Genomic DNA, 54,417 nt, shown 5'->3' with positions numbered 1-54,417 from the left:
AGGCATCCGGCCGGGGGGCCTCAGGACTGGTGCTTGAGGATGTACTCGGTCGCGTCGCCCACGGTCTTGAGGTTCTTGACGTCGTCGTCCGGGATCTTCACGTCGAAGCGCTCTTCGGCGGCGACGACGACCTCGACCATGGACAGCGAGTCGACGTCCAGGTCGTCGGTGAAGGACTTGTCCAGCTGGACGTCCTCGGTGGGGATCCCGGCGATCTCGTTCACGATCTCCGCGAGACCGGCGACGATCTCTTCCTGAGTGGCGGCCATGTCAGGCGCTCCTTCGTAGTGTTCCAGAGGGTGTGGCGGTGCTGCTTCCGTGCCGGACCGGCATGGTCCGGCACGGAGTGCCTAGGGGAGAGTAACGACCGTCGCTGCGTAGGCGAGACCCGCCCCGAATCCGATGACGAGCGCGGTGTCGCCGCTCTTCGCCTCGCCGGTCGCCAGGAGCCGCTCCATCGCGAGCGGGATCGAGGCGGCCGAGGTGTTGCCGGTGGTGCGGACGTCACGGGCGACCGTGACGGACTCCGGCAGCTTGAGTGTCTTCACCATCGAGTCGATGATCCGCTCGTTGGCCTGGTGCGGGATGAAGACGTCCAGGTCGGCCGGGTCGACCCCGGCCACGTCCAGCGCCCGCTGCGCGACCTTCGCCATCTCGAAGACGGCCCAGCGGAACACCGCCTGGCCCTCCTGCGTGATCGCGGGGAACCGCTCGACCTCGCCGGCCCGGTAGTCCGTCCACGCCACGGTCTGCTTGATGGTCTCGGACTTGTCGCCCTCGGAACCCCACACCGTGGGGCCGATCGCGGGCTCCGTCGACGGGCCGACGACGACCGCGCCGGCGCCGTCACCGAACAGGAAGGCCGTCGCGCGGTCCTCCAGGTCGGTCAGGTCGCTCAGCCGCTCGACGCCGATGACCAGCACGTACTCAGCGCTGCCCTCGACGACCATGCCCTTGGCGAGCGTCAGGCCGTAGCCGAAGCCCGCGCAGCCGGCCGAGATGTCGAAGGCCGCGGCCTTGGCCGTGCCCAGCTTGTCGGCGATCTCGGTGGCGACGGCCGGGGTCTGCTTGAAGTGCGTGACGGTCGAGACGACCACCGCGCCGACCTGCTCGGCGGAGATCCCGGCGTCCGCGATCGCCTTGCCGGACGCCTCGATCGACATCGCGGCGACCGTCTCCTCGTCGTTCGCCCAGTGCCGGGTCTCGATGCCGGAGCGCGAACGGATCCACTCGTCGGACGAGTCGATCGTCTCGAGGATCACCTCGTTCGGCACGACCCGGATGGGCCGGTAGCCGCCCACGCCGAGGATCCGCGCGTACGGGGCACCCTTGCTGGGCTTGATCTTCGCCATGTTGCAGTCGGCTCCTTAAGGCGTCAGCAGGGCGTCAGACGTGCTCGGCGATGAGCTCGCGGGCCGCGTCGATGTCGTCGGGGGTCTTCAGGGCCAGCGTCTTCACGCCGGGCAGGGCACGCTTGGCGAGGCCGGTCAGGGTGCCGCCGGGGCACACCTCCAGCAGCGCGGTGACGCCCAGCTCCTGGAAGGTCTGCATGCACAGGTCCCAGCGCACCGGGTTGGCGACCTGGCCGACCAGGCGCTCCAGGATCCCGGCGCCGGTCGACACCGTGCGGCCGTCGCTGTTCGACACGTAGGTGAGCTTCGGGTCCGAGGGCGTCAGCTCCCGGGCGGCGGCGGCCAGCTTGTCGACGGCCGGTGCCATGTGCTGCGTGTGGAACGCGCCGGCCACCTTCAACGGGACGACCTTGCGCACGCCCTCGGGCTTGTCCTCGTTCAGCGCGGCGAGCTGCTCCAGCGTGCCCGCGGCCACGATCTGCCCGGCGCCGTTGACGTTCGCCGGGGTCAGGCCCAGCTTCTCCAGGTGCGGCACGGTGATCTCGGGGTCGCCGCCGAGCAGCGCCGACATCCCGGTCTTGGTGACCGCGGCGGCCTCGGCCATGGCCAGGCCGCGCTTGCGCACCAGGGTCAGCGCGGCGGTGTCGTCGAGGACGCCGGCGAAGGCGGCGGCGGTGAACTCACCGACGCTGTGGCCCGCGACCGCGCCCGGCGAGATGTCACCGAGTGCCGCGGCCGACAGGATCCCCGCGGCGACCAGCAGCGGCTGCGCCACGGCCGTGTCGCGGATCTCGTCCGCGTCGGCCTGCGTGCCGAAGTGGGCGAGGTCCAGTCCGATGACGTCCGACCAGGAGGCGACCAGGTCGGCGGCACCGGGCAGTTCGAGCCAGGGGGTCAGGAAGCCGGGCGTCTGAGCGCCCTGGCCGGGAGCGACGAGTACGAGCACTCTCACACTCTCTCTTGGTTACGGGCACGGCCGCCCGTGGGGACAAGGACGAAGAACGGCAGGGGGTTTTGTGGGCCCCCGACAAAAGACTATGGCTGGAGATCCCCATCGGCCAGACGCCCCAGGATCAGCGCGATGCGCAACGTGAACGCGGAACGTACATCGGATGGCGACCAACCGGTGACGTCAGTCACACGTCGAAGCCGGTAGCGCACGGTGTTGGGATGGACGAAGAGCATCCGGGCGGCGCCTTCGAGGCTGCTCGCCTGTTCGAGATAGACGCTGAGCGTCTCCAGGAGCGCGGAGCCGGCCTCCTCCAGCGGTCTGTAGATCTCCTCCACCAACTGCTCGCGCGCGCTCGGGTCCGAGGCGATCGCGCGCTCCGGCAGCAGATCGTCCGCCAGCACCGGCCGGGGCGCGTCCTGCCAGGCAGAACACGCCTTCAGGCCCGCCGCGGCGGCCTGCGCGGACCGGGTCGCGGCCAGCAGGTCGGGCACGATCGGCCCGGCGACCACCGGACCGGCGGCGAAGGGCCCGATCAGCGACCTGGCGACGGCGAGGGGGTTGTCGCTGCCGCCCGCGATGACCACGAGCCGGTCGCCGAGCACCCCGGTCAGCACCTGGAGCTTGGCATGCCGTGCCGCGCGCCGGATCGCCTCGACGGTCAGCTCGGAGTCACCGTCGGGTGCCGTGCCCAGCACCACGCACACATGCTCGGGCGCGTTCCAGCCCAGTGCCGCGGCCCGGGACACCGCGCCCTCGTCCGCCTCGCCGCTCAGCACGGCGTTCACGACCAGTGACTCGAGGCGCGCGTCCCAGGCGCCGCGTGCCTCGGCGGCCTGCGCGTAGACCTGGGCGGTGGCGAAGGCGATCTCCCGGGCGTAGACCAGCAGCGCCTCCCGCAGGATCCGCTCGTCGCCGGGAGCGGCGACCTCGTCGATCGCGCTCTCCATGACCTCGATCGTGGTGCGCACCATCTCCACGGTCTGCCGCAGCGTGATCGCCCGGGTCAGCTCGCGCGGAGCGGTGCCGAAGACATCGGTGGAGATCGCCTGCGGGGCGTCCGGGTGCCGGAACCACTCGGTGAACGCGGCGATACCGGCCTGCGCGACCAGCCCGATCCAGGAACGGTTCTCCGGGGGCATGGCCCGGTACCAGGACAGCGTCTCGTCCATCCGCGCGATGGCCTGGGCGGCGAGACTGCCGGAGGACTTCTCCAGCCGCTTCAGGGTCGCGGAGTGCGGATGCACGCCGTGGGAGGCGGTCCGGGCGTTGCTGGTTTCGGGTTCGGGCACGGGACAAGACTGCCTTATCCGGGCGCGGACACGTGTCGCCGGGTGGGGACCGGGCGCACGACCCCGCGGCCTCGGGGTCCGGGGCCGCCTTTCCGCAGCGGGCGCCCACCGTGTTCGCAGGGGGTGTCCGGCGTGCCCGGGGGCGGACGGGCCGGCTCGGCGGTGGCGGCTCCGGTGGCCCGGCGGACCGCCGCGCGGTGCGGTCCGCGACCGGTCCGCGCGGGGCTACGGTGGGTGCCGTGATGGACGTACGGCGCTCTGGTGAGCGCTACCCCGGGGGCGACACCGAGGCCGGGATCGAGTCCCGGCACGCCTTCTCCTTCGGCCCCCACTACGACCCCGGCAACCTGCGCTTCGGCGCGCTGATCGCCTGCAACGAGGAGCGCCTGGCCGCGGGCGCCGGGTTCGCCGAGCATCCGCACAGTCACACCGAGATCGTCACGTGGGTCGCCGAGGGCGAGCTGACGCACCGCGACTCGACGGGGCACGAGACGGTCGTGCGCGCCGGTGACGTACAGCGGCTGAGCGCGGCGTCCGGCGTACGGCACGTCGAACGCAACGACGGCGAGGGCCCGTTGACCTTCGTGCAGATGTGGCTGGCCCCGCTCGTACCGGGCGGCGAGCCGGCCTACGAGATCGTCCACGGCATCGCGGACGCCACGCCGTACGCGGTCCCGGAGGCCGGCGCGATGCTGCATGTGCGCCGGCTGGCGCCCGGCGAGCGCACGGCGGTCCCGGACGCCCCGCACGTCTACGTCCACGTCGTCCACGGCGAGATCGCGCTGGACGGCGAACGCCTCGGCCCCGGCGACGCGGCCCGCATCACGGACGCCAAGGACGGCGAGGCGGTGGGGGTGACGCGGGCGGAGCTGCTGATGTGGGAGATGACCTGACGGCCGTCAGGCCGCCCGGGTCTCCGCCAGCACCGCGTCCGTGAACGGCGGCCACGCCTCGACCGCCCAGGGTCCGAAGGCCCGGTCCGACAGGGCGACGCAGGCGAGCCCCGCCTCCGGGTCGATCCACAGGAACGTACCGGACTGACCGAAATGCCCGAACGTCCGGGGTGACGAGTGCGCCCCCGTCCAGTGCGGCGACTTGGAGCCGCGGATCTCGAAGCCGAGCCCCCAGTCGTTGGGGTTCTGCAGGCCGTATCCGGGAAGCACGCCCTTCGTCCCGGCGTACTGCACGCTCGTCGCCTCGGCCACCGTGCGCGGGTCGAGCAGGCGCGGCGCCTGGATCTCGGCGGCGAACCGCAGCAGGTCCTCGACGGTGGAGACGCCGTCCTTCGCCGGGGAGCCCTCCAGGGACGTCGACGCCATGCCCAGCGGCTCCAGCACCGCCTGGCGCAGATACTCCGCGAACGGGATGTCGGTCGCCTTGGCCACGTGGTCGCCGAGCTGCTCGAACCCGGCGTTGGAGTACAGCCGCCGCTGCCCGGGAGGCGCGGTCACCCGGTGCTCGTCGAAGGCCAGTCCCGAGGTGTGCGCCAGCAGGTGACGGACCGTCGACCCGGGCGGCCCGGCCGGCTCGTCGAACTCGACCGCGCCCTCCTCGTAGGCCACCAGCACGGCGTACGCGGCCAGCGGCTTGGTCACCGAGGCCAGCGGGAACCGCCGGTCGGCCGGCCCCCGCACCCCCAGCACCGCACCGTCGGCCCGTGCGACCCCCGCCGCCGCGGTGGGCACCGGCCAGCCGTCGATCAACCCCAAGCTCTCCAAGGACATGCCCCGACCTTAGTCCCGCTCAGAGCACCAGCCGCAGGAAGGGGTCCCCGGTCCGCGCGAAGCCGAGCGACGCGTAGAGCGGCTCCGCGTCCGCGGACGCGGTCAGGTCGACCTGACCGGCCCCCCGCTCACGGAACCACTCCAGCAGCTCGACCATGCACGCGCGCGCGTACCCGCGCCTGCGGGCGTCCGGGTCCGTGGCCACGCTGAAGACGTACCCGACCCGGCCGCCCGGGTTGCCCGCCTTGCCGATCCGGTACTCCAGCGTCCCGGCGACCAGCGCCGCCAGCGTTCCCGGCCGCTCGGGACGGTCCACGACGAAGGCCGCGAAGTCCCCGTCCGGCTCGGCCAGCCGCGCGCGCAGCCCGGGCAGGGACTCGGCGTGCCACCCGGTGGCGTGCGGGCTCCCCGGGTGCACCGAGTCGATCATCACCTGGCGCAGGCGCAGCACTTCACCGGCGTCGTCGGGCAGGGCACGGCGTACGAGACTCATGGTCCGCACGGTAACGACAGCGTCTCCCGTGGGTCCTGCGGTTTTCTTACGGCCTCTTTCCGCCCACGCTTGCCTGGAGTGCACTCCAAGGTCATAGCGTGGGATTCATGACGGTGATGCAGACCACGGCAGCAGCCACCGAGCGGGCCCGGCAGCGGGCTCCGGAAGCGCCCCCGGAGGAGGGCGCCACCCGCACCGACATCTGCTCCGCCCCGCCCCGCCGGCACCCGCGCCCCGACGGCCAGGACCGCTACACGATCAGCGAGGTCGTCGCCTTCACGGGCCTGTCCGCGCACACCCTGCGCTGGTACGAGCGGATCGGCCTGATGTCCCACATCGACCGCTCGCACACCGGCCAGCGCCGCTACAGCAACCGCGACCTCGACTGGCTGGACCTCGTCGGCAAGCTGCGCCTGACCGGCATGCCGGTGGCCGCCATGGTGCGGTACGCGGAGCTGGTGCGCGAGGGCGACGCCACCTACGAGGAGCGCCGCGAACTGCTGGAGACGACGCGACGGGACGTCCTGGAGCGGATCGCCGAACTCCGGGACACGCTCGCCGTGCTGGACCGCAAGATCAGCTTCTACGGCGACGCGGGCCGCACCCCCGTGCCGCGCGCGCCGCACGAAGGGGAGAGCACCCGATGACCGAGATCACGATCCGCACCGCACGACTCGGCGAGGACGGACCCGAGGTCGGCGTGCAGGGCCTCGGCTGCATGGGCATGAGCTTCGCCTACGGCCCCAGCGACGCGGACGAGTCCCGGGCCACCCTGGAGCGGGCACTGGAGCTCGGGGTCACGCTCTACGACACGGCGGACGCCTACGGCACCGGGGAGAACGAGCGGTTCCTGGCGCCTTTCTTCCGGGCGCACCGGGACGAGGTCGTGATCGCGACCAAGTTCGGCCTCGCGATCCCGCCGGAGGACCCCACCCGGCGGGTCGTGCGCAACGATCCCCCGTACATACGCCAGGCCGTCGAGGCGAGCCTGCGGCGCCTCGACGTCGAGGCGATCGACCTCTACTACATGCACCGCCGGGACGTGAAGGTGCCGATCGAGGAGACCGTCGGCGTGATGTCCGACCTGGTCCGGGAGGGCAAGGTCAAGCATCTGGGACTCAGCGAGGTGACCGCGGACGAACTGCGCGCCGCGCACGCGGTGCACCCGGTCGCCGCCGTGCAGTCGGAATGGTCGCTGTTCAGCCGGGACATCGAGGCGAAGGTCGTGCCGGCCGCCCGGGAGCTGGGCGTCACCCTCGTCCCCTACTCCCCGCTCGGACGCGGCTTCCTCACCGGCTCGTTCGTGAACGCCGACCAGGACCTCACCGCCGACGACTTCCGCCGCCAGCAGCCCCGCTACACCGGGGACAACGCGACGGCGAACGCGGCGCTCCTGGAGCCGATCCGCGAGGTCGCCGCCGCCCACGGGGCGACGCCCGGCCAGATCGCCCTGGCCTGGGTCCAGCAGCAGACGTCCGTGCACGGCCTTCCGGTCGTCCCGATCCCGGGGACGCGACGGCCGGCGCGCGTCGAGGAGAACACGGCCGCGACCCGGATCAGGCTCTCCGACGGGGAACTCGCCGTCCTGGACGCCGTGGCCGACAAGGTGGCGGGCAGCCGCTACGCGGACATGACGTTCACGTCGGCGGGCCGGGAGTAGATCCCGCGGCCCGCGCTCACAGCTCGGCCAGCAACTCGGCCTTCTTGGAGGAGAACTCCTCGTCCGTCACCAGCCCGGCCCGGTGCAACTCCCCGAGATGCCGGATCCGCTCGGCGATGTCCGCGGGATCCCGGCGTGCGGCGGCGGCCACGGCGACCGCCGCCGTGGCGGTGCGCGAGCGGACCGCGTGCAGCACGGCCGCCGCGAACGGCAACGACTCGTGCACGGGTCCGTACCCCAGCCCGAACACCACCGCCGCCGGATCCTGGTCGGCCTGCGCCGGCTGTTCCCCGGCGTCCCGCGGCAGCAGCCGCAGATAGCCCTCGAAGGCCTCCGGCGAGCGCCACTCCACGCCGCTCAGGTCCTCGACGGCGAACTTCTGGTCGCCGGCCTTCCACTTCGCCGACGACGCCCCCGTCCAGAACCACCGGAACGCCACCGACGTCCCGTCGAAGGAGGCCTTGCCGTCGTACGCCTTGAACTGCAACGGCACCTCGGGCGCGGCCACGAGGTGCCGGTCCGCCGGCCCCGCCTCGGTCAGCAGCGTCCGCAGCTCGTCCGCGTAGTACTCGGCCAGCGTCTCGCGTTCGGCGGGCAGCACCAGCCGGTAGGGATCGCTGCCCTCCTTCAACTGCCCCGCCGCCGCCTCGATCAGCGGATCGGCACCCGGCCGGGGCTCCGCGCGCAGCACGACGGTGCCGCGCCGCCCGGGGGAGAGCGTCACCCCTTGCAGCGCCGACAGCGGCACCCGCCGCTCGCCCAGCGCCTGGAAGAGCTTGGGTGTGCGAATCCCCCGTTCGTAGCGGATGAGCACGGAGTCGGACTCGAACTCCCAGGCGGCATGAAATCCGGCCAGTACGTCACCCATGCGGCTCATCGTATGCGGCACGAGCTCTTTCGTCCCCTCCCTGCGCAGACCGCAGTTTCTGCGCTTCTACGCGCGTCCGGCCGTCGACGCGGCGGACAAACCCGCCCGGCATGTGCCTCGGTCGTCGGCGCAGTCCACCGAGCGGTACGCGCCAACCCCGATCTCGGCGAAGTTGGCGAGGCTGCCGGTGCCCGGTTCGAAATACCCGGCGTGCCCCTGGGCGCCGCGTGCCGACAGCAGGCGCGCCCCGAACGCGGCGGACATCGGATCGGCCCCGTGCCCGAACCCGCCGAACTCCATGTACGGCACGTCCTGGATCCAGTCGTCGGCGTCCCGCATCGCCCACACCCGCGCGGAGGTGCGCAGTTGGGCGGCGTTGGTGACCCGCATCCCGGGACTTCCGGCCACCGCTATGTCGGACACCCGGGCGGGCAGGCGGTGCGCGGCGACTCCGCAGACCACGGAGCCGTAGCTGTGGCAGAACAGCGAGACCGGCGCCTTCCCGGGCAGCGCGCGCACCAGCGCGTTCAGCCGGATCGCCCCAGCCTCGGCGCGCATCGCGGTGGCCGACTCCATGCCGAGCCCGCCGGGGGCGGTGTAGTCGGCCCAGGCGATCACGGCCGTACGCGTGCCGGCGCCGGCGGCGCGTTCGGCGACGTAGAGGGACTTCGCCATGCCGACCGGGGCGGTGTAGCGGCGCTGGGTGCGCTGGAAGGTGAGCAGGTCGGTGTCGACGCCGGGGACGACGACGGAGACCCGCTCGGCGCGGTCGAGGTCGCCGAAGACCTCGGCGACCCGGCCCGAGCCGTCGGGGTCGAAGGCGAGGATGTGCCGGTCCGCGTCCATCAGGGACTCGAAGCGGTGCATCCGGCGGCCCGCCTCGTGCTGCCCGGTGGGACTGAGCCGGCTGTCCCGCATGCGCGCCAGCTCGGTCGTGCGGGCCTGGTCGAGCGCGATGCGGTTGGCCCGGTAGCGCAGTTCGACGGGGGCGCCGTTCATGTTGCCGACCGCGAGCGGATAGCGGCGGGCCAGGTGGGCCCGTTGCCCGTCGGTGAGCGTGGCGAAGAAGGCGGCGAGCCGGCCGGGCGCGCTGTCCGGGTCCGGCAGCCGGTGTCCGTCGATCCGGCCGCGGTCCCAGGCGGAGAGGGAGCGCTGGAGCGGGGCGTCCGACCGCTGGTTGCGCAGGGCGGTCCAGCCGGTGGTCGCCAGCATCACGAACACCACGGCGAGCGCGAGCAGGGCGCGCCAGACGCTGAGCGAGGGAGAGGTGTCGAAGGAAGTCACTGGGAGGACACACTAGGAGAACGGGAGGGTCTCGCGTGGACCGTGTGTCGCGGATCACGTTTGACGAAAGTCACCTGATCGCACGGCGTGATGACCCCGCCGCTCCGCCGTGTGCGGGCCCCTGCCGCCGCTCCGCACGGGTCGCTGCCGCCCGCGGCCGGGACGGCCGTTCAGCGCTTGCGCCAGTCACCCGCCAGTACCGGTCCCACCTGATCGAGGTACTGGGCCGCCAGCGCCCGCATGGCCTCCAGACTGACGTCCGGGCCCGTGCTCCAGAGCCGTTCGGTCACCCGGATGACCCCGCCGAAGACGGCCACCGCCACCCGGGGCCGCGGATCGGCGTCCACGTCCAGGCCCTCCCGCTCGGCGATCAGCCGCGCCATCTGCTCCTCCGTCTCCGCCGACCGGCGCAGATGCGCGGCGAGCAGGACGGGCGTCGACTCGATCACCCGGTACATCCGCAGGTACTGCTCGACCGGGACGACCGCCTCGATGACCTCGCTGATCCGGTCCCAGCCGTCCAGCACCGCGCGGCGCAGCGCCTCCATCGGCGGCTCCTGCGGCGGGCGGGCGCGCACCGCCTCCACGAAGTGCGCCACCGTCATCGTCTCCAGGGCGAGCGCGGCCTCCTCCTTGCCGGAGAAGTAGCGGAAGAAGGTGCGCTGGGAGACGTCCACGGCCGCGGCGATCTCGTCGACGGTGGTGTGGTCGTAGCCGCGGGTGGTGAACAGCTCCACCGCGGCGCGCAGCAGCGCGTCCCGGGTGCGCTGCTTCTTGCGTTCGCGCAGGCCCGGCCGCGGCCCTGACCGAGTGTTGCCGACCGTGTCCATGACGCCTCTCCCGCGAACTGTTCTACCTGATCAGGCTATATGTCAGTGTCGTGACAGTTACCGACTTGTGAACTGGTTTGTCAACTGTCAGTGACTGTCATTAGTCTCGAAGGTATGACTAGTCAGACCACCATCGACAAGACGGGGCCGGGGGACGGGGCACCGGCCGGCCCGTCGGATCCGGCGCCGGTCAAGGGCCTGCGCGGCCATCCGTGGCTCACCCTCATCACCGTCGCCGTCGGCGTCATGATGGTGGCCCTCGACGGCACCATCGTGGCCATCGCCAACCCGGCCATCGCCACCGACCTCAAGGCCAGCTGGGCCGAGGTCCAGTGGATCACCAACGCCTACTTCCTCGCCCTCGCGGTCTCCCTGATCACCGCGGGCAAGCTCGGTGACCGCTTCGGGCACCGGCAGACCTTCCTCATCGGCGTGGTCGGCTTCGCCGCGGCCTCGGGAGCCATCGGCCTGTCCGACAGCATCGCCGCGGTCATCGTCTTCCGTGTCTTCCAGGGCCTGTTCGGCGCCCTGCTGATGCCGGCGGCGCTCGGTCTGCTGCGGGCGACCTTCCCGGCCGAGAAGCTCAACATGGCGATCGGCATCTGGGGCATGGTCATCGGCGCCTCCACCGCCGGCGGCCCGATCCTCGGCGGCGTACTGGTCGAGCACGTCAACTGGCAGTCCGTGTTCTTCATCAACGTGCCGGTCGGCATCCTCGCCCTCGTCCTCGGCACGGTGATCCTCACCGACCACCGCGCGAAGAACGCCCCGCGCTCCTTCGACCTGCTGGGCATCGTCCTGCTGTCGGGTGCGATGTTCTGCCTGGTCTGGGCGCTGATCAAGGCGCCCGAGTGGGGCTGGGGCGCGGGCCGGACGTGGACCTTCATCGCGGTCTCGCTGGTGGGCTTCGTGCTCTTCGCCCTCTGGGAGCAGCGGGTCCGCGAGCCGCTCATCCCGCTGGGCCTGTTCCGCTCGATCCCGCTGTCCGCGGGTGTCGTCCTCATGGTCCTCATGGCGATCGCGTTCATGGGCGGCCTGTTCTTCGTGACGTTCTACCTCCAGAACGTGCACGGCCTCAGCCCCGTGGACGCCGGCCTGCACCTGCTGCCGCTCACCGGCATGATGATCGTCGGCTCGCCGCTCGCCGGCGCGATGATCACCAAGACGGGCCCGCGGCTGCCACTGGCCCTCGGCATGGCCTGCACCGCGCTCGCCATGTACGGCATGTCGACCCTGGACAAGGGCACCGGCAGCGCCGTCATGTCGCTCTGGTTCGCGCTGCTCGGTCTCGGCCTCGCTCCGGTCATGGTCGGCGCCACCGAGGTCATCGTCGGCAACGCCCCGATGGAGCTCTCCGGTGTGGCCGGCGGACTCCAGCAGGCGGCCATGCAGATCGGCGGCAGCCTCGGCACGGCGGTGCTGGGCGCCGTGATGGCCTCCAAGGTCGACAGCGACCTCGCGGGCAACTGGACGGACGCGGGACTTCCGCCGCTCACCCCGGCGCAGGAGGGGCAGGCCGCGGAGGCGGTCCAGCAGGGTGTCGCCCCGGTGCCGCCGGGTACGCCGGACGCCATCGCCGCGAAGATCACCGACGTCGCCCACGAGACCTTCATCTCCGGCATGAGCCTGGCCTCGCTGGTCGCGGCCGGCGTCGCGGCGGTGGCGGTGGCGGTCGCGTTCCTGACCAAGCGCGGCGAGAACGCGGAAGCGGGCGCGGGAGCGGCCCACATCTGACGGGACGCGCCTGTCGGCGGGACTCACCTATCAGGGTGACAGTCCCGAAGATCCCTCCCGCCGGGCACGCGCCGCAGGTCACATTGGGTCAAGCCCTCCGTACGACATGCTCCCGTGGCACGTGCGTACGAGGACGAGGGCGACCCGGGCTGCGGCGCGCTGCCGGAGCGGGGCGGCGCGCCGGCAGACCGTCAGGCATGGATCGCGCAGCGGGGGTACTCGCCTCATCGACCCGAAAGAACCGCGAGGTTCAGGGAGTTGATGCATTGATGATGGCGAGCTTTGGGCAAGGAACGCGCAAGTACCCCCGCTCACGTGGCCGGACGTGGTCACGGACCGGGCCGGATCGCGCGCAACTCGGGATCATCGGCACCATCTGCGCGGTGGCCGGCTTCTTCGTACTGGGCATCGTCCTGGGCCCGGTGGCCATCGCATGCGGCTGGCTGGCCATGGGCCGCAGCTGGGCGGGCACCCGCTCGGTGCCGGCCCTCATCGCCCTTGTCCTTGGTGCGATAGACACCCTCCTGGCCCTCATCTGGCTGACGGGGGCCATGTCCCCGGGCTACGGAATGTTCTGAGCCGGGGGGAGTGAGTGTGGGCCTCCGGCGTCCCGCCGGAGGCCCACACTCAGGTGACGGTGCTCTCGGCACCCAGGTGCGGGGGCTCGCGACGGCGTTCCTCCGACAGCGCGGCGACCTGCACCCGTAGCGCGCGCACCTCCTCGGTCAGCGCGGTGATGGCCTCCGTCTGCCGCCGCTCCTCCACGTCGTCCCTCTCGAACCGCGCGATGAACCAGGCGGCGATGTTCGCGGTCACCACACCGAGCAGCGCGATCCCCGACAGCATCAGCCCCACCGCCAGCAACCGGCCCACCCCGGTCGTCGGGGCGTGGTCCCCGTACCCCACGGTCGTCATCGTCGTGAACGACCACCACACCGCGTCACCCAGCGTCCGGATGTTCCCGCCCGGCGCGTCACGCTCCACGGACAGCACGGCCAGCGATCCGAACATCAGCAGGCCCACCACCGCCCCGGCCACGTACGTCGTCAGCCGGATCTGCGAGGCCATCCGGGCCCGCCGCCCCACCAGCAGCAGGGTCGACACCAGCCGCAGCAGGCGCAGCGGTTGCAGCAGCGGCAGCACCACGGCGCACAGATCCATCCAGTTCCGCCGTACGAAGTCCCGCCGGTCGGACGTCAGCCACAGCCGCACGACGTAGTCGGCGGCGAACGCCGCCCACACCACCCACTCCACGACCAGGCAGGCCGTCGTCAGCGTCCGCCCCGCCGAACCGTCCACGATCGGCACCGCGTAGGCGGTGGCGAACAGGACGGCCAGCGCCAGCAGCGGCCGTTGTGTACGCCGCTCCCACCGCGTCTGTGCCGATTGCTCCTTCATGCCCCGCATCGTAAGGAACGCGAAAGGGCGGTGAGACGTGAGCCTCACCGCCCTCGCTGCGGACTACGCGTCGCCGCCCGCGGCGCCCGGGTCGGCCGCCGCGACGTCGAGGAGCTGGTACCGGTCGATCGCCTGCTTCAGCACGGACCGGTCCACCTTCCCCTCCCGCGCCAGCTCGGCCAGCACCGCCACCACGATCGACTGCGCGTCGATGTGGAAGAAGCGGCGGGCCGCGCCCCGGGTGTCCGCGAAGCCGAACCCGTCCGCGCCCAGCGACTGGTACGTCCCCGGCACCCACCGGGCGATCTGGTCCGGAACCGAGCGCATCCAGTCGGAGACGGCCACGAACGGACCCTCCGCGCCGCTCAGCTTCCGCGTCACGTACGGGACCCGCTGCTCCTCCTCGGGGTGCAGCAGGTTGTGCTCCTCGCAGGCCACGGCCTCCCGCCGCAGCTCGTTCCACGAGGTCGCCGACCAGACGTCGGCGCGCACGTCCCACTCCTCGGCGAGCAGCCGCTGCGCCTCCACGGCCCACGGCACCGCCACACCCGAGGCCATGATCTGCGCCGGGATCGACCCCGAGGTGCCCGCGCCGAAGCGGTGGACGCCCTTGAGGATGCCCTCCACGTCCACGTCCGTCGGCTCGGCCGGGTGCTGGATCGGCTCGTTGTAGACGGTGAGGTAGTAGAAGACGTCCTCGCCGTGCGGGTGCTCCGGCGAGGTGCCGTACATCCGGCGCAGCCCGTCCTGCACGATGTGCGCGATCTCGAAACCGAACGCCGGGTCGTACGCGACGCAGCCCGGGTTCGTCGAGGCGAGCAGCTGCGAGTGTCCGTCCGCGTGCTGCAGTCCCTCGCCGGTCAGCGTCGTACGCCCCGCGGTCGCGCCGAGGACGAATCCACGCGCCAGCTGGTCGGCCATCTGCCAGAACTGGTCGCCGGTGCGCTGGAAACCGAACATCGAGTAGAAGACGTACACCGGGATCAGCGGCTCGCCGTGCGTGGCGTACGCCGAGCCGGCCGCGATCAGCGACGCGGTGCAGCCCGCCTCGGAGATGCCGTCGTGCAGCATCTGCCCGGTCGGCGACTCCTTGTAGGCGAGCAGCAGCTCCCGGTCCACCGACTCGTACTGCTGGCCGAGCGGGTTGTAGATCTTCGCACTCGGGAAGAACGAGTCCATGCCGAACGTGCGGTACTCGTCCGGCGCGATCAGCACGAACCGCTTGCCGATCTCCTTGTCCCGCATGAGGTCCTTGAGCAGCCTGACAAAGGCCATGGTCGTCGCGATGGACTGGTGGCCCGAGCCCTTCTTCACGGTCGCGTACGTCGAGTCCCCGGGCAGCGCGAGCGGCTCGGAGCGGACGACGCGGGTGGGGACGTATCCGCCGAGCGACTTGCGGCGGTCGTGCATGTACTGGAGCTCCTCCGAGTCCCGGCCCGGGTGGTAGTACGGCGGCGCGCCGGACTCCAGGTCCCGGTCGGAGATCGGCAGGTGCAGGCGGTCCCGGAAGCCCTTGAGGTCGTCGACCGTCAGCTTCTTCATCTGGTGCGTGGCGTTGCGGCCCTCGAAGTTCGGCCCGAGCGTCCAGCCCTTGATCGTCTTGGCCAGGATGACCGTCGGCTGGCCCTTGTGCTCCACGGCCGCCTTGTACGCCGCGAAGATCTTCCGGTGGTCGTGACCGCCGCGGCCCAGCATCAGGATCTGGTGGTCGGTCATGCCCTCGACCATCGCGCGCAGCCGGTGGTCGTCGCCGAAGAAGTGGTCGCGGATGTAGGAGCCGGTCTCGGTCGCGTAGGTCTGGAACTGGCCGTCCGGCGTGGTGTTCATCCGGTTGACCAGCACGCCGTCGCGGTCCTGAGCGAGCAGCGGGTCCCAGGTGCGGTCCCAGATCAGCTTGATCACGTTCCAGCCGGCGCCCCGGAACACCGACTCCAGCTCCTGGATCACCTTGCCGTTGCCGCGCACCGGGCCGTCGAGCCGCTGGAGGTTGCAGTTGACGACGAAGGTCAGGTTGTCCAGGCCCTCGCGCGCGGCGATGGTCAGCTGGCCGAGCGACTCCGGCTCGTCCATCTCGCCGTCGCCGAGGAACGCCCACACGTGCGACTTCGAGGTGTCCGCGATCCCGCGCGCGTGCATGTAGCGGTTCATCCGCGCCTGGTAGATCGCCCCGATCGGGCCGAGGCCCATCGACACGGTCGGGAACTCCCAGAAGCCCGGCATCAGCCGGGGGTGCGGGTAGCTGGACAGGCCGTACGGCGCCTTGGACTTCTCCTGCCGGAAGCCGTCGAGGTGCTGCTCGGAGAGCCGGTCGAGCAGGAACGCGCGCGCGTAGATGCCCGGCGAGGCGTGCCCCTGGAAGAAGACCTGGTCGCCGCCGTCGCCCTCGTCCTTGCCGCGGAAGAAGTGGTTGAAGCCGACGTCGTAGAGGGAGGCCGAGGAGGCGAACGTGGCGATGTGGCCGCCGACGCCGATGCCGGGGCGCTGGGCCCGGGAGACCATCACGGCCGCGTTCCAGCGGGTGGCGTTGAGGATCTTGCGCTCGATCTCCTCGTTGCCCGGGAAGAACGGCTCGCTCTTGGTGGGGATGGTGTTGACGTAGTCCGTGCTGCGCATCTCCGGCACGGCCACGCGCTTCTCGCGGGCCCGCTCGATCAGGCGCAGCATCAGGTAGCGGGCCCGCTCACGGCCGCGCTCGTCGATGGCGGCGTCGAGCGAGTCGAGCCACTCCTGGGTCTCTTCGGGATCGAAGTCAGGAACCTGACTCGGAAGGCCGCCAATGATGATCGGATTGCGATCGGATCCGGAAGCCACGCTGTTCCTTACCTGTCGGAGGGCCGATTATCGAGGTTTCTCGGTATGCCTGCACCGTTCACCATCGTGTACCTCGGGACCGCAATCGTCACCTCTACCGTGAGGTAACGAATACTCCTTGGTCAGCCGATGGCGCGGACCCGTGCGAATCTCGTACTCATGGATGATTCCCAAACGTACATACGGGGCAGATAGGTGTGGTGTAGGTCACCATCGCCCTCGGGCGGCATGCCTGGAGTTGCGGCGACACGGCCGGGATCGTCACCGTTTCGGCGGTCCGAACCGCCGGGTACTTGCGCGATCCGCCCCGCCCGTGTGGACTACGGCCAATGCTTCGCGCACGCGCGTGGCTGAGACTCCCCCCAGCTCCCCACGAGCAGGGGGTCCCCCCATCCGAAACATGATCAGGAGGCAACCCGTGAGCGCGACCGCGGACCACGCGGAGGAGCGGACGAACCCTGCCGCCAGGCTGGGGTTCCAGCCCGGGCAGGTGGTCCAGGAGATCGGCTACGACGACGACGTCGCCCAGGACCTCCGCGAGGCCATCGAGGAAGCCATCGAAGGCGACCTCATGGACGAGGACTTTGACGACGTGGCCGACGCCGTTGTGCTGTGGTTCCGTGACGACGACGGCGACCTTACGGATGCGCTGGTGGATGCCACCACGTACATCGAGGAAGGCGGCGCGATCCTGCTCCTCACGCCGAAGACCGGCCGGTCCGGTTACGTGGAGCCGAGCGACATCTCGGAGGCCGCGACCACGGCCGGGCTGACCGCGTCGAAGAGCGTCAGCGTCGGCAAGGACTGGAGCGGCAGCCGGCTGGCGACGCCGAAGGCCGCCAAGTCCAAGCGGTGACCGTTCGTTGAACGTGGGACGGGCCGGCCGAGGTCGGCCCGTCCGTCGGCCGCCGGTGATCGCTGCGTAGGGTGGAAGCCACCCGAACAGCCCCACCGAAGGGACGACGATGGCCATCCAGGTCGGCGACAAGGCCCCCGACTTCGAGCTGAAGGACAACCACGGCCGGACCGTGCGCCTTTCGGACTTCCGCGGTGAGCGCAACGTCGTGCTGATCTTCTACCCCTTCGCCTTCACCGGTGTGTGCACCGGCGAGCTGTCCGAGGTCCGGGACAACCTGCCGAGGTTCTCCGACCGCGACACCGAGGTGCTCGCCGTCTCCAACGACTCCATCCACACCCTGCGCGTCTTCGCCGAGCAGGAGGGCCTGGAGTACCCGCTGCTGAGCGACTTCTGGCCGCACGGCGAGGTCTCCCGCGCGTACGGAGTCCTCGACGAGGCCAAGGGCTGCGCGGTGCGCGGCACCTTCGTCATCGACAAGGAGGGCGTGGTCCGCTGGACCGTCCTCAACGGCCTTCCCGACGCCCGCGACCCGAACGAGTACGTCACGGCGCTCGACGCCCTGTGATTGTTAGGTCCCAGGGCCTGCGGCGGCCGGGAACCCGTCACTAGGATCGACTCGTTTGATCCGATACCAACGCACGACGGGGCACCCGCCCCTGGACACCAATGGAGGACTCGTGGGAGTCAGCCTCAGCAAGGGCGGCAACGTTTCGCTGACCAAGGAGGCCCCGGGCCTGGCCGCGGTCATCGTCGGTCTGGGGTGGGACGTGCGCACCACTACCGGCACGGACTTCGACCTCGACGCGAGCGCGCTGCTGCTGAACAACTCGGGCAAGGTCGGCAGCGACCAGCACTTCATCTTCTTCAACAACCTCAAGAGCCCGGACGGCTCGGTGGAGCACACCGGCGACAACCTCACCGGTGAGGGCGAGGGCGACGACGAGCAGATCAAGGTCAACCTGGCCGGCGTCCCGGCCGAGATCGAGAAGATCGTCTTCCCGGTGTCCATCTACGACGCCGAGAACCGCCAGCAGTCCTTCGGCCAGGTCCGCAACGCGTTCATCCGCGTCGTCAACCAGGCCGGCGGCGCCGAGATCGCCCGGTACGACCTCTCGGAGGACGCCTCGACCGAGACCGCGATGGTCTTCGGCGAGCTGTACCGGCACGGTGCGGAGTGGAAGTTCCGCGCCATCGGCCAGGGCTACGCCTCGGGGCTGCGCGGCATCGCGCAGGACTTCGGCGTCAACGTCTGAGTCAGGTCCCTTTCGTCCCGCCCGTCCGGCGCCGCACGTTTGCGTGCGGCGCCGGACGCGCAGGACAACCACATCAGGCAGCACCCAGGGGAGGACAAGCATCATGGGCGTCACGCTCGCCAAGGGGGGCAACGTCTCCCTGTCCAAGGCCGCTCCGAACCTCACTCAGGTGATGGTCGGGCTCGGCTGGGACGCACGTTCCACCACCGGAGCCCCGTTCGACCTCGACGCCAGCGCCCTGGTGTGTAGCAGCGGACGGGTGATGGGCGACGAGTGGTTCATCTTCTACAACCAGCTCAAGAGCCCGGACGGCTCGGTGGAGCACACCGGTGACAACCTCACCGGCGAGGGCGACGGCGACGACGAGTCGATCCTGATCGACCTCTCCAAGGTGCCCGCCCACTGCGACAAGATCGTCTTCCCGGTCTCGATCCACATGGCCGACGAGCGCGGCCAGACCTTCGGCCAGGTCAGCAACGCCTTCATCCGCGTGGTCAACCAGGCCGACGGCCAGGAGCTCGCCCGGTACGACCTCAGCGAGGACGCCTCCACGGAGACCGCCATGATCTTTGGCGAGGTCTACCGCTACCAGCAAGAATGGAAGTTCCGGGCCGTAGGACAGGGGTACGCGTCGGGGCTGCGCGGCATCGCTCTAGACTTTGGGGTCAACGTTTCGTAAAGCCGGGTACGGCGCGGGGGAGACCCGTACACCCCGTACACAAGGGATTGGGTAGCCAGTGGTTCTGAAAACCTTCGGCTGGTCGTTCGCGGTCACCGCGCTCGGCCTGGTCGCGGCGGTCTTCTACGGGGGGTGGACCGCCTTCGGCATCGTGGCGATCCTCTGTGTCCTCGAGATCTCGCTGTCCTTCGACAATGCAGTGGTCAACGCCGGAATCCTCAAGAAGATGAATGCCTTCTGGCAGCGCATCTTCCTCACCATCGGCATCCTCATCGCCGTCTTCGGCATGCGGCTCGTCTTTCCCGTCGTCATCGTCGCCATCAGCGCACAGCTCGGACCCATCGAGGCCGTCGACCTCGCGCTGACCGACAAGGAGCGCTACCAGGAACTCGTCACCGACGCCCACCCGGCGATCGCGGCGTTCGGTGGCATGTTCCTGCTGATGATCTTCCTGGACTTCATCTTCGAGGACCGGGAGATCAAGTGGCTGGGCTGGCTGGAGCGCCCGCTGGCCAAGCTGGGCAAGGTCGACATGCTGTCGGTCTGCATCGCCCTGATCGTTCTGCTCGTCACCTCGATGACCTTCGCCACCCACGCCCACCTGCACGCCGGACCCGCGAACAAGGCGGAGACGGTGCTGCTCTCCGGAGTGGCGGGCCTCATCACGTACATGATCGTCGGTGGTCTCTCCGGCTACTTCGAGGACAAGCTGGAGGAAGAGGAGGAGCGCGAGCACGAGCAGGAGGAGGCGGCGAAGCGCTCCGGCAAGCCCGTCATGCTCCTGGCAGGCAAGGCCGCGTTCTTCATGTTCCTCTACCTGGAGGTCCTGGACGCCTCGTTCTCCTTCGACGGCGTCATCGGCGCCTTCGCCATCACCAACGACATCGTGCTGATGGCCCTCGGCCTCGGTGTCGGCGCGATGTACGTCCGGTCCCTGACCGTGTACCTGGTCCGTCAGGGCACCCTGGACGACTACGTCTACCTGGAGCACGGCGCGCACTACGCCATCGGCGCGCTCGCCGTGATCCTGCTGGTCACCATCCAATACGAGATCTCCGAGATCATCACCGGCCTGATCGGCGTCGTCCTGATCGCCGCCTCCTTCTGGTCCTCCGTGCGCCGCAATCGCGCACTGGCGGCCGCTGAAGGCAACGCGGGCTCGGACAAGACCGAGGTCTCGTCCGGGGTGTGACGCCCGTCCGGGCGAGGAACGCTCTGAGCGGGGCGGCCGTCGAGGGACGACTCCATGTCCTCGACGGCCGCCCCGTCGGTCTGTCCGGCACGGCAGGGCACGGTGAGTGGGGAGTCTGGGGGCGGGAATGGGCTTGTTTGACGGGCTCTGGCGTGGGCGTACGGCCGAGTTCGACTCGGGCAGCGCGGCCAGCAACGCGATCGAGCTGACCAAGCGGCACAGCCAGGTGTCGCTGAGCAAACAGGGGGCGGAGACCGGGCATCTGCGCATCAACCTGACATGGCGGATGCGCAGCTCCGACATCGGCGGACCGCAGCGGGAGAGCCTGCTGCGGCACCCCTTCAAGGCACTGAAGCCGCCGGAGGTCATGGGGCACAGCCAGAGCATGGTCAACGTCGACCTCGACCTGGGGTGCCTGTACGAACTCCAGGACGGCACCAAGGGCGTCGTCCAGCCCCTCGGCGGCTACCTCGGCGACGTCAACGCACCGCCGTACGTCAAGCTCAGCGGCGACGACCGGTTCGGCTCGGCGTCCGGCGAGACGATCTACGTCAACCTCGACCACCGCGAGGCCATCAAGCGGCTGCTGGTCTTCGTCTACATCTACGACCAGACGCCGGCGTTCGACCGCACCCACGCGATCGTCACGCTCTACCCCAGCAACGGCCCCCGCATCGAGATCGGCCTGGACGAACGCCACCCCCAGGCCCGCTCCTGCGCGGTCGTGATGATCGAGAACGTGAAGGACGAGATCTGGGTGCGACGCGAGGTCAAGTTCGTCTACGGCTTCCAGGCGGAGCTGGACCGGTTGTACGGATGGGGGCTGCAGTGGGGGAGGGGCCACAAGGCCAAGTCCGAGCGGTGAGCCGCCGGGGCCGGGCCGGACGCCCGGCCCCGGGGTTCAACGGCCGATGAACTGGGGTCCCTGCGGGGGGAGACGGAAGTCGGGGTCCGGGGCCGCCGGGACCGGGATCGGCGGCGGGTAGCCGTAGCCGGAATGGGCGGTCGGCGGTGCCGCCTGCGGATAGCCGTAGCCGGTCTGGGCGGCGGCCGGGTGCGGGTAGCCGTAGGCGGGCTGCGTCGCGGCCGGCTGGGGCTGCTGCTGCGGGTAGCCGTACGCCGGCTGCGTGGCCGGCTGGGGCACCACGGCCGTCGGCTGCTCCGGCGGCAGCGGCCGCGACATCTCGGGCCCGGCCTGGGCCGCGGCGGCCGCCGTCCCCTCCGCCGCCGCCTCGGACTCGTCGACCGAGATCCCGAAGTCCGTCGCGAGCCCCTTGAGCCCGTTCGAATACCCCTCGCCGAGCGCCCGGAACTTCCACCCGTCCCCGCGCCGGTACAGCTCGCCGCAGATCAGCGCGGTCTCCTCGCCGGTCTCCGGCTTGACGTCGAAGTAGGCCAGCGCCTCACCCTCGGGCGCCGAGCCGTCGTACAGCAGAATGCGCAGTGACCGTACGTGATCGAATGTCATGCCATCCGCCGATGCGACCAGGAGAATCTGGCTGACGTCGGACTCGACACCGGTCAGATCTGTCTGGATCGTGTCGGTCAGGCCCTCGGCGACGCGCTTCTTGCCGAGTCGCCACACCTTTCCGGCAGGGTGCCGGGGCTGGTTGTAGAACACGAAGTCCTCGTCGGAGCGCACACGACCGTCGGGGCCGAGGAGCAGCGCCGAGGCATCGACGTCAGGGACCCCCTGCCCGGGCGTCCAGCGCAGCACGGCGCGCACCGTCGTGACTTCGAGCGGGACGTTCGACCCCTTCAACATCGCGTGCGTCATGCGGTCATCCTGCCCTCTCGGTCCTGCTCACGACAATGCGGGGTCGAGCGGTCCCCGGAGTGCCCCGTGGCGCCGCCGAGTGAGCGTTGCCCGCCCCTGCGTTACGTGAAATTCATGCCCGGCGGGAACCCATGACATGGACTCCTACGTACTATTACCGGCCACCTTCAGCCGGACCTCAGGCCGATCGAGCACCACGGGGAAGCTATATGCGTCATTTCGGGCACGTTGCACCTGAGGTGCGGCAGCGCCTCTTCCACCGCGAGCCGTGCGACTTCACCGCCGACTCCCCGGCCCGGCTGCTGGCCGCGGCCCTGGGCGCCACGCTCTACAGTCCTGCCACCCGGCCCCGGCTCGCCGAGGACATCGTCAAGCAGACCGGCCGCGGCGTGGTCTCGATGGTGCTCTGCCTGGAGGACTCGATCGGCGACGCCGACGTCCTGGCCGGCGAGGAGAACCTCGTACGCCAGTTCGCCGAACTCGCCGAGCGCATCTCCGGTGCCGACCTCCCCCTGCTGTTCATCCGCGTCCGCACGCCGGAACAGATCCCCGACCTGGTACGCCGGATCGGCCCCGCCGTCCGGCTGCTGTCCGGATTCGTGCTGCCGAAGTTCACCCAGGAACGCGGCATGCCCTTCCTGGAGGCCCTCGCGGTCGCCGAGGCGGCCGCCGGACGACGGCTCTTCGCCATGCCGGTCCTGGAATCCCCCGAGCTGCTCTACCGGGAGTCCCGGGTGGAGACCCTGGAGGGCATCTTCCGGGCCGTCGACAAGTACCGCGGGCGTGTCCTCGCCCTGCGCCTCGGCGTGACCGACTTCTGCTCCTCCTACGGCCTGCGCAGGGCCCCCGACATGACGGCCTACGACGTCCAGGTCGTCGCCTCCGTCATCGCCGACGTGGTGAACATGCTGGGGCGGGCCGACGGCACCGGCTTCACCGTGACCGGGCCGGTGTGGGAGTACTTTCGGGTGCAGGAACGTATGTTCAAGCCTCAGCTGCGGCGCAGCCCCTTCCTGGAGGGCCAGGCCGAGGAACTGCGCGAGGCCCTGATCGAGCACTCCATGGACGGGCTGCTCCGGGAGATCACCCTGGACCAGGCCAACGGACTGCTCGGCAAGACCTGCATCCACCCCTCGCACGTCCTGCCCGTGCACGCGCTGTCCGTGGTCAGTCACGAGGAGTTCAGCGACGCCCAGGACATCCTGCGGCCGGAACTGCTGGGCGGCGGGGTGCTGCGGTCGGCGTACACGAACAAGATGAACGAGGTGAAGCCGCACCGCGCCTGGGCCGAGCGGACCCTCCTGCGCGCCGAGGCCTTCGGCGTGGCCAACGAGGACATCGGCTTCGTGGAGCTCCTGGCCGCGGGGAACGCCGGGTGAGGGCCGCTCCGGGGCGACGGAGGTCTCCCCGGGCCGCTGAGGACACCGAGAACCGCCGCAAACCCTGAGCACTCCGAGAACCTCCGAGAACCGCTGACCCCCCTGAGCACTCCGACAACCTCTGTAAACCTCGAAACCCGCTGAGCAACGGCCGAACGCAAGGAACGCATGGACAAGGCAGTGAACGACGGGACCGTGAACCGCGCCGACCACGGCGACGGCATCTGGTCCGGGAGCTGGGTCGCCGAGCGGCTCGGGGTCGAGCTCGTGGGCGACGACACCCTCATCGGCATGCTCGGACTCGCCCTGCGGCGCAACCCCAAGCGGGCCCACCTCCTCGTGTCGAACGTGCTCGGCAAACACGTCCCGCAGTCCCCGTCCGTCGTGTACGGCTCCGGGCACGCCCTCGGACGCAGGGTGCGTGAGCTGCTGGGCTCCGCCGGGGCACGCTCCGCGGTCGTCGTCGGATACGCCGAGACGGCCACCGGCCTCGGTCACGCCGTCGCCGACGGCCTCGGCGACGCCCCGTACCTCCACTCCACCCGTCGCCCCGTGGCCGGCGTCGCGCGGGCCGGGGGCTTCGAGGAGTCCCACTCCCACGCCACGTCCCACCTGCTGCTCCCCGAGGACCCGCGTCTCCTGGCCGGCGACGGTCCGCTGGTCCTCGTCGACGACGAGTTCTCCACCGGCAACACCGTCCTCAACACCGTTCGCGCCCTGCACGAGCGCTACCCCCGCGACCACTACGTCGTGGTCGCCCTGGTCGACATGCGCTCCACCGCCGACCAGGACCGTCTGACGGCCTTCGCCACCGAGATCGGCGCCCGCGTGGACCTGGTGACGGCGGCCCGCGGGACGGTGCGGCTGCCGGACGGCGTGCTGGAGAAGGGGCAGGCCCTGGTCGCGGAGCACGAGCGGACCGCGGCGGCGGCGACGGACGCGGCCGGAGCCGGACCGGACGAGCGGGATGCGCGGGACGCGCGGGTCGGCCGTGTCGATCTGCGCTGGCCCTCCGGGGTGCCCGACGGCGGCCGGCACGGCTTCACCGCCGCCCACCGCACCCGGCTGGAGAACGCCCTGCCCGCCATGGGCGCGCGCCTCGCCGAGGCACTCCCGCCCGGCGCCCGCCGAGTCCTGGTCCTCGGCTGCGAGGAACTCATGTACGCGCCGCTGCGCCTCGCCCGCGAACTGGAGCACCTCGTCGCCCCCGCGGCCGTCCGCTTCTCCACGACCACCCGTTCTCCCGTCCTCGCGGTCGACGACCCGGGCTACGCCATCCGCACCCGCCTCGTCTTCCCCGCCCACGACGACCCCGCCGACGGCCCCGGCGAGCGCTACGCCTACAACGTGGCCGGCGCCGCCTTCGACGCCGTCATCGCCGTCGTCGACTCGGCCGGCGACACCCCCGCCCTGCACGCCCCCGACGGCCTCCTCGCCCAGCTCGCGCGGCACACCCCGCACGTCCTGCTCGCGGTCGTCCCGTCGTACGTCCCCGGGATCCCGCCCGCCCCCGAAAGGCCCGCCATGCTGCCCGAGCCCCTTCGCGGCCCCGCCTTCTCCAGCTACGCGCCCGAGGACGTGGGCTGGCTGCTCCAGGACCTGTCGGACGTCACCCTGGAGGCGCCGACCGAGGAGCGCGAGGAGGCCATCCAGAGCGGCGGCGCGCACTACGCCGAGTCACTGCCGGTCGAGTACCAGCCAAGCGAGCAGTACCAGGCCCTCTTCCACGCGGCCCTGGAGACCTCCGCCGCCCGCATCGCCCACGCCGCGGGCGTCGTGACCGAGACCGTCCTCGCGGAACGCTCCCCGCGCCCCGTCCTCGTCTCCCTCGCCCGTGCCGGCACCCCCGTCGGTGTCCTGATGCGCCGCTGGGCCCAGCACCGGCACGGTCTCGACCTGGCCCACTACGCCGTCTCGATCGTCCGCGGCCGGGGCATCGACGCCAACGCCCTGCGCTTTCTGGCCGACCGGCACGACCCGCGCGACGTCGTCTTCGTCGACGGCTGGACCGGCAAGGGCGCCATCACCCGCGAACTCGCCGCCGCACTGCGGGAGTTCGAGGAGGCGGAGGGCGTCACCGGCTTCGACCCCGAGATCGCCGTGCTCGCCGACCCCGGATCGTGCGTGCGCACCTACGGCACCCGCGAGGACTTCCTCATCCCGTCCGCTTGCCTCAACTCCACGGTGTCCGGGCTGATATCCCGCACGGTCCTGCGCGCCGACCTGGTCGGTCCGCACGACTACCACGGCGCGAAGTTCTACCGCGAACTCGCGGGCGCCGACGTCTCCCACGTCTTCCTCGACGCCGTCCGGGACCGCTTCGACGAGGTCGTGGAGTCGGTGGACGCCACCACCAAGGAGCTGCTGTCCACCGACCGCACCCCGACCTGGGAGGGCTGGGCAGCCGTCGAGCGCATCAGCGAGGAGTACGGCATCCACGACGTGAACCTCGTCAAGCCCGGAGTCGGAGAGACGACGCGCGTCCTGCTGCGCCGGGTGCCGTGGAAGATCCTCGCCCGGGCCGGGGCCGGTCCCGACCTCGACCACGTCCGGCTGCTGGCCGAGCAGCGCGGCGTTCCGGTCGAGGAGGTCGCCGAACTCCCCTACACCTGCGTGGGTCTGATCCATCCCAAGTACACACGGGGCGCCACGGGCGCCGACGGAAAGGCGGTGGCTCTGTGATGCCGGTGCTGGTGGCGAGTGACCTGGACCGTACGCTCATCTACTCCTCGGCCGCACTGGCGCTGACCATGCCGGACGCGCGAGCGCCCCGGCTGCTGTGCGTCGAGGTGCACGAGAGCAAGCCGCTGTCCTACATGACGGAGACGGCGGCGGGGCTGCTCACCGAGCTCGCCGACGCCGCGGTCTTCGTACCGACCACGACCCGGACCCGCAAGCAGTACCTGCGCATCAACCTCCCCGGCCCCACACCGAAGTACGCGATCTGCGCCAACGGCGGGCACCTGCTGGTCGACGGTGTCTCCGACCCGGTCTGGCACGCGAGCGTCCAGTCACGGCTGGCCGACGAGTGCGCCTCGCTGGCCGAGGTCCAGGAACATCTGCTGACCACCGCCGACCCCGTCTGGGTGCGCAAGCACCGCGTCGCCGACGACCTGTTCGCCTACCTCGTCGTCGAGCGGGAGCTGCTGCCCGAGGACTGGGTGAAGGAGCTGGCGGTGTGGGCGGAGAACCGCGGCTGGACGGTCTCCCTCCAGGGCCGCAAGATCTACGCCGTGCCGAAGCCGCTGACCAAGAGCGCGGCCGTACGCGAGGTGGCCCGGCGCACCGGCGCCGACCTCACCCTCGCCGCCGGCGACTCCCTCCTCGACGCCGACCTCCTGCTCGCCGCGGACAAGGGCTGGCGCCCGAACCACGGCGAACTGGCAGACAGCGGCTGGACGGCCCCGGACATCACGTCCCTCCCCGAGCGCGGGGTGCTGGCCGGGGAACGCATCCTGCGCGAATTCCTGCGCGCGGCGGGGGAGCGGGGGTAGCGGGGGGCGGCGACCTGCGCGGTCGCGGGGTCGGGTCGCTACGCCTGGCGGCCCGAACGCACCCGCGTCGGCTCCTCGTCCGACGCCGCCCGCGGCGTACCGGCACGCCGTCCCCGCCTTCGCGCGCCGCCGCCCGGGCGCAGCAGCCGTAGGGCGACGAAGGCCGCCACGGCCACGGCGGCCGCGACGAGGACGACCTTGGAGTAGGTGGACACCACGCCCGTCACCTCGGTCCACCTCTCGCCCAGCAGGTAGCCGGCGAGGACGAACACGGTGTTCCAGATCGCGCTGCCCAGTGTCGTGAGGCCGAGGAACACCGGCAGGCGCATGCGCTCCACGCCCGCGGGCACGGAGATCAGGCTGCGGAAGACGGGGATCATCCGTCCGAAGAACACGGCCTTCGTGCCGTGCCGCTCGAACCAGGCCTCGGTCCGCTCGATGTCCGCGACCTTCACCAGCGGCAGCCGCGCCGCGATCGCCAGCGTGCGGTCCCGGCCGAGCAGCGCCCCCACGCCGTACAGCGCGAGGGCGCCCACCACCGAGCCGGCCGTCGTCCAGACCAGCGCGGCGTACAGGTTCATCTGCCCGGTGCTCGCGGCGAACCCGGCCAGCGGCAGGATGACCTCGCTGGGCAGCGGCGGGAACAGGTTCTCCAGTGCGACCGCGAGCCCGGCGCCCGGGGCGCCCAGGGTCGCCATGAGGTCGTTGATCCACTGTGGTGCCGGCTGCGCTGCGATGGCTGTCATGCGGGCCACGCTAGGAAACCGAAGCTGAAGAGAGCCTGAGGAAGCCCCGGCGGAGCCTCAGGAAGACCCCGCGCCCGGCGCCGGTCGCCTGCCGCGTCAGCCGCAGCAGCCCCCGCCGCAGCAGCCGCCCCCGCCACCGCCGCCGGTCTGCGGTGCCGGGGCCGAGGCCGACGCCGTACCGCCCACCGCCACGGTCGACAGCAGCTTCACCGTGTCGTCGTGGCCCGTCGGGCAGGTGGCGGGGGCGGAGGACTCGGCCATGGGGCGGCTGAGCTCGAAGGTGTCGCCGCAGGTCCGGCAGCGGTATTCGTAGCGAGGCATGCCCTCAGGTTAACGGGCGTCTCCCGGTGGAGGCAGGGAACGGTCGCGCGCGGCGGCGGCGTCATGCCCCTGCTCCGGGGACTGCCGCTCGACCAGGTCGGGGTGACGGGCCCGCCAGTACGGGTTGTCGTGGGGCAGGGCGGAGCCGACCCTCCCGTACATCCCGAAGAACATCAGGACCACTCCGAAGACGAAGCTGAACAGCACGTTCTGGATGCGGAACGCCAGGAAGTTGTAGTCCGTGTCCAGGAGCCCCAGATTCAGGAAGCCACTGAGGATGAACGCGATGCCCACCACCATGTTGAGCGTGGAGGCGAAGTTTCCGCCGATGACCATGCCCACGAAGAGCAGCAGCCCCACGCAGATCGACAGGATGCTCAGTGTGCCGTTCGTGTTGAGGCCCACGACCTGGTCACCGCGGGTGTCGAAGAAGCCGATCTTGTCGATCAGGCCGAGGATGCCGAACGCGATCAGGACCAGACCCATGAGCCCGGCGCCGAAGCGGTAGACCTGGTTCAGGCGGTGGTCGACGGGGAGATGCTTGTCGAACTGGATCCGCTGCCTGGCTTCTCCGTGCGTTGCGTGTGTGGCCATGTCGCCTCCCTCGGGGCGATAGCGGAGGCCGTGCGTCCGTTTCCCAATATCTGCCCGCTCCGCCCCGGGGGGCAACACGGAAGGCCGACATCCGTGCTCACACAGGGCTCGGGACCGGCTCGGCCACGGGTCGGCGGATCGGCGGGCGGGTCAGTGGACCGTGCCGCCCCCGCGTTCGTCCCGGATCTGCGAGACGACGCCGGCCACGGCCTGGCGGACCGCCTCCGTCTCGGTCAGGAAGTGCCACCAGTCGGGGTGGCGGCCCTCCAGGGTGCCGACAGCGCGCTCCAGCCGCCCGACCGCGTCGTCCAGAGGCCGGGCGTGGCGGGGATCGGGGGTGTTGCGCCCGGCCATGGCGAGCCGCTGGGCGTCCCGGATGGCGAAGCGGGTCCGCTCGATCTCCTGCTGGGGGTCCTTCTGCACGGCGTTCAGCCGCCGGAGGCGGTCACCGGCCGCCGAGACGGCCTCGTCCGTGGTGTTCAGCAGGGCGCGGGCCGTGGACAGCAGGGCCGTGGCGTCGGGCCACCGCTGGGCCTGGCGTGCCTGCTGGGCCTCGGTGAGCTTCTGCTCGGCCTGGCGGACGTTCTCCGCGGCCTGCGCCGGGACCGGCTGCAGATCCTGCCAGCACGCGACGGTGAACCGTCGCCGCAGCTCGCTGAGCACGGGTTCGACCTGGCCGGCGCGCGTGGTCAGGGCCTCGGCGCGGGTGCGCAGGGAGACCAGCCGGCGGTCGATCTCGGCGGCGCGCTCGGGCAGCCGCTCGGCCTCCGCGCGGATGGCCTCGGCCTCCCGGGCCGCCCGCTCGGCACGCTCCAGGGTCTGGGGGACGCCGTGCTGGCCGGCGCCCTGGTTCAACTTGGTCAGCTCGGGGGCGAGGGCGGCCAGCCGCGCGGCGAGGTCGTCCGCCTTCAGCCCTGATCCTCGTACGGTGTCGAGGGCGTTCGAGGCGGCGAGCAGGGACTGGCGGGCGCGTTCGACGGCGGGCGCCAGGCGGGCTAGCTGGGTCTCGGCCTTGCCGAGCAGCGGGCCGAGCCCCTCGGCGAACCGGTCCAGGTCCTGCTTGACCCGGCCGAGTTCCTCCTTGGCCTCGGTGAGCTGGGCGCGGGCGCGGGCGGCGGCCGAGGCCTCCAGGTCGTCGCGGTCCAGGTCGTGGGCGTCGACGGCCTCGATGTAGTGGTGGCTGGCCTCGTCGATGCGGCGGCCGAGCGCCTCGAAGTCGGCGGCGGCGCGGCGGGCGGCGGGGGAGTCGTCGACGGCCGCGATCGTCTCGATGGAGATGCGCAGATCGCGCTGGGCGGTGTCGAGCTCGTAGAACGCGGCCGCGGCGGCGTCCTTGGCGGCCTGCGCCTCGGCGCGCTGGCTCTCGGCCCGTCCGCCGAACCAGCGCCGGGTGCCGCCGCCGGCGAACGCGGCGGGCAGCACCAGCGCGGCGACCAGCGGCAGGCTCATCAAGGTGAGGGCATCGCGGAGACCCGCTGTGGCGCGGTGGCGCACAGGCGCTCTCGACGGCGAGTCCGGCTGAGGTGGTGTCGCCGTCACATCCCTCTCCCGTGCTGTCATCCGCCCTGCCCGGTGGTGTCATTCTCCCACCCGTGAAGGACGAACACACGGGTCGGTCAGTTCGCTGTCCGGACTGTGACTTTGCCGTCGCCGGTGCGGGCCGAGACGACGTGGCGGCTGGAGTCGTCACGGGGCACGGAGACCTCGACCCCGCCGTCACCGGTCTCGGTGGTGACGCGGTACGTGGCACGGGGCACCGAGACGGTCACGGATCCGTCGCCGCTGCTGGAGTCCACCAGGTCGGGTACGGCACCCAGTTCGAGGTGGGTGGAGCCGTCGGAGGTGTGGGTGCGGACCTGGCGGGAGGTGACGTCGGCGCGGATGGCGCCGTCCTGGGTGCGCAGGTCCAGCGGCCCGCTCGCGGCGCCCACGCGCACCGACCCGTCGTCGGTGGAGACCTGTACGGCGCCGGTGGCGTCGTCGACGCGGACGGAACCGTCACCGCTGTGCACCCGCACGGCCCCGGTGACGTCCTGGACGCGCACGGAGCCGTCGCCGGTACGGATGTCCAGCGCCTCCTGGAAGCCACTGGCGCGCACGCTGCCGTCCCCGTCCCTGACCTCGACGGCGACGCCGCGCGGCACCTCTATACGGTGCTTGGCCGAGCAGTCGGCGACGAAGCCGGAGCACCTCATCCGCAGGACCAGCCGGTCGCCGTCCATGTCCCACGTCACCCGCGGGTCCTCGCCCATGACGACCGACCCCTCGAACCAGCGGGTGACCTGGACACGGCCCTTCGGGGCCGCGTCGGTGGTGACGAGTTCCAGGGCGGAGTCGTCGGAGTCGACGGTCAGGGTCGAGCCCCGCAGCGGGAAGGACCGCCGCTCGGGCTCCTGGTCGTCGCCGGCGGCCGCGCCGCAGCCGGCGAGACCCGCGACGACGACCACGACGGCGCCGGCGAGGGCGGCGGTGCGGGCGGACACGGAAGCGGAAACGGTACGGGCCATGACGGATCTCCCCCTGGGGCGGTCTGCGGAACGCCTCCCGCGGGTCCGTAGCGGCGGGGAAGGCGACCACTCGACCGTACGGACCCGCCTCTCACCAGGGGATCCGGCCCTCTCCCGAATCCGGGGTGGGGTTATCCCCCGCCCGCGCACGAACGGTGATACGGGTTTGCGGGGCACGGCCCCCGGCAATGTAGGCTGTCGACTCGTCCTGGGCGCGTAGCTCAGCGGTAGAGCGCCGCCCTTACAAGGCGGATGTCGGCGGTTCGAAACCGTCCGCGCCCACCAGGAAAAAGGCCCCCAGCCGATCATGGCTGGGGGCCTTTGACATCAGATCTCCATCACGACGCGGGGAGCCACACCGGCCGCGGTGAGCAGCGTCGCGCAGCCGTGCCGGCGTCGTGGAGCCGGGTGACCCGAAGGCCCGCGTCCTTGGCGACCCGGACATGTGGCCGCCCTCCTCCCAGCGACCCCCCGCACGTTCACGCATGGCTGTCTGCCGCATGCGCTGGTACCTCAGGGGTGCCACACAGATGGCCGGCAGCGGCAGCACCTGCTGACGACGTCGCCCCTTGGGGTCGTCCTCGTACGCCTCCCTCCGATACGGCGGGCGCCGTCAGGTCGACAGACTGCCCGACGCGCCGGAAGCTTCCGGGGCCATGATCACTCGCGTAGCCACATGACCAGGAGGAAGAGTGGCCAGCCGCCGAGTTGGCCGGCCGCGGACAGCCGATTTCGTAGGCAAACCGTTGTCGGCACGTCGTTGCCCGGCGGGATCACCACTCGCATCCTGGCGGTTCAGCATGATCACGATGAAAAGAACGAAGGTTTCCCGCACATGCAGCAGATCCCCGACCTCGGAAAGAACTCGCTCGGCAAGCCGGATCCGTGGGCCAAGTTCCGGGGGCTCGCCTGGTGGCAGTTGGTCCTCTCGATCGTGCCGATTCTCTTGCTGCCGGTCGGCGGGGCGATAGGCGGACTCATCGGGGCGGCGGGCCTCTTCGCGAACCTCTCTCTCGCCCGCAAGCCGTTCGGGACGCCGGTCAAGCTCCTGGCGATGCTGGGCGTGGTACTCGCCTCTTATCTGGCTTACTTCCTCGTCGTGGGTCTCGCCCACAACCTGTTCAAGGGCTGACTCTCCGGCCGGAAACCCTGATCTCGGCGGGCGGGGCGACGGCCCCGGGGTTATCCCTGGGGCCGTCTGTGGGCCGTTTGTGCGTGGCCGACGTCGACAGATGACGACAGTCGACAACAGCGCTGTCCCTGCTCAGAGGCGGCGCAGAGAGCACTTGCCCAGGTGCGTCCAGCGAAGGTGAGTTGAGGAACTGCAGACTTCTAAGCGGGCCGACAGGGCTGGGGCTCGGAGGGGGAATTGTGTCAGTGTCATTCGGGATCATGATGCTGCTTCTGGCGGTGATGGCCGGTGGGCTTTGCCTCACGGGCATTGTTCTTGGCATCCATGGTCTGCTTCTTGGCCGCCTGCCGGGCCGACGCCTGGAGAAGTGGGTCCGACAACCCAGGCTGTGGGGTGCCGGCATGGTGCTCGTGGCCGGTCTCGGGTTCGGCAACGCGACGGTGTTCGTGATCGGGCTCGGATTGGTCGCCTTGGGGTTCACCGTTAGACCCGCACCCTGAGCGTCATTACAACCGTGCCACTTGCGGGCCAAGTTGAGCGGGGAAGAACGGGGAACGGCAGACACCGACAGGGCGCGAACCCGACGTCCGCCGACGTGCTCATTCCTTAGGTCAGCCGTCGAATAGCCCAACCTCGCTCCCGATGCGGGTGTCGCTCCCCCACCCGGCCCGGCTCGAACGGGCTGGTCCCCTCCACAACGGGCCGGTGCTGGGGGAAGCAGCGTCCGGCCGACGCGAGCCACCCGAATCGTATGGCGGATGCCGTCTTATTTGCGGAGTATCCGCCAGGCTTGCGGCCAGCCAGCGGCAAGCAGTGTCGGATCCCAGTTGATGCCTGACGTTCTGGTCCCGGGTGATGGTCGACGGTGGGCCCAAATGATCTCTTGCTTCGGGGTTGCTTCGTTTTCACTGTTCGCAGGACCCGGCCCAGTCGGTGGCCCTCGAAGTGTCAGTAGTGTTCCCGCATGACAGAGGCGGAGATGGCCCGGCGCGCGCCCAGACAGCTCACCGAGATGCGCGATGTGTACGACCTCCTGGAGGAGGTGCGACTGCGCCCCGGCATGTGGGTGCGAGACAGGTCTCTGCAGCATCTGCACTCCATGCTGTTCGGATACCGGGTGGCCTTGGCGGTGCATGGCGCCGAGGAGTCGTTCGACTTCTGGAGCCCGGGGACTCAGAGTCCGTTCGACGCGTGGTTGACCAAGCGGATGGACGAATACACCTCGCTGGGCTGGTCGACCGTAATCGAGCGCGAGGCGGAAGCCGCTGGCAGGCCTGCAATGGAGTTGTTCTTCGAACTGCTCGATGAGTTCTGTAGCGGACGGGACGAGCCGAGGTAGGCGGTGTCCTACGTGGTTGTCCAGCGTGATCACCGCATCCACACCTGCTGGAACTCCTCGGCCGAGATGGCCTCCAGTGGATCCTCTTCAGGGTCGATCGCTTGATCTGTCAGGCCACCGTGCTCGTCCTCCAGGCGCTCCCAGCTGTACCGGTGGAGTCGGCCGGCCGAAGTCAGCTCGGCCTGCTTGATGACGACCAACTTGCCGCGGTCGGGTACGGCTTCGATGTACCACAGGCCGCCCTCCTCGTCGGCGTGGCGGAAGTGGTGCCGCAGGATGGCGTTCTCATCGAGTGCTTGGAAGTACACCACGGTCTCTGCTCTGATGCGCTCCAGGTCAACCACGCGACCATCGTGCCAGCGAGCGAGCGCAGGTCGCTCCGTTCTGACACCCACGAGTGACATCAAGGGCGCCCGACGCCAGCACTCCTCGGTGGCCCAGCAAAGCTGGCGTGGCCGGGCAGTACCCCAGCGGAACCAGGGAGCGATCGACTCCTAAAGCGGTGCTCACTCTCTGCACTCCTCAGTACGAGGACGTGAAGCCGGCGGACTGGTCGAGGTGGAACGCGGAGCCCGGAACCGTCGGGGACCAACCCTTACGCAGGGCAAGCCGAACGACTGCAGCGACACCGGAGGGCAGTACAGGTTCGGCCTCGCGACCGATCCAGTTGCTCGGATGTGGCTGGTCGGTGGTGACCACGAGTGCTGCCCCTGGAGTATTCGCACGCTCGACCGCGTACGTGCACGGCGACGAGGCCAAGCCCTGGCTGTATGTCGGTCTGCCTCGCAGCCGCCAGCGGTAGGCCGTGCCGTCGACAACAATCCGTCGTGATCCCTTGCGAACCAGTGCCATGACACCTCCTGGACGCCGAGGATGCTAGCGCGCCCTGGCCCCCGACTGCGTCTCAGTTTCCTTCTCATTCGACCCCCTTCACGGCTGTTCAAAGGAGACCAGGAGTCGGGTGCGGCCCACGAGCGGCCCGCCCATGAACCCAGGTGAACGCCTCCGCACAAGCGAGTTGGTCGTCACGGCAATGCCGGCCCACGACACCGGCAGCGACCTGGGCGTACTCCCACCGACCACGTCCGCCCTTACAAGGCGGATGTCGCACGTTCGAAACCGTCCGCGCCCACCAGGAAGAAAGACCCCCAGTCGATCATGGCTGGGGGTCTTTGCATTCGGCTCTGACGGCGTTCCCGCACCACGTGAGCATTGACGTTCAGAGTGAGGGGATCTGGCTGTGCCCAAGGACTCTCATCACGACGCGGGGCGTCACGCCGGTCGCGGCGTGCCTGGTGAACGAGCGGTACACGTTACGCACTCCACCTGAACGCCATGAACTAGTTTTTGGCATGCAGGTGGGATGCCGAGTGCAGGCGAGTACATGAGCAGCCCCACGGCTGGCAGAAGGGCGGGACCTGTGCAGATAGCCGGAGTCGACTTGTACGTCAATCACCCGATCATGGCCTTGGGGTCCCCTGACTGGATTCGTGATGACCTGGAGCTGGCAGGTGCCCCCGCCGCGTCCTCCGACACTCACGTCATTGTCCGTGTGCAAGCACAGAAAGTTCTGATCAAGGTGCGGCTGTTCCTGGACCACGGCGAGGACATTGCCTCCGATCCCTCGTTCACCACGGTTTTTGACGGCTCGCTCTACTTGGCAGACCGGCGTTTTGCGATCGGTGATGTACTGGGAGAGAGCCGATTCGTCAAGTACATCGGGGGACCGCAACGATGGCGAGTGCGGGTGGCAGTGGACGATCCGAAGGGCTATGCACGTGCCGCTGACGTGGTCCTTCGCGCCGACGAGTAGTACCGCTCCTGTAAGGCTTCCGTGCGGCTGCTGACATCCCAAGCGCGAACAGGCTGATCGACCGAGGCGTAGGCCAGGTTGACCGACGCCGAGCGCCCTTTCGATCGAGCTGACAAGGATGAGGCTCGGGCCTGTCCCCGGCGGGGCGCCGACTCAACCGCTCGGCGGTACGAAGTCCCAGTGCAGTCTCTGTTCCTCGTCCACCACCGGTGTGTAGCCGTTGAGGGGCTCAGAGGTCTCAAGAGACGTGGCGATCGCCTCCATGAGCCTTGGCAGGGACGTCCACATCTCGTGCGATACGCGCATGACGCCTTCCACTGCCTCGACTTCATGGACGCGTCCCCGGTCGATTTCGGGGCGGTGGTCCAGCACGAGGTGACCTCCGCCGAGGTCCCGCGCGATGGGGATCAACTGCGGGTGTCCGTACAGGACGCTGCTGGACCCGGTCTTCATGAAGTCGTAGTCGGCCTTCTCTCCTTTCTCATCGGCCGTGCGCTTGTCGTAGTAGCCGGTGAGCAGTTGCCACGCAGCTGCTGTCTCGCGTGCACTCATCGGCCTGTAGAACCCTGGCAGGAGCGAGCCGCGCTGGTCGAGGAGGCCGTCGTGCCGCGAAAGCGACATCAGCAAGGGCTTCAGCAGTGGCCGGCCGATGACGCGTTCGAGCGCGGCGATGTCCGCCGGGTCCGCGGGCGGCGCCAGCGCGCTGTGAGTCGTCGGCGCGTGCTCGGCCAGCCAGTTCTCGATGCGCGTCCACGACTCGCTGATCGGTGCGGTCATGGCACGGCATCCTGCCACCCGGTGCGGACACCCCCAGGAAGGGTGCCGTGTTCCTGCTTCGTCTGGAGACGACTCAGGACCAGGTCGGCCCAACATGCGCGCGGTTCTCGTGGCTTCTACCGTGGGTGAGTAGACGGCCGGCGCCGGATGGCATGGGCCGGCTTCGTACGGTTTCGGAAGGCGGTCCGGAGATGGCCATACGGTCGGACACCCCCGTTCTCGACACGCTCGCCGCCATGACTGTCGACTCGATCGAGCACTGCGGACTGGACGAGAGGACGCTCATCCTCACCCGCCTTGCCGCGCTCGCGGCCATGGACGCGCCGGCGATCTCATACCTCGCGCATGTCGACCCGGCTGTCAAGGCCGACCTGGGTGCCGAGGAACTGCAGGACGTTCTCGTCGCCATCGCGCCGGTTGTCGGGACGGCACGTGTCATGTCGGCCGCGACGCACATCACCGAGGCGCTCGGCATCACCATCGCGTTGGCCGAGGCCGAGGCGGAGGCGATGGCCGAGGCGGATGCCCGGAGCCGGAAGCAGACCTGAGCGAGCTGTATCGGCGCAAGAAACGGGGGACCGACGTTGTGCCGCTGGATCGCCTACTCGGGTACGCCCATCCTTCTCAGCCAGGTCCTGTTCAAGCCGCAACACTCCTTGATCGACCAGAGCCTGCACTCCCGCATGGGGGTGGAGACGACCAACGGCGATGGTTTCGGTGTCGGCTGGTACACGCGGGAAACGGATACTCCGGCGGTGCTGCGGGATGTCGGGCCTGCCTGGAGCGACCGCAATCTGTCGGAGGTCGCTCACCACGTCCGCTCGGGCCTGTTCTTCGCACACATCAGGGCCTCGACCGGGACCGCCGTGCAGCAGACCAACTGCCACCCCTTCCGGAGCGGTCGCTGGATGTGGATGCACAACGGTGTCATCAGCGGGTTCCACCGGCTTCGTCGGGACCTCGCCCTGGCCGTCGATCCGGCCCTGTATCCCGACATCGAGGGTTCCACCGACTCCGAGCTCATGTTCTTCCTGGCCCTCACCTTCGGGCTGACGGACGACCCTCCTGGTGCCGTGGCGCGCATGGCCGGCCTGGTGGAGGAAGCGGGGCACGCGCACGACATCCACGACCCGTTGCAGATGACCCTCGCGGTGGCCGACGGGGAACGGGTCTGGGCCTTCCGCTACTCCAGCGAGGGCCACTCACGGTCGCTGTACTTCAGTACCAGGTTGGACACCCTGCGCGCGCTGCACCCGGACGCCGAGTTCCTGCGGGACATCTCCGACGAGACCCGCCTCGTCGTGTCCGAACCGCTGGGTGCCCTCCCGGGCGCGTGGAACGAGGTGCCGGAGAGCAGTTACGGTCTCGTCCACCCGGGCCATGACTCGTTCCACGCCTTCCGGCCCGACCTTCGAGCAGCGGGGTAGTTCATCCCTGACGCGCACCTGCACGCCCTGGGCGATGTCACCGGCAAGCGGGTTCTCGAACTCGGCTGCGGCGCCGGCCAGTGGTCCGGGGCGCTCGCCGCCGAGGGCGCCACCGTGGTCGGGCTCGACGTGTCCGAAGCCCAACTCGCCGCAGCTGCACGCGCGACGGGAGACGCGCGCTATCCGCTGGTGCAGGGCGCGGCGCGGGTCTCGTCATCGACGACCTCATCGACGACCTCATCGAGCCGCGCCCGCACCCGGGACACCCGACGGCTACAACGAGACCGGCCCGCCCGACCGGGCGCACCGCCGGCCGGCGGAACTGCTGTGGGTGACCCGCAAGCCGTGACGGGCCGGCCCTAGCGCAGTTGTTCGGCGAGGCCGATGATGATGCCCTCCGGGCCGCGGATGTAGCAGAGCAGGTAGATGTCCTCGAAGCGGGCGATCTCGCCGAGGAGTTCGGCGCCGTGCGGGCGCAGCCGGGCCAGGGTGTCCTCGAGGTCGTCGACGGCGAACATGACGCGGTGCGTGCCCAGGATGTTGTGGGGCTGGTTGCGTGGTGCGGGGCTCGTCGCCGCGGGGGTGCGGTACTTCGCCAGTTCGAGCCGGCTGTGACCGTCGGGGGTCCGGACCATCGCGATGTCGCAGTGGACCCCTTCGAGGCCGGTGCACTGGTCGGCCACGGGGCCCTTGACCTCCGCCCTGCCCTCCAGCTCCATACCTAGTTCCACGAAGAACGCGATGGCGGCGTCCATGTCCTCGACGACGACGCCCACGTTGTCCATCCGCTGAATCGCCATGCCGACTTCTCCTTCTTCCCGGTGCGGCCGGTGGTGGCCGCCGACGTCCCTGGGACGGAGCCGGTGGCCCGTTCTCGACATCATCGCGCCCGCGTCGTTCCTCGGGGCGTCGCCCGTCGGCGGGAATCCTGCCGGGGGCGGGCGTAGCGTGAAGACGGTGGACCGGCACCTGGGTGCCGAGGGTGTCGGCACCGGCACCGCGGGAGGTCTCTGATGCCTCGATCCATGCGCGCTCTCGTGGCCGGGAGGATCGGCGAGCCCGTCGATGTCCTGCGACTGGAATCCCTGCCCGTACCGACGCCGGAGGCCGGTCAGGCCCTGGTCCGGGTGCGGGCCACCCCGGTCCACGCCAGTGATCTGCACGTGCTGCGCGGCCGCTACGGATTCTCCCCCGAGTTCCCCGCCGTGGGGGGCTACATGGAGTGCGTGGGCCGGGTCGAGGCGCTGGGTCCCGGCACCGAGGGACCCGAGGCCGGCGAGCGGGTGCTGGTCGCCGCCGTGCCGGCGGTTCCCGGCCCCCGGGTGTCCGGAACCTGGCAGGAGTACCTGGTCGCCGACACCCGAAGACTCCTGCCCGTGCCCGACGGTCTGAGCGACTCCAGCGCCTGTCAGCTCGCCGTCAACCCGTTGACCGCGCTGCTCCTCGTGACGCGCGAACTCGACGTGCGGCCGGGCGAATGGCTGTTGCAGACCGCCGCGGGCTCCACCGTCGGGCGGCTGGTCATCCAGCTGTCCCGGCATCTGGGTGTGCGTACCCTCAACGTCGTGCGGCGACGGGCCGCCGTCGACGAGATCAAGGCCTTCGGTGGTGACGAGGTCATCTGTACCGAGGACGAGGACCTGGTGCGGCGGGTGGCGGAGACGGTGGGACCGGCCGGCGTGCGCAAGGCCGTGGACTGCGTCGCGGGACCCGTGGGTGCCCAGGTGTCCCAGGCCCTGGCTCCGGGAGGAGAACTCGTGGTCTACGGCGCCCTCTCCACCCACCGGCAGACGGATCCCGCCGCGCTGACGATCCCGCTGGCGGCACGCTCGGTGATCTACGAGACCAAGGTGGTCCGCGGCTTCTGGCTGAACCGCTGGTTCGGCGCCGCCGAGCCCCAGGACGCACTGGAAGCGCTGGCCCAGGTCCGCGGTCTCGTCGCCGACGACGTGCTGAGCATCCCCCAGGGCCGGGCGTTCCCGCTCGAAGACTTCACCGAGGCCCTCGCGCTCGCCGAAGCACCCGCCCGCGACGCCAAGCCCCTCTTCGTCCTCGATGACGACGACGACGGCGGCCGCGCCGGGGGCGAGGGGTAGGGGGCGACGCCGCCGGGCATCCGTGCGGTCAGTTCGGGGGCGGCTGCGGATGCTTGAGGCCGGCCCGGGCGTCCACGCGGTCCGGGCCTGTCACTTCCGACCAGTAGCGGTGGGTGGTGACGAAGATCGCGAGTTCGCGTTCGCGGCGGCGGAGCTTCTCGACCTCGGCCTGCTCGTCGTCCGACCAGCCGGGGGAGGCCGGGCGTTCGATCTTGCGCCAGCCGCCGGCGTCGCTGAAGCCGTCCAGGGGCACGACCGACCAGGGGAGCCGCTTCAGCAGGGCCGACAGCTCGGCCCGGACCTGATGCAGCTCCTCCTGACCGGCGCGGAGGTCGCTGGGGAAGTCGTAGGTCGTCGCCACGGCCGCAATGGTACGCCTGTTCGATTTCGAGTGGCGAGCGCATCAGGGTGGTTCATGCGAACGGGTGTACGCGTGGGCTGTGCTGGGGCTCTGACCTGCCGGTTCGTGGTCAACGCGGGGGCAGGGGCGTCGGGGCTGCTTCGCCCAGGTCGGCTGCCCTACGAGTTCGCCGCCCCGCCCGCCGGGACGGACCGCACCACCGACACCGTCCTGCGGCTCACCGGCCGACCGCCGCGTGGCTTGCTCGCCCATGGGGAGGGCCTGGGCCGCCGGTAGGCTCGGGGCCATGGTGCAGAGCAACGCCGCCGACGTCGACACGTATCTCGCCGAGTTCCCGCAGGAGCGCCGGGAGGCGCTGAGCCGGCTGCGGGAGCTGTGCCGGGCGGAGTTGACCGGGTTCCGTGAGGTGATGGCGTACGGGATGCCCGCCTACGAGCGGGACGGCACGGCCGAGATCGCCTTCGCCGGTCAGAAGCAGTACATCTCCTTCTATCTGATGCGCGGCGACGTCCGTGAGGCCTTCGAGGAGCGACTGGCCGGGCACGACATGGGCAAGGGGTGCCTGCGCTTCCGCAAGCCCGAGCTGATCGACTTCGACCTGGTGCGTGACCTGCTGAAGGCGACGGCCGCCGGGCCCGGGCAGGTCTGCTGAGCACAGCCGTGCGCGGGGCCCGGCGCGGGGAACGGCGTCAGCGGCCGGCGTTCCGCAGGTCCGCCACCAGCTTCGCCGCCACGGGAGTCGCTACGTCGTGGCGCTCGGCCGCGCGCAGGAGCGCGGTGCCGATGGCGTCCAGTTCCAGGGGGCGGCCCGCCTCGGCGTCGCGTTGCATGGAGGACTTGGCGCCCGGCGGGAAGGCGTCGAAGCGGGCGAGCGCCTCGGCCGGGTCGGCGGGGCCGCCGCAGGCGCCACTGACGGCGGCCGTCTCGGCGACCAGGGCGGCGAGTTCGTCACGGTGGTGGGTGCGGATGTCACCGAGAGGAACGGCGTAACGGGTGGTGAGCAGGGCGAAGGGGGCGAGGAAGGCCATCTTCGCCCAGAGCGCGGCCGCCTCGTCGTCCAGGACGCGGGTGGTGAGACCGGCGTCGTCGAAGGCGGCGGCCAGTGTGTCGAGGCGGTGCCGCGGGACGGGGTCGCCGGTGAGGTCGACCTCGGCGAAGGGACTGGTGTGTTCGATCTCGCCGGGCGCTACGCGGGTGGACTCGACGCGGATGACGGCCGGGGCGACCTGCTCGGGCCGGTAGCGGGAGCGGAGGCGGGCCGGGTGTTCGACGCCGTTGAGGAACGGCACGAGCAGCGCGTCGCCGAGCGCGGCGACGGGGACGCGCGGGAGTGCGGCGTCGAGCGCGGTCGCCTTGACGGTGATCAGGCAGGCGTCGACGGGTTCGCGCAGTTCCGTGTCGGCTTCCACGGGTGTGGTGAACTCGCCGTGGCGGGAGCTGCGGACGTGGAGGCCGGTGGTGCGCAGGGTGTCGGCCGTGGTCTCGCCGGCGAGGCAGATCACGCGGTGCCCGGCGCGGGCGAGCAGCGCGGCGAGCAGGCCGCCGACGCCGCCGGGGCCCAGTACCGCGACGGTGAGCTTGTCGTGCGCCATGGAGCGGCTCCTCTCATGGGTCGGCCCCGGGACCGGTGGCCGCCTCAGGGGCGATCATGACAGGGCGAGCGGTACGCCGGTAGCGGCGTCCGGGTGCCGGGCTCGGGGTGGGCGGACCGCGAGACATACGGGTGCGGGCGGGGCGAGACTGGGTCCATGTGCCGCAGCATCAAAACGCTCCGTCCGCCCGTGCTGCCCGAGGAGGCGACGGAGGAGGACATCCGGGCCGCCGCGTTGCAGTACGTGCGCAAGGTGTCCGGCTTCCGGGCGCCCGCCGCCCACAATCGCGAGGTCTTCGACCGGGCCGTCGACGCGATCGCCGAGGCCACGGCCGAACTCCTCGCCGACCTGGAGGTCCGAGGCCGCCCGACCCGCCAGGCGGGCTAGCACTCCGCCGGGCCGTGCGCCGGGCGCGCCATGCGTCCGGGCCTCCGTTGCCGGAGGCACCCCGTCGCCGTCGTCGCCATCGTGCCGTCGCCGGGCGGCTGGTGGCCCGGGCCGAGGGCACGCGGGCGGGGTGGCGGCCGGGCCGCGCTCGCCCAAGACTCTTGCGCCGCGCGGGGTGTGGGGCCGCCGACGGCGGCACGTGGGCGGTTCGTGCGTGGTGCGGGTGCGTGCCGGAGTGAGGGCGGAACGTGTGCGGTGCGCCCCCCGGGGCGTAGGTCAGTAGCGTTGGGCCTTGGTGATTTCGGCTGTGAGCTGTTGGCCCGACGGGGTGCGGCTGATGGCGACGGTCTGCTGTCTGGCGCCGGGAGCGAGGTCCTCCGCGCCGACGTGGCGGGTCTCGACGACCTTGCCGTCGGAGTCACGGAACTCGACCTGGACCGCGTACGACGCGGCCGCGTCCGTCCTGTTGGTGATGTTCACGGTGACCGCGACGAGGTCTCCCGTGTCGGCCCGCGGCTTTCCGGTGAGGGACACGTCCGCCATGGCGTTGCCCTGGCCCTTGACGCCCTTGAGCTCCCGCTGGGCCGCCGCGTTGGCGCGCTCGATCTCCGCCGACACCGACGCCTCGAACTCGGAGGCCCGCGCGGAGGCGGAGGAGGCGGCGGCCGAGGCCCGTGCCTGGGCGGAGCCCTTCAGCGAGGCCAGCGCGGACGCCGGGGTGCCGGAGAAGGAGGCGACATACGGACCCGTGGGCGTCGGCCGGAGCGAGGCGGTGCCGTCCCCGGCGTCGCCCCCGCCTCCGCAGGAGACCAGGGTCACCGCGCCGCCGGCCGCGAGCAGCAGACAGGCCAGCGCGTTCCGCGCGTGGGCCCGCTGCCGTGATGTGGTCGCCATGTGGTCCCTTCCTGCACGCCGTGCACGACTGTACGTGTCCCATCGTGCACGCCGCGTAGCGCCTCGGCATGCCGGGGCCCGGCAGGCGTGGGCCGACCGGGGACCGCCGTGCCGTGAACTCTCAGGCGCGCCGCACGAGATACGTCGCCGCCGCCCCCGCCCCGAACAGCGCGAGCAGGGACACCCCCGTGGCCAGCCAGGTCGCCCCCAGCCAGTGGCCGCCCAGGTAGCCCAGGGCGACGCTGTACATGGCCCAGGACAGGCCCGCGAGGGCCGACCAGGGGACGAAGTCCCGGGGGCGGCGGCGCGCGGCGCCCGCACCGAGGGAGACCACCGAACGGCCGGCGGGCGCGAAGCGGGCCAGCACGACCAGGGCCCCACCGCCTCGGGCCAGTGCCGTGCCGAGACGTTCCTGCGCGGTACTGAGGCGAGGGGAGCGGGCCAGCGCACGGTCCAGGCGGGCGCCGCCGCGCCAGGCGAGGCGGTACGCGACCAGGTCACCCAGCACGGACGCGGTGGTGGCGCAAAGGGTGAGGAGCAGGATGTCGGGGACGTCGGCCGGGACATGGCCGGTCGCCGCACCGGAGCCCGCGGCCGCGGCCGTCGCCGCCATGATGACCAGGACCCCGCTCGGCAGCACGGGGACGAACACGTCGAGCAGGACCGACGCCGCCACCATGGCGTAGATCCATGGACTGCCCGTCAGTGACCCCACACTCTCCAGCACCGCGACTCCCCGTCATCCCCCGTGAGCATCACAGAGTACGCCCGGGGTGTGACAAGAGGTTCACGGGGGGCTCGTGTGTTCGGTACCGGATGTTCACGTACAAACCGAAGAACGGAGCCCCGCCGGATCGGCCGCGCTCACCCCGCTGCCCGGTTCCGCGCCCGCCGCCGCCCCCGGCTCCGCCGCCACCCGCAGCACCGCCCGCGCCACCGCGTCCGTGTCCGACAGGGTCACCGAGTCCACGCCGGGCCGCGCGCCCGCCGCCGTCACCCAGTGCACGCCCTCCGTGGGCACTCCGATCGCGAACCGCCGCTCGTGCGGGGCTCCTTGACGGTCCATCAGGCGATATGGCCGCCGGGTCACGTCCAGCCCGCCCGTCTCGTACCCGTCGACCGTGTGCGGCCTGCACTGCCCGCTCGTCAGCAGCCGGGTCAGCAACTCGTCGGCGGTGCGGCGCAGGTCGGGTTCCGGGAGCCGCGCCTCCACGAGACCCGTCACACGCACCGCCGACCCCGGCACCTCGGGGGAGTGCGCCACCCACGCCCCGTCCGCGCACCGCACCTCCAGCCGCGGCCCGAGCACCTCCACCACCCCGGCGGCCGTCAGCGCGGCCAGTTCCTCGATGCGGCGCCGGGGCGGGCCGATGGAGAGGAAGGCGTTGAGCGGGGTGTACCAGCGGTCCAGGTGGTCCCGGCGGGACGCGCCGCTCAGACCGCCGTGGTCGACGATCAGTCGTATCTCGTTGCGCAGGTCGCGCAGCACGTCGAGGGCGGCCTTGAGCGGACCGCGCACATTGCCCAGGGCCGCCTGCGCGGCGTCCTCGCGCAGATGGGTCAGGAGCCAGTCCCGCCAGGCGCCCGGCCCCGCGAACGTCCGGTCCGCGTACGGCCGGGAGATCCGTTCCCACGACCAGCGTTCTTTGGCCGGGACCCCGAACTCGTCCAGCAGCAGCGCCTCCTGGGGATCGCCGTGCGGGACGGCGAGATAGCGCTCGGTGAAGGCGCGCGAGCCGCCCAGCAGGGTGGCGTAGTGGACGGTCTCGACCTCCTTCGCCACCAGCGGCCAGACCTCCGTCAGGAAGTCCGGCGCGTCCCCCGAGTCGGCGCGCTTGCGGAAGCCCGCGATCACCTCGGGCGTGAGCACGAGGGGCTCGTGACGCCCGTAGGGGCCCTTGGCGTTGTCGCCGCGCGCCTGGTACGGGACGCCGCGCCGGGAACCGGCGTACAGGCGGGGTTCGCGGCCGGAGGGCTGGTAGCGCAGCCCCTCCCCGGTGCGCACGAAGCGGCCGCCGCGGCCGGTGGTCAGCAGGGCCATGTGGTCGAAGAAGTTCAGACCCAGGCCGCGCAGCAGTACCGGCTCGCCGGGGGAGAGCGGGGTCAGGTCGACGTCCGCCGGGTTGGCGGGCGGGACGTAGCGCAGACCGTTGCGGGCGGCGTACGACGTCTGCTTCCGCTGTTCCGCGTCCGGCGCCGTCGGCAGATGGCCCTGCGCGAGGACGACGGCCGCGAGCCCGTCCAGCAGTCCGCCGTCGTCCAGGGCGAGGACCTGGCTGCCGTCGGGACCGTCGTCGAGCCGGACCGCGCGGGCCGCGTGGATCCGGACACGCACCCCGGGCGGCGCCTGACGCACCGTCCGGGCGAACACCCACTCCAGGTACCCGCCGTACTGGGACCGGGTCGGGTAGTCGTCGGGGCCGAGGGCGCCGCCGGCCCACTCGTACAGGCTCGGGCCCGGACGGATCGGACCCGAGCAGTCGACGCTCTCGTCGGTGAACAGCGTCACCTGCGAGGCGACCGTGTTCATCAGCAGCTCGGCGGACTGGGCGGTGCGCCAGACGCGGCCGGGGCCCGGCGGCGCCGGGTCGACCACGTGCACCGTCAGCGGTGTGCCGGGCGGGAGGAGTTCGGCGGCCGAGGCGCACAGGCGCTCCAGCACGCTGGTGCCGCGGGGTCCGGCACCGACGAGGGCCACGGAGACCGGGGCGGGGGCCGGCCCGGTCGGGTACGGCGGCTCTCCCGCCAGGCGGGCGCGGGGTGAGGCCTGCGCGGAGGCCGTGCGGGGTGACCCCTGGGGAGAAGTCCCGCGTGCAGCCCCCGATATGGAGGACTCCGACATGGTGTGCTCGGTCGGTGCAGACAAAGCGGTGACTCCCGGCGTGTGGGGCGCGGTGGGGCGGACCGTCCGGGGAAAGCGGACGGCCCGCCTCATCATGCCGTCGGGAACACCAGAAGCCAACGCGGGTCCCACAGGTCCCGGATGTACCTCATGAGGTGGTCAGAACCGACTCCTCCACGGTCGCGAGCCGCGCTCCGCCCTGTCCGTCCTGCTCGGTGTGCTCCAGCAGCAGCCGTGCCGAACGCCCGTTCATCGTCAGCGTCATGAGCTGGTTGCCGAACCAGGGTCCGCCCGTGCAACGCCAGTCGATCGGCGGCTGAGGCACCTTGCCGTGGCCCGCGATCCGGCGGCCCAGGAAGCGCGCGACGCCGCTCCAGCCGAAGCGGAATCCCATCCGTATCGGCAGCGGGATGGAGTTGTGCACGGGCGAGCAGGTGAGTTGGAGCACGCGCGCGTCCGGCCCGCCGGAGGGCCAGGTCGGCTCGGCGACATAGGCGTGATGCACATCTCCCGACAGCACGCACACGCTCGCCGGTGCCGTGTCCCCCGAGCCCACCTCGGCGATCAGCGCGGCCAGCGCGTCGAAGGACTCCGGGAAGGCCGACCAGTGCTCCAGGTCCGCCGCGCGCCGCATCTTCTCGCCCCAGCGCGCCCAGCGCTCGCCCTTCTCGCCCCGGCACAGCGCCGCGTTCCAGCCCTCGGCGTCGTGCACCAGGTGCGGCAGCAGCCACGGCAAGGAGGTGCCGATCAGGAGGTGGTCGTACGATTCCCGGTCCGCCAGCGCCTCGGTGCGCAGCCACTCCTGCTCGCCGGCGTCGAGCATCGAGCGCTTGCCCTCGTCCAGGACGCGGGCCGCGCGGCTGTCCACCATCAGCAGCCGCACGCGCCCGAAGTCCCGCCGGTAGCTCCACCGCGCGGTCGTCGGGTCGGCGTCGGCCTCGGCGGCGAAGGTGCGCAGCAGGTCGGTGGCGTCCGGGGTGTCGCGTACGGCGGCGTACAGGGGGTCGGCGGCCAGCTCGGCCGGTGCGAGGTTGCCGAGGTGCTGGTGGACCCAGTACGACATCAGTCCGCTGACCACCCGCTCCTGCCACCAGTGGGTGGCGCGCATGTCGGCGAGCCAGGCGGCGGAGGTGTTCCAGTCGTCTATGACGTCGTGGTCGTCGAAGATCATGCAGCTGGGCACGGTGGACAGCAGCCAGCGCACCTCGGAGTCGAGCCAGGACTCGTAGTACAGCTGGGTGTACTCCTCGTAGTCCGCCACTCCGGTGCCCGGCGGCTCCGCCAGATCGCGGCGCGTGGCCAGCCGCTGCTGGGTGGCCCGCGAGGTCTCGTCGGCGTAGACCTGGTCGCCGAGCAGGAGCAGGACGTCCGGGCGTACCTCCTCGGGGGCGCCCGCGATGCGGGCGGCCAGGGTGTCCAGGGCGTCGGGGCCGACCGGGTCCTTCCCGTCGCCCGGGGGCGCGGCCCAGCGGCAGGAGCCGAAGGCGACCCGGACGGTGTCCTCGACGAAGCCGGCGCGGATCACCGAGGGCGGGTACGGGGAGTCGGGCAGCGGCCACACGCGCGCGCCGTCGAGCAGCACCTCGTACGCCGTGGTCGTCCCGGAAGTCAGGCCGGTCACCGGCACGAGCGCGTAGTGATGGCCCGCGACCTGGAAGGTGCGGGCGGTGCCGTGGGCGCCGTCGGCGCAGCGCACCTCGGCCGTGCAGGGGCGGCTCGCCTCGACCCAGACGGTCGCCGCCCCGCCGTCGACGTATCTCAGCAGTGGTCCCAGGCGTAGTGCCGCCACGTGATGGTCCGCCTTCTCTCTGGTCACGCCCGCCTGCGGGGCGCTCTGTGCCCGTGCGGCCGGCCTCCTCCGTCGCCCCGTACGGTACGGAACGACGGAGGCCGGCGGGGAGGTTCCGCGCGAGAAATGTCGCGCGGCGGATCAGCCGGGGCCGGGGTGGGTCAGCAGGAGGCCAGGTGGTTGGTGAGCGCGTTCTTCTCGGCGGAGTCGACCGAGAGGCCGTAGTAGTACTTCACCTGGACCCAGGCCCGCACGTAGGTGCAGCGGTAGGCGGTGCGGGACGGCATCCAGGTGGCCGGGTCCTGGTCGCCCTTGGCCTGGTTGACGTTGTCGGTGACCGCGATGAGCTGCGGACGGGTCAGGTCGTTGGCGAAGGACTGGCGGCGGGAGGTCGTCCAGCCGTCGGCGCCGGAGTCCCAGGCCTCGGCGAGCGGGACGAGGTGGTCGATGTCGACGTCGGCGGCGGCGGACCAGGTGGCGCCGTCGTAGGGGGAGTACCAGCTGCCGCTGGTGGCGGCGCAGGAGGAGTCGGTGACGACGCCCGAGCCGTCGCGCTTGAGGACGGTCTCGCGGGTGTTGCAGGCGCCGGACTGGGTGATCCAGTGCGGGAAGAGGTCGCGGTTGTAGCCGGTGCGGTCCTCGGAGGTCACGGTGAGCTGGGCGAGGTAGGAACGCGCGGTGGCGCCGCTGACCGGGGTGGGCAGCGCGGCGGACGCGGTGGGGGCGCTGAACAGGGCGACGGAGGCGGCGAAGGCGGTGATCGCCGCGACGGCGCCGAGCTGTCGACGCGCGTAGAACCTGGGCATGCGAACTCCCTTGGAGTGTGGGGGTGTTGGCGTGCGAGCGAGGGAATGCTGTCGATGCCGTATTGCGAACGGGTGTGCGTTCGGTGAGAAGCTAGTGACACGTGCATGACACGACAAGATTCACGACGGAACTTTTCCGCCCGTGGGGCCGGTGGGGCCGTCGCGTACCATGGGAGGCGCAGAAGGGGAGTAGCTCTTCGCCGGACCGTCGACATACTGCTCAGCCCGCGAGGGATCTGAGCCGGCGCCCGGAGGCGGGCCTCGGTGACGAGGCCGGCCAGCGAGACCTTCGGCAAGCAGTGCACGCCCGTGCCCTACGGCACGGGTGCCATGTGTGCTGCCGTGCCGAGGTCTGACGTTTCGCCGCGACTCTCGGCCGGTGGCCCCGACCGATTGAGGAACCTTGATCAGCCTGACCGTCACGGCGCTCGTCTTCGGCGTCGTCTTCCTCGCCGAACTGCCCGACAAGACCGCGCTCGCCGGGCTCGTCCTCGGCACCCGCTACCGCGCCTCGTACGTCTTCGCCGGGGTGGCCGCGGCCTTCGCGCTGCACGTCGTGCTCGCCGTCGCCGCGGGCAGCGTGCTGACGCTGCTGCCGCAGCAGCTGGTGCACGCGATCACCGGTGCGCTGTTCCTGGGGGGCGCGGCGGTGCTGCTGTTCCGCAAGGGTGACGACGAGGAGGAGATCCGCAAGCCGCGGGACCAGTCCTTCTGGAAGGTCTCCGGGGCCGGCTTCATGCTCATCCTGGTCGCCGAGTTCGGTGACCTCACGCAGATCATGACCGCGAACCTCGCCGCCCGGTACGACGACCCGCTGTCCGTCGGCCTCGGTGCGGTGCTGGCGCTGTGGGCGGTGGCCGGACTGGGCATCGTCGGCGGCAAGGCCCTGATGCGGCGGGTGCCGCTGGGGCTGATCACGAAGATCGCGGCGCTGCTGATGCTGGGCCTCGGGGTGTGGAGCCTCTTCGAGGCCGTCGCCGGGTGAGGCGGGCGGGATGCGGCGGGCGGGCCGGTTTGCCGGCCGGGCCGGGGGCCGTTTGCCGGCGGGGCCGGGGGTGGGGTCGTCTCGTCTTGCTGAGCTGAACGGCAGATGAAGGCTTGGCCCGGCGCTGGCGGTGAGGCGGCTTGTTTTGTACCGTGGAGAAACAAAGTGGCTCCCGCCCGTTTTCCCTGACCGGCGGGCGGGGCCGCCTTGTCCCCCTGTGCTCACGCGCCCCTCTTCCGCGTACTGGAGTTGCCGATGACGGCCACGACCGTGCTCACCGCCCGCGCCCTCCTGCTCGACATGGACGGCACCCTCGTCAACTCCGACGCCGTGGTGGAGCGCATCTGGCGCCGGTGGGCCGAGCAGCACGGGCTGGACGGCGACGAGGTCATGAAGGTCGTCCACGGGCGGCAGGGGTACGCGTCGATGGCCGTGCTGCTGCCGGACCGGCCGATGGAGCGGAACCTCGCGGACAACGCGCGGATGCTCGCGGCGGAGACCGCCGACATGGACGGTGTCGTCGAGATCGCCGGCGCGAAGGACTTCCTGGCGTCCCTGCGAGGGCTGCCGCATGCCCTGGTGACCTCGGCGGACGTGGCGCTGTCCACCGCGCGGATGGCCGCGGCGGGGCTGGCCCTGCCGCGGGTGCGGGTGACCGCCGAGTCCGTGGGCGCGAGCAAGCCCGACCCCGAGGGGTTCCTGAAGGGGGCCGCCGAACTGGGCGTGGCTCCGGAGGACTGCCTGGTCTTCGAGGACTCGGGCGCCGGGATCGCGGCGGGGCGTGCGGCGGGGATGCGGGTGGTCGGGGTGGGGCCCCGGGCCGCGGTGCACCGGCCGGACGTGCTGGTGCGGGACCTGACCGGGGTGCGGGTGGAGGCGGTCGAGGGCGGGAGCGGGGAGCTTCGGGTCAGCGTGGGGTGAGGGACGGCTCGGGGAGCGGCCGGGGGCCGTGGTCCGGGGTCAGGGGGACGGGGTCCGGGGGTAGGGCCGGGGGCTGGTTCCGGTGGGGTCGGGGTAGGGCGTGGGGCTGGGTTTCGGTGGGGTCGGGCTACGGCATGAAGGCCCGCACGGCGGCGACGATCGCCTTCGCGGGCGCGGCGACCACGACGGCCCGGGGTAGGGCCCGGGGCTGGGTTCCGGTGGGGTCGGGGCCTACGGCGCCAAGGCCCGCGCGGCGGCGACGATCGCCCTCGCGGGTGCGGCGACCGCGACGGCCTGGGGCTGGGTCGCGGTGGGGTCGGGCGTAGGGCCCGGCGCTGGGTTCCGGTGGGGTCGGACGTAAGGCCCGGGGCCGGCTCCGGGGCGCGGGGCCGGCTTTGAGGGGGTGTTGGTGCGAGCGGTCCGGGGTTCCGGGTGGCGTTCGGTGGGGGTGTCGTGGGGCTGTGCTGGGTTGCGCTCCGGCCTCATGGGGCCGTGTCTCAGGGTTCCGACGTTTCCGATTCCAGTTTCTGGCGGGTCTCCTCGCCGTAGACGCCCGGTTCGTCATTGCGGATGCCGCGGGTCCACTGGTACATGCGTACGGCGTCCTCGACCTGTCGTGAGTAGTCGCCGTGCGGGTGGCCGTTGTACAGGTACAGCTGGTGCAGTCGGAGCTGGAGCTCCGTGACCTCGTCGCCGGAGTCGCCCCGGCGAAGCGTCGGCGGCGGCTCGTCGCGGTCCGCGGGGGTCGGCGTCGGCGTGACGGGGGCGGTGGGGGTCGGCGACGAGCCGGTCGGCGTCGGTGACGGCGTCGGGGTCGCCGCCGACGTGCTCGGCGACGGTGAGGCGGTCGGCGTCGGCGACAGTGACGCCGACGTCGTGCTGGGGCTCGCCGACGGGGCCGCGACCGAGGGCGACGGCATCGGCGCGGACGTGCGGGCCTGCGGGACCGCCTCGCGTACCGACTCCGGGGCCGCGCTGTCCCGCGCCGGGGTGTCGTAGGAGAACAGGCCGCCGGCGAAGGCCGCCGTGGCGGCGACCCCGAGGATCGCGGCGGCCGCGAGCAGCGTCGTGCGGCGGCGGCCGCGCGGGCGGGCGGGGTGGGGGTCCTGGGCGGGCGGCTCCGAAGCGTGGGGGGCTTCGAGCATCTCGGGGGCTGCGAGGGCTTCGGGGAGTGTGCGTCCTTCGGGCAGACCGGCTCCACCGGGTGGGGCCGGGCTCAACAGGGGGAGCGGCAGGGTCGCATCCGCCGCGGGGGCCTGGTCGGCCGGGGGCGCGGGGTCCAGCGCCACGTAGGGGCGGATGCGCAGGGGGTCGAAGTCCTCCGCCGCCGCCTGCTCCGCCGTGCGCGCGTCGCGCAGGGCCTCGGCGGCGCGCTCGCCGCAGGCGCAGGACGGTGTGTTGTCCGCCCCCCTGGGCGTACCGCACTCCGGGCACCGGTGTTCGTTCTGCTTCGCCACGCTTCCGTCCCTCCCCTCGCGGATCCGTGGTCCCAGAGATTATGCAGATTGTGTGTACGTCCTGTCGGCGGCCCCCCGTAAACGTGCCGCCCCGGCCACTCCCGCTCGGACTCAACAGGCCATAACCGTGCACACCGCCCACGATGGATGAGGTACTGCAGGCCGGACGAGGCAGCCTCGGGAGGTGTGCATGGCCGGGGAATCGCATGGCGGCAGGGCCGCTCAGATACCGGGTGCCGTGGATCGCGAGCAGGTGTCCGGGAACGTACTCGTGTCGATCGGCGCGCTGCTGCTCGGCCTGCTGCTCGCCTCTCTCGACCAGACGATCGTGGCGACCGCGCTGCCGACCATCGTCAGCGAACTCGGTGGCCTGTCGCACCTGTCCTGGGTGGTCACCGCGTATCTGCTGGCCTCGACCGCCGCGACCCCGCTGTGGGGCAAGCTCGGCGACCAGTACGGGCGTAAACGGCTCTACCAGCTCGCCATCCTGATCTTCCTCGTCGGCTCGGTGCTGTGCGGGGTCGCGCAGGACATGACGCAACTCATCGCCTTCCGCGGCATCCAGGGGCTCGGTGGCGGCGGGCTGATCGTGCTGTCGATGGCGATGGTCGGAGACTTGGTCCCACCGCGTGACCGGGGGCGCTACCAAGGGCTGTTCGGCGCGGTCTTCGGGGCGTCGAGCGTGCTCGGGCCGTTGCTGGGCGGGGTGTTCACCGAGCACCTGAGCTGGCGCTGGGTCTTCTACATCAACCTGCCGGTGGGGGCCGTCGCGCTCGTCGTGATCGCCTCCGTGGTGCGACTGCCGCGCACCGGCACCCGGCATGTCATCGACTACCTCGGCACCTTCCTCATCGCCGCCGTCGCCACCTGCCTGGTCCTGGTCGCCTCTCTCGGCGGCACCACCTGGGGCTGGGGCTCGCCGCAGATCGTCGGGCTGCTCGTGCTCGCGGCCGTGCTCGCGGTGGCGTTCGTGGGCGTGGAGCGGCGGGCGGCCGAGCCGGTGCTGCCGCTGCGGCTGTTCCGGCTGCGCACCTTCACCCTCACCGCGGCGATCAGCCTGATCATCGGGTTCGCGATGTTCGGGGCCATGACGTATCTGCCGACGTTCCTCCAGGTCGTGCAGGGGGTCTCGCCGACGCTGTCGGGTGTGCACATGCTGCCGATGGTGCTGGGGCTGCTGGTCGCCTCGACCGGCTCGGGACAGATCGTCAGCCGCACCGGGCGCTGGAAGGTCTTTCCCCTCGCGGGGACGTTCGTGACCACCGTCGGGCTGCTGCTGCTCCACAACCTCGACGTGAGCAGCTCCAACGTCGTGATCAGTGTGACCTTCTTCGTCTTCGGGTTCGGTCTCGGGCTGGTCATGCAGGTGCTGGTGCTCATCGTGCAGAACGCCGTGTCGTACGAGGATCTGGGCGTCGCCACGTCCGGTGCGACCTTCTTCCGGTCGATCGGGGCGGCGTTCGGGGTCGCCGTCTTCGGGTCGGTCTTCGCGGGGCGGCTCGGCGAGCAACTGGCTGACGCCTTCCGGGGGGTGTCGCTGCCGCGTGGCGTCTCCGTGGAGGGTCTGGGATCGGATCTGCGGGGGATCGCCCTGCTGCCGCCGGAGTTGCGCGGGCTCGCGCAGGGCGCGTACGCCTCCGCGATCACGGATGTGTTCCTGTACGCCGCGCCTGTCGCGTTTCTCGCCTTCGTGCTGGCGTGGTTCCTGAAGGAGGACCGGCTGCGGGTGTCGGTCACGGCGCCCGACGTCTCGCAGACGCTGGCCAGCAATCCGGTGCAGCGGTCGTCGTACGACGAGGTGTGCCGGGCGCTCTCGGTGCTGGGGACGCGGGAGGGGCGGCAGGACGTGTACCGGAAGATCTCCGCTCGCGCGGGGTACGACCTGCTGCCGGCGGCCAGTTGGCTGGTGCTGCGGATCAAGCGGTACGGGAGGGTGGAGCCGGGGGTGCTGGCGGAGCGCAGCACGGTGCCGCTGGGGGTGATCCTCGACGGGGCCCGGCAGGTGGAGGAGCGGCGGCTTGCCGTGCGGGAGGGGCTCGACCTCGTGCTCACGGAGGAGGGGCGGGTGGTCGCGGAGCGGCTGGCCCGGGCTCGTGAGGAGTCGCTTGCGGAGTTGCTCGGTGACTGGTGGGGGCCGGAGCGGTCGACGGATCTGGTGCAGTTGGTGCGCGAGTTGAACGAGGAGTTGTGCGGGTCGGATCGTGAGGAGCCGCATGACGTGCGGCCGGTGGCTCGGTTCCGGTGACCGGGGGGTGCTGTCGCGCGGGGTTGCCGTTGCGCGGGTTGCTGTCGCGCGGGGGCTGCGGGTCTTGTCGGGGGCGGGTCGGGGGGTGTCCGTCCTCGGAACGGCGCGGAATCGGTCTCTTACCGACGCGCCCGTGTTGACGCGCCAACCGCTGCGGGCGGACACCCCCCGACCCGCCCCCTGCCCGCCGCGGGCGGCTGCGGCGCCGTGTGACTGACGCCTGAGCCGGCCAGTCCCTTCGCGCGGGGGGTGCTTGTCTCGTTGGGGGCGGGTCGGGGGGTGTCCGTCCTCGGAACGGCGCGGAATCGGTCTCTTACCGACGCGCCCGTGTTGACGCGCCAACCGCTGCGGGCGGACA

General features: G+C 71.2%; 55 protein-coding genes, 1 tRNA gene and 1 pseudogene. 28 read left to right on the top strand and 29 right to left on the bottom strand.

Going from position 1 to position 54,417, the window contains the following annotated elements; all coding sequences use genetic code 11:
- Positions 1-20 precede the first annotated feature (20 nt).
- From ACZ7LV_RS09140 to ACZ7LV_RS09125, 4 genes are all read right to left on the bottom strand, one after another.
- Positions 21-269 carry an acyl carrier protein gene (locus tag ACZ7LV_RS09140; RefSeq protein ID WP_141312265.1) on the bottom strand — a complete coding sequence of 83 codons (249 nt, stop codon included), beginning with the start codon at positions 267-269 and terminating at the stop codon, positions 21-23.
- Positions 270-350: 81 nt separating this feature from the next.
- The gene (locus ACZ7LV_RS09135; protein ID WP_471937310.1) at positions 351-1,352 is read right to left on the bottom strand and encodes a beta-ketoacyl-ACP synthase 3; all 1,002 of its coding nucleotides are present in this window, start codon (positions 1,350-1,352) and stop codon (positions 351-353) included.
- A 34-nt stretch (positions 1,353-1,386) separates the two neighbouring features.
- On the bottom strand, positions 1,387-2,298 hold the full coding sequence (locus ACZ7LV_RS09130) for an ACP S-malonyltransferase (RefSeq protein WP_471937308.1): 912 nt from the start codon (positions 2,296-2,298) through the stop codon (positions 1,387-1,389).
- Between the two features lie 89 nt (positions 2,299-2,387).
- Entirely contained in the window at positions 2,388-3,593 is a 1,206-nt protein-coding gene (locus ACZ7LV_RS09125; RefSeq protein WP_471937306.1) for a PucR family transcriptional regulator, read from the bottom strand.
- Between the two features lie 242 nt (positions 3,594-3,835).
- Here ACZ7LV_RS09125 and ACZ7LV_RS09120 point away from each other — a divergent pair, with 242 nt between their 5' ends.
- Complete coding sequence (locus ACZ7LV_RS09120) at positions 3,836-4,486, top strand: pirin family protein (RefSeq protein ID WP_471937801.1); 651 nt, start codon at positions 3,836-3,838, stop codon at positions 4,484-4,486.
- Positions 4,487-4,492: 6 nt separating this feature from the next.
- On the opposite strand, the gene ACZ7LV_RS09115 is transcribed toward ACZ7LV_RS09120, so the two are convergent.
- Together ACZ7LV_RS09115 and ACZ7LV_RS09110 are read right to left on the bottom strand one after the other, a co-directional pair.
- Positions 4,493-5,317, bottom strand: a complete 825-nt coding sequence (locus ACZ7LV_RS09115) for a serine hydrolase domain-containing protein (protein WP_471937304.1) — start codon at positions 5,315-5,317, stop codon at positions 4,493-4,495.
- 19 nt (positions 5,318-5,336) lie between these two features.
- Complete coding sequence (locus ACZ7LV_RS09110; RefSeq protein ID WP_471937302.1) at positions 5,337-5,810, bottom strand: GNAT family N-acetyltransferase; 474 nt, start codon at positions 5,808-5,810, stop codon at positions 5,337-5,339.
- 107 nt (positions 5,811-5,917) lie between these two features.
- On the opposite strand from ACZ7LV_RS09110, the gene ACZ7LV_RS09105 reads away from it, so the two are divergent.
- Positions 5,918-6,457 (top strand): MerR family transcriptional regulator, encoded by a 540-nt coding sequence (locus tag ACZ7LV_RS09105; RefSeq protein WP_471937300.1) that lies wholly within the window; start codon positions 5,918-5,920, stop codon positions 6,455-6,457.
- Positions 6,454-7,470 (top strand): aldo/keto reductase, encoded by a 1,017-nt coding sequence (locus ACZ7LV_RS09100; protein ID WP_471937298.1) that lies wholly within the window; start codon positions 6,454-6,456, stop codon positions 7,468-7,470. Before ACZ7LV_RS09105 ends, ACZ7LV_RS09100 begins: the two co-directional genes overlap by 4 nt.
- A gap of 16 nt (positions 7,471-7,486) precedes the next feature.
- Here the strand turns inward: ACZ7LV_RS09100 and ACZ7LV_RS09095 are convergent, their stop codons facing one another.
- The 3 genes from ACZ7LV_RS09095 to ACZ7LV_RS09085 all read right to left on the bottom strand — a co-directional run bounded on the left by ACZ7LV_RS09095 (position 7,487) and on the right by ACZ7LV_RS09085 (position 10,452).
- Positions 7,487-8,338 (bottom strand): DUF4429 domain-containing protein, encoded by an 852-nt coding sequence (locus ACZ7LV_RS09095; protein ID WP_471937296.1) that lies wholly within the window; start codon positions 8,336-8,338, stop codon positions 7,487-7,489.
- 66 nt (positions 8,339-8,404) lie between these two features.
- Positions 8,405-9,622 (bottom strand): alpha/beta hydrolase, encoded by a 1,218-nt coding sequence (locus tag ACZ7LV_RS09090; RefSeq protein ID WP_471937294.1) that lies wholly within the window; start codon positions 9,620-9,622, stop codon positions 8,405-8,407.
- Between the two features lie 170 nt (positions 9,623-9,792).
- On the bottom strand, positions 9,793-10,452 hold the full coding sequence (locus ACZ7LV_RS09085; RefSeq protein WP_471937292.1) for a TetR family transcriptional regulator: 660 nt from the start codon (positions 10,450-10,452) through the stop codon (positions 9,793-9,795).
- 114 nt (positions 10,453-10,566) lie between these two features.
- Between ACZ7LV_RS09085 and ACZ7LV_RS09080 the strand changes: the two genes are divergently transcribed.
- Positions 10,567-12,186, top strand: a complete 1,620-nt coding sequence (locus ACZ7LV_RS09080; protein ID WP_471937290.1) for an MFS transporter — start codon at positions 10,567-10,569, stop codon at positions 12,184-12,186.
- A 269-nt stretch (positions 12,187-12,455) separates the two neighbouring features.
- Positions 12,456-12,764: a small hydrophobic protein gene (locus ACZ7LV_RS09075; protein WP_471937799.1), complete on the top strand. Its 309-nt coding sequence runs from the start codon at positions 12,456-12,458 to the stop codon at positions 12,762-12,764.
- A gap of 49 nt (positions 12,765-12,813) precedes the next feature.
- Here ACZ7LV_RS09075 and ACZ7LV_RS09070 read toward each other — a convergent pair whose 3' ends face one another.
- Both ACZ7LV_RS09070 and aceE read right to left on the bottom strand, forming a co-directional pair.
- A complete protein-coding gene (locus tag ACZ7LV_RS09070; protein ID WP_471937288.1) occupies positions 12,814-13,584 on the bottom strand; it encodes a potassium channel family protein in 771 nt (256 codons plus the stop codon).
- Positions 13,585-13,647: 63 nt separating this feature from the next.
- Positions 13,648-16,395 carry a pyruvate dehydrogenase (acetyl-transferring), homodimeric type gene (gene aceE / locus ACZ7LV_RS09065; protein ID WP_471937286.1) on the bottom strand — a complete coding sequence of 916 codons (2,748 nt, stop codon included), beginning with the start codon at positions 16,393-16,395 and terminating at the stop codon, positions 13,648-13,650.
- Between the two features lie 418 nt (positions 16,396-16,813).
- Here aceE and ACZ7LV_RS09060 point away from each other — a divergent pair, with 418 nt between their 5' ends.
- The 6 genes from ACZ7LV_RS09060 (at position 16,814) to ACZ7LV_RS09035 (ending at position 21,243) form a co-directional block, all read left to right on the top strand.
- The gene (locus ACZ7LV_RS09060; RefSeq protein ID WP_365445614.1) at positions 16,814-17,251 is read left to right on the top strand and encodes a DUF3052 domain-containing protein; all 438 of its coding nucleotides are present in this window, start codon (positions 16,814-16,816) and stop codon (positions 17,249-17,251) included.
- 109 nt (positions 17,252-17,360) lie between these two features.
- Positions 17,361-17,819, top strand: coding sequence for a peroxiredoxin (locus ACZ7LV_RS09055; protein WP_471937283.1), 459 nt, complete (start codon positions 17,361-17,363; stop codon positions 17,817-17,819).
- A gap of 112 nt (positions 17,820-17,931) precedes the next feature.
- Positions 17,932-18,507: a calcium homeostasis/redox stress adaptation protein gene (locus ACZ7LV_RS09050; RefSeq protein WP_471937281.1), complete on the top strand. Its 576-nt coding sequence runs from the start codon at positions 17,932-17,934 to the stop codon at positions 18,505-18,507.
- A gap of 103 nt (positions 18,508-18,610) precedes the next feature.
- On the top strand, positions 18,611-19,186 hold the full coding sequence (locus ACZ7LV_RS09045; protein WP_401676769.1) for a TerD family protein: 576 nt from the start codon (positions 18,611-18,613) through the stop codon (positions 19,184-19,186).
- Between the two features lie 58 nt (positions 19,187-19,244).
- Positions 19,245-20,378 (top strand): DUF475 domain-containing protein, encoded by a 1,134-nt coding sequence (locus ACZ7LV_RS09040; protein ID WP_401676767.1) that lies wholly within the window; start codon positions 19,245-19,247, stop codon positions 20,376-20,378.
- Positions 20,379-20,505: 127 nt separating this feature from the next.
- Positions 20,506-21,243, top strand: coding sequence for a TerD family protein (locus ACZ7LV_RS09035; protein ID WP_471937279.1), 738 nt, complete (start codon positions 20,506-20,508; stop codon positions 21,241-21,243).
- Between the two features lie 36 nt (positions 21,244-21,279).
- On the opposite strand, the gene ACZ7LV_RS09030 is transcribed toward ACZ7LV_RS09035, so the two are convergent.
- A complete protein-coding gene (locus ACZ7LV_RS09030) occupies positions 21,280-22,155 on the bottom strand; it encodes a TerD family protein (protein WP_471937277.1) in 876 nt (291 codons plus the stop codon).
- A gap of 209 nt (positions 22,156-22,364) precedes the next feature.
- Between ACZ7LV_RS09030 and ACZ7LV_RS09025 the strand changes: the two genes are divergently transcribed.
- The 3 genes from ACZ7LV_RS09025 to ACZ7LV_RS09015 all read left to right on the top strand — a co-directional run bounded on the left by ACZ7LV_RS09025 (position 22,365) and on the right by ACZ7LV_RS09015 (position 27,028).
- Entirely contained in the window at positions 22,365-23,534 is a 1,170-nt protein-coding gene (locus ACZ7LV_RS09025; protein ID WP_471937275.1) for an HpcH/HpaI aldolase/citrate lyase family protein, read from the top strand.
- A 168-nt stretch (positions 23,535-23,702) separates the two neighbouring features.
- Positions 23,703-26,216, top strand: coding sequence for a phosphoribosyltransferase (locus ACZ7LV_RS09020; RefSeq protein ID WP_471937273.1), 2,514 nt, complete (start codon positions 23,703-23,705; stop codon positions 26,214-26,216).
- A complete protein-coding gene (locus ACZ7LV_RS09015; RefSeq protein ID WP_471937271.1) occupies positions 26,216-27,028 on the top strand; it encodes an HAD family hydrolase in 813 nt (270 codons plus the stop codon). Before ACZ7LV_RS09020 ends, ACZ7LV_RS09015 begins: the two co-directional genes overlap by 1 nt.
- 38 nt (positions 27,029-27,066) lie before the next feature.
- Here ACZ7LV_RS09015 and ACZ7LV_RS09010 read toward each other — a convergent pair whose 3' ends face one another.
- The 5 genes from ACZ7LV_RS09010 to ACZ7LV_RS08990 form a co-directional block, all read right to left on the bottom strand.
- A complete protein-coding gene (locus ACZ7LV_RS09010) occupies positions 27,067-27,774 on the bottom strand; it encodes a DedA family protein (RefSeq protein WP_471937269.1) in 708 nt (235 codons plus the stop codon).
- A gap of 96 nt (positions 27,775-27,870) precedes the next feature.
- Positions 27,871-28,095 (bottom strand): FmdB family zinc ribbon protein, encoded by a 225-nt coding sequence (locus tag ACZ7LV_RS09005; RefSeq protein WP_401676753.1) that lies wholly within the window; start codon positions 28,093-28,095, stop codon positions 27,871-27,873.
- A gap of 9 nt (positions 28,096-28,104) precedes the next feature.
- Positions 28,105-28,689 (bottom strand): DUF4383 domain-containing protein, encoded by a 585-nt coding sequence (locus ACZ7LV_RS09000; RefSeq protein ID WP_471937267.1) that lies wholly within the window; start codon positions 28,687-28,689, stop codon positions 28,105-28,107.
- Positions 28,690-28,839: 150 nt separating this feature from the next.
- Positions 28,840-30,228 carry a hypothetical protein gene (locus tag ACZ7LV_RS08995; protein ID WP_471937265.1) on the bottom strand — a complete coding sequence of 463 codons (1,389 nt, stop codon included), beginning with the start codon at positions 30,226-30,228 and terminating at the stop codon, positions 28,840-28,842.
- 77 nt (positions 30,229-30,305) lie between these two features.
- Positions 30,306-31,196 carry a DUF4097 family beta strand repeat-containing protein gene (locus ACZ7LV_RS08990; protein WP_471937263.1) on the bottom strand — a complete coding sequence of 297 codons (891 nt, stop codon included), beginning with the start codon at positions 31,194-31,196 and terminating at the stop codon, positions 30,306-30,308.
- 210 nt (positions 31,197-31,406) lie between these two features.
- Between ACZ7LV_RS08990 and ACZ7LV_RS08985 the strand changes: the two genes are divergently transcribed.
- A tRNA-Val gene (locus ACZ7LV_RS08985) sits at positions 31,407-31,481 on the top strand.
- 45 nt (positions 31,482-31,526) lie between these two features.
- Here ACZ7LV_RS08985 and ACZ7LV_RS08980 read toward each other — a convergent pair.
- Positions 31,527-31,782, bottom strand: a pseudogene (locus tag ACZ7LV_RS08980) (site-specific integrase); the annotation flags it as partial.
- Positions 31,783-31,872: 90 nt separating this feature from the next.
- Between ACZ7LV_RS08980 and ACZ7LV_RS08975 the strand changes: the two are divergent.
- The 3 genes from ACZ7LV_RS08975 to ACZ7LV_RS08965 all read left to right on the top strand — a co-directional run bounded on the left by ACZ7LV_RS08975 (position 31,873) and on the right by ACZ7LV_RS08965 (position 33,667).
- On the top strand, positions 31,873-32,328 hold the full coding sequence (locus ACZ7LV_RS08975) for a hypothetical protein (protein ID WP_471937261.1): 456 nt from the start codon (positions 31,873-31,875) through the stop codon (positions 32,326-32,328).
- Between the two features lie 260 nt (positions 32,329-32,588).
- Positions 32,589-32,828 carry a hypothetical protein gene (locus tag ACZ7LV_RS08970; RefSeq protein ID WP_471937259.1) on the top strand — a complete coding sequence of 80 codons (240 nt, stop codon included), beginning with the start codon at positions 32,589-32,591 and terminating at the stop codon, positions 32,826-32,828.
- Positions 32,829-33,292: 464 nt separating this feature from the next.
- On the top strand, positions 33,293-33,667 hold the full coding sequence (locus tag ACZ7LV_RS08965; RefSeq protein WP_471937256.1) for a hypothetical protein: 375 nt from the start codon (positions 33,293-33,295) through the stop codon (positions 33,665-33,667).
- A 29-nt stretch (positions 33,668-33,696) separates the two neighbouring features.
- On the opposite strand, the gene ACZ7LV_RS08960 is transcribed toward ACZ7LV_RS08965, so the two are convergent.
- Entirely contained in the window at positions 33,697-34,011 is a 315-nt protein-coding gene (locus ACZ7LV_RS08960; RefSeq protein ID WP_471937254.1) for a hypothetical protein, read from the bottom strand.
- Between the two features lie 1,097 nt (positions 34,012-35,108).
- Between ACZ7LV_RS08960 and ACZ7LV_RS08955 the strand changes: the two genes are divergently transcribed.
- Positions 35,109-35,480, top strand: a complete 372-nt coding sequence (locus tag ACZ7LV_RS08955) for a hypothetical protein (RefSeq protein WP_471937252.1) — start codon at positions 35,109-35,111, stop codon at positions 35,478-35,480.
- Positions 35,481-35,633: 153 nt separating this feature from the next.
- On the opposite strand, the gene ACZ7LV_RS08950 is transcribed toward ACZ7LV_RS08955, so the two are convergent.
- A complete protein-coding gene (locus ACZ7LV_RS08950) occupies positions 35,634-36,257 on the bottom strand; it encodes an SMI1/KNR4 family protein (protein ID WP_471937250.1) in 624 nt (207 codons plus the stop codon).
- Positions 36,258-36,448: 191 nt separating this feature from the next.
- Between ACZ7LV_RS08950 and ACZ7LV_RS08945 the strand changes: the two genes are divergently transcribed.
- From ACZ7LV_RS08945 to ACZ7LV_RS08935, 3 genes are read left to right on the top strand one after another with little or no spacing between them, the layout of a single operon-like run.
- The gene (locus ACZ7LV_RS08945; protein WP_471937797.1) at positions 36,449-36,805 is read left to right on the top strand and encodes a carboxymuconolactone decarboxylase family protein; all 357 of its coding nucleotides are present in this window, start codon (positions 36,449-36,451) and stop codon (positions 36,803-36,805) included.
- A 36-nt stretch (positions 36,806-36,841) separates the two neighbouring features.
- Positions 36,842-37,684 (top strand): class II glutamine amidotransferase, encoded by an 843-nt coding sequence (locus ACZ7LV_RS08940; protein WP_471937248.1) that lies wholly within the window; start codon positions 36,842-36,844, stop codon positions 37,682-37,684.
- A 3-nt stretch (positions 37,685-37,687) separates the two neighbouring features.
- Positions 37,688-38,047 carry a class I SAM-dependent methyltransferase gene (locus ACZ7LV_RS08935; RefSeq protein WP_471937795.1) on the top strand — a complete coding sequence of 120 codons (360 nt, stop codon included), beginning with the start codon at positions 37,688-37,690 and terminating at the stop codon, positions 38,045-38,047.
- Here the strand turns inward: ACZ7LV_RS08935 and ACZ7LV_RS08930 are convergent.
- A complete protein-coding gene (locus tag ACZ7LV_RS08930) occupies positions 38,044-38,484 on the bottom strand; it encodes a VOC family protein (protein WP_471937246.1) in 441 nt (146 codons plus the stop codon). The two genes, ACZ7LV_RS08935 and ACZ7LV_RS08930, sit on opposite strands and share 4 nt — an antisense overlap.
- Before the next feature lie 225 nt (positions 38,485-38,709).
- On the opposite strand from ACZ7LV_RS08930, the gene ACZ7LV_RS08925 reads away from it, so the two are divergent.
- Entirely contained in the window at positions 38,710-39,780 is a 1,071-nt protein-coding gene (locus ACZ7LV_RS08925; RefSeq protein WP_471937244.1) for a zinc-dependent alcohol dehydrogenase family protein, read from the top strand.
- Positions 39,781-39,808: 28 nt separating this feature from the next.
- On the opposite strand, the gene ACZ7LV_RS08920 is transcribed toward ACZ7LV_RS08925, so the two are convergent.
- On the bottom strand, positions 39,809-40,141 hold the full coding sequence (locus tag ACZ7LV_RS08920; protein ID WP_471937242.1) for a hypothetical protein: 333 nt from the start codon (positions 40,139-40,141) through the stop codon (positions 39,809-39,811).
- Between the two features lie 286 nt (positions 40,142-40,427).
- Here ACZ7LV_RS08920 and ACZ7LV_RS08915 point away from each other — a divergent pair, with 286 nt between their 5' ends.
- A complete protein-coding gene (locus ACZ7LV_RS08915; RefSeq protein WP_471937240.1) occupies positions 40,428-40,793 on the top strand; it encodes an iron chaperone in 366 nt (121 codons plus the stop codon).
- Positions 40,794-40,830: 37 nt separating this feature from the next.
- Here ACZ7LV_RS08915 and ACZ7LV_RS08910 read toward each other — a convergent pair whose 3' ends face one another.
- On the bottom strand, positions 40,831-41,733 hold the full coding sequence (locus ACZ7LV_RS08910; protein ID WP_471937238.1) for a ketopantoate reductase family protein: 903 nt from the start codon (positions 41,731-41,733) through the stop codon (positions 40,831-40,833).
- A 156-nt stretch (positions 41,734-41,889) separates the two neighbouring features.
- Here ACZ7LV_RS08910 and ACZ7LV_RS08905 point away from each other — a divergent pair, with 156 nt between their 5' ends.
- The gene (locus ACZ7LV_RS08905; RefSeq protein ID WP_450979181.1) at positions 41,890-42,120 is read left to right on the top strand and encodes a DUF2277 domain-containing protein; all 231 of its coding nucleotides are present in this window, start codon (positions 41,890-41,892) and stop codon (positions 42,118-42,120) included.
- A 276-nt stretch (positions 42,121-42,396) separates the two neighbouring features.
- Here ACZ7LV_RS08905 and ACZ7LV_RS08900 read toward each other — a convergent pair whose 3' ends face one another.
- From ACZ7LV_RS08900 to ACZ7LV_RS08880, 5 genes are all read right to left on the bottom strand, one after another.
- Positions 42,397-43,014, bottom strand: coding sequence for an FxLYD domain-containing protein (locus tag ACZ7LV_RS08900; protein WP_471937236.1), 618 nt, complete (start codon positions 43,012-43,014; stop codon positions 42,397-42,399).
- Positions 43,015-43,135: 121 nt separating this feature from the next.
- Positions 43,136-43,741 (bottom strand): DedA family protein, encoded by a 606-nt coding sequence (locus tag ACZ7LV_RS08895; protein WP_471937234.1) that lies wholly within the window; start codon positions 43,739-43,741, stop codon positions 43,136-43,138.
- A gap of 93 nt (positions 43,742-43,834) precedes the next feature.
- On the bottom strand, positions 43,835-45,856 hold the full coding sequence (locus ACZ7LV_RS08890) for an FAD/NAD(P)-binding protein (protein ID WP_471937793.1): 2,022 nt from the start codon (positions 45,854-45,856) through the stop codon (positions 43,835-43,837).
- A 148-nt stretch (positions 45,857-46,004) separates the two neighbouring features.
- Entirely contained in the window at positions 46,005-47,645 is a 1,641-nt protein-coding gene (locus ACZ7LV_RS08885) for an alkaline phosphatase D family protein (RefSeq protein WP_471937232.1), read from the bottom strand.
- 161 nt (positions 47,646-47,806) lie between these two features.
- Complete coding sequence (locus ACZ7LV_RS08880) at positions 47,807-48,451, bottom strand: HNH endonuclease family protein (protein WP_471937230.1); 645 nt, start codon at positions 48,449-48,451, stop codon at positions 47,807-47,809.
- A gap of 403 nt (positions 48,452-48,854) precedes the next feature.
- On the opposite strand from ACZ7LV_RS08880, the gene ACZ7LV_RS08875 reads away from it, so the two are divergent.
- Positions 48,855-49,436, top strand: coding sequence for a TMEM165/GDT1 family protein (locus ACZ7LV_RS08875; protein WP_471937228.1), 582 nt, complete (start codon positions 48,855-48,857; stop codon positions 49,434-49,436).
- Positions 49,437-49,691: 255 nt separating this feature from the next.
- Positions 49,692-50,357: an HAD-IA family hydrolase gene (locus tag ACZ7LV_RS08870; RefSeq protein ID WP_471937227.1), complete on the top strand. Its 666-nt coding sequence runs from the start codon at positions 49,692-49,694 to the stop codon at positions 50,355-50,357.
- Between the two features lie 497 nt (positions 50,358-50,854).
- Here ACZ7LV_RS08870 and ACZ7LV_RS08865 read toward each other — a convergent pair whose 3' ends face one another.
- Positions 50,855-51,814 (bottom strand): peptidoglycan-binding domain-containing protein, encoded by a 960-nt coding sequence (locus ACZ7LV_RS08865; RefSeq protein WP_471937225.1) that lies wholly within the window; start codon positions 51,812-51,814, stop codon positions 50,855-50,857.
- Positions 51,815-52,004: 190 nt separating this feature from the next.
- On the opposite strand from ACZ7LV_RS08865, the gene ACZ7LV_RS08860 reads away from it, so the two are divergent.
- Entirely contained in the window at positions 52,005-54,059 is a 2,055-nt protein-coding gene (locus ACZ7LV_RS08860) for a DHA2 family efflux MFS transporter permease subunit (RefSeq protein ID WP_471937223.1), read from the top strand.
- Positions 54,060-54,417: the final 358 nt, after the last annotated feature.

Source organism: Streptomyces sp. NPDC107562 (assembly GCF_055657325.1).
This window is presented reverse-complemented; position numbering and strand designations above follow the sequence as displayed.

What these genes read in the sequence shown, in the direction of transcription:
- ACZ7LV_RS09140 (WP_141312265.1), bottom strand. Translation starts at nt 269, where the DNA reads ATGGCCGCCACTCAGGAAGAGATCGTCGCCGGTCTCGCGGAGATCGTG.
- ACZ7LV_RS09135 (WP_471937310.1), bottom strand. Translation starts at nt 1,352, where the DNA reads ATGGCGAAGATCAAGCCCAGCAAGGGTGCCCCGTACGCGCGGATCCTC.
- ACZ7LV_RS09120 (WP_471937801.1), top strand. Translation starts at nt 3,836, where the DNA reads ATGGACGTACGGCGCTCTGGTGAGCGCTACCCCGGGGGCGACACCGAG.
- ACZ7LV_RS09115 (WP_471937304.1), bottom strand. Translation starts at nt 5,317, where the DNA reads ATGTCCTTGGAGAGCTTGGGGTTGATCGACGGCTGGCCGGTGCCCACC.
- ACZ7LV_RS09110 (WP_471937302.1), bottom strand. Translation starts at nt 5,810, where the DNA reads ATGAGTCTCGTACGCCGTGCCCTGCCCGACGACGCCGGTGAAGTGCTG.
- ACZ7LV_RS09105 (WP_471937300.1), top strand. Translation starts at nt 5,918, where the DNA reads ATGACGGTGATGCAGACCACGGCAGCAGCCACCGAGCGGGCCCGGCAG.
- ACZ7LV_RS09100 (WP_471937298.1), top strand. Translation starts at nt 6,454, where the DNA reads ATGACCGAGATCACGATCCGCACCGCACGACTCGGCGAGGACGGACCC.
- ACZ7LV_RS09095 (WP_471937296.1), bottom strand. Translation starts at nt 8,338, where the DNA reads ATGGGTGACGTACTGGCCGGATTTCATGCCGCCTGGGAGTTCGAGTCC.
- ACZ7LV_RS09085 (WP_471937292.1), bottom strand. Translation starts at nt 10,452, where the DNA reads ATGGACACGGTCGGCAACACTCGGTCAGGGCCGCGGCCGGGCCTGCGC.
- ACZ7LV_RS09080 (WP_471937290.1), top strand. Translation starts at nt 10,567, where the DNA reads ATGACTAGTCAGACCACCATCGACAAGACGGGGCCGGGGGACGGGGCA.
- ACZ7LV_RS09075 (WP_471937799.1), top strand. Translation starts at nt 12,456, where the DNA reads ATGATGGCGAGCTTTGGGCAAGGAACGCGCAAGTACCCCCGCTCACGT.
- ACZ7LV_RS09070 (WP_471937288.1), bottom strand. Translation starts at nt 13,584, where the DNA reads ATGAAGGAGCAATCGGCACAGACGCGGTGGGAGCGGCGTACACAACGG.
- ACZ7LV_RS09055 (WP_471937283.1), top strand. Translation starts at nt 17,361, where the DNA reads ATGGCCATCCAGGTCGGCGACAAGGCCCCCGACTTCGAGCTGAAGGAC.
- ACZ7LV_RS09045 (WP_401676769.1), top strand. Translation starts at nt 18,611, where the DNA reads ATGGGCGTCACGCTCGCCAAGGGGGGCAACGTCTCCCTGTCCAAGGCC.
- ACZ7LV_RS09035 (WP_471937279.1), top strand. Translation starts at nt 20,506, where the DNA reads ATGGGCTTGTTTGACGGGCTCTGGCGTGGGCGTACGGCCGAGTTCGAC.
- ACZ7LV_RS09030 (WP_471937277.1), bottom strand. Translation starts at nt 22,155, where the DNA reads ATGACGCACGCGATGTTGAAGGGGTCGAACGTCCCGCTCGAAGTCACG.
- ACZ7LV_RS09025 (WP_471937275.1), top strand. Translation starts at nt 22,365, where the DNA reads ATGCGTCATTTCGGGCACGTTGCACCTGAGGTGCGGCAGCGCCTCTTC.
- ACZ7LV_RS09020 (WP_471937273.1), top strand. Translation starts at nt 23,703, where the DNA reads ATGGACAAGGCAGTGAACGACGGGACCGTGAACCGCGCCGACCACGGC.
- ACZ7LV_RS09015 (WP_471937271.1), top strand. Translation starts at nt 26,216, where the DNA reads ATGCCGGTGCTGGTGGCGAGTGACCTGGACCGTACGCTCATCTACTCC.
- ACZ7LV_RS09010 (WP_471937269.1), bottom strand. Translation starts at nt 27,774, where the DNA reads ATGACAGCCATCGCAGCGCAGCCGGCACCACAGTGGATCAACGACCTC.
- ACZ7LV_RS09005 (WP_401676753.1), bottom strand. Translation starts at nt 28,095, where the DNA reads ATGCCTCGCTACGAATACCGCTGCCGGACCTGCGGCGACACCTTCGAG.
- ACZ7LV_RS09000 (WP_471937267.1), bottom strand. Translation starts at nt 28,689, where the DNA reads ATGGCCACACACGCAACGCACGGAGAAGCCAGGCAGCGGATCCAGTTC.
- ACZ7LV_RS08990 (WP_471937263.1), bottom strand. Translation starts at nt 31,196, where the DNA reads ATGGCCCGTACCGTTTCCGCTTCCGTGTCCGCCCGCACCGCCGCCCTC.
- ACZ7LV_RS08975 (WP_471937261.1), top strand. Translation starts at nt 31,873, where the DNA reads ATGACCAGGAGGAAGAGTGGCCAGCCGCCGAGTTGGCCGGCCGCGGAC.
- ACZ7LV_RS08970 (WP_471937259.1), top strand. Translation starts at nt 32,589, where the DNA reads ATGATGCTGCTTCTGGCGGTGATGGCCGGTGGGCTTTGCCTCACGGGC.
- ACZ7LV_RS08965 (WP_471937256.1), top strand. Translation starts at nt 33,293, where the DNA reads ATGACAGAGGCGGAGATGGCCCGGCGCGCGCCCAGACAGCTCACCGAG.
- ACZ7LV_RS08950 (WP_471937250.1), bottom strand. Translation starts at nt 36,257, where the DNA reads ATGACCGCACCGATCAGCGAGTCGTGGACGCGCATCGAGAACTGGCTG.
- ACZ7LV_RS08945 (WP_471937797.1), top strand. Translation starts at nt 36,449, where the DNA reads ATGGCCATACGGTCGGACACCCCCGTTCTCGACACGCTCGCCGCCATG.
- ACZ7LV_RS08930 (WP_471937246.1), bottom strand. Translation starts at nt 38,484, where the DNA reads ATGGCGATTCAGCGGATGGACAACGTGGGCGTCGTCGTCGAGGACATG.
- ACZ7LV_RS08925 (WP_471937244.1), top strand. Translation starts at nt 38,710, where the DNA reads ATGCGCGCTCTCGTGGCCGGGAGGATCGGCGAGCCCGTCGATGTCCTG.
- ACZ7LV_RS08915 (WP_471937240.1), top strand. Translation starts at nt 40,428, where the DNA reads ATGGTGCAGAGCAACGCCGCCGACGTCGACACGTATCTCGCCGAGTTC.
- ACZ7LV_RS08910 (WP_471937238.1), bottom strand. Translation starts at nt 41,733, where the DNA reads ATGGCGCACGACAAGCTCACCGTCGCGGTACTGGGCCCCGGCGGCGTC.
- ACZ7LV_RS08905 (WP_450979181.1), top strand. Translation starts at nt 41,890, where the DNA reads ATGTGCCGCAGCATCAAAACGCTCCGTCCGCCCGTGCTGCCCGAGGAG.
- ACZ7LV_RS08900 (WP_471937236.1), bottom strand. Translation starts at nt 43,014, where the DNA reads ATGGCGACCACATCACGGCAGCGGGCCCACGCGCGGAACGCGCTGGCC.
- ACZ7LV_RS08890 (WP_471937793.1), bottom strand. Translation starts at nt 45,856, where the DNA reads ATGTCGGAGTCCTCCATATCGGGGGCTGCACGCGGGACTTCTCCCCAG.
- ACZ7LV_RS08880 (WP_471937230.1), bottom strand. Translation starts at nt 48,451, where the DNA reads ATGCCCAGGTTCTACGCGCGTCGACAGCTCGGCGCCGTCGCGGCGATC.
- ACZ7LV_RS08870 (WP_471937227.1), top strand. Translation starts at nt 49,692, where the DNA reads ATGACGGCCACGACCGTGCTCACCGCCCGCGCCCTCCTGCTCGACATG.
- ACZ7LV_RS08860 (WP_471937223.1), top strand. Translation starts at nt 52,005, where the DNA reads ATGGCCGGGGAATCGCATGGCGGCAGGGCCGCTCAGATACCGGGTGCC.